At 35.7% G+C, this 57,671-nt stretch carries 49 protein-coding genes and 3 pseudogenes (2 of these 52 cut by a window edge); 39 read left to right on the plus strand and 13 right to left on the minus strand.

Annotation, left to right across the window (positions count from 1 at the left end; all coding sequences use genetic code 11):
• The 3 genes from qoxC to qoxA all read right to left on the minus strand — a co-directional run.
• Nucleotides 1–364, minus strand: the 5' portion of a protein-coding gene (gene qoxC / locus AC07YC_RS03945; RefSeq protein WP_008177591.1) for a cytochrome aa3 quinol oxidase subunit III. It extends 233 nt beyond the left edge of the window; only the first 364 of its 597 coding nucleotides appear in the window; the start codon lies at nt 362–364; its stop codon lies beyond the left edge, outside the window.
• The gene (gene qoxB, locus AC07YC_RS03950) at nt 361–2,310 is read right to left on the minus strand and encodes a cytochrome aa3 quinol oxidase subunit I (RefSeq protein ID WP_336634642.1); all 1,950 of its coding nucleotides are present in this window, start codon (nt 2,308–2,310) and stop codon (nt 361–363) included. The genes qoxC and qoxB overlap by 4 nt, the downstream gene beginning before the upstream one ends.
• A gap of 68 nt (nt 2,311–2,378) precedes the next feature.
• Nucleotides 2,379–3,257: a cytochrome aa3 quinol oxidase subunit II gene (gene qoxA / locus AC07YC_RS03955; protein ID WP_036148339.1), complete on the minus strand. Its 879-nt coding sequence runs from the start codon at nt 3,255–3,257 to the stop codon at nt 2,379–2,381.
• A gap of 350 nt (nt 3,258–3,607) precedes the next feature.
• Here qoxA and pdxR point away from each other — a divergent pair, with 350 nt between their 5' ends.
• From pdxR to AC07YC_RS03990, 7 genes and pseudogenes are all read left to right on the plus strand, one after another.
• Complete coding sequence (gene pdxR / locus AC07YC_RS03960; protein ID WP_494918428.1) at nt 3,608–5,053, plus strand: MocR-like pyridoxine biosynthesis transcription factor PdxR; 1,446 nt, start codon at nt 3,608–3,610, stop codon at nt 5,051–5,053.
• Nucleotides 5,054–5,703: 650 nt separating this feature from the next.
• Nucleotides 5,704–6,080: pseudogene (locus AC07YC_RS03965) on the plus strand (hotdog family protein).
• A 6-nt stretch (nt 6,081–6,086) separates the two neighbouring features.
• The gene (locus AC07YC_RS03970; protein ID WP_494918429.1) at nt 6,087–7,067 is read left to right on the plus strand and encodes an MBL fold metallo-hydrolase; all 981 of its coding nucleotides are present in this window, start codon (nt 6,087–6,089) and stop codon (nt 7,065–7,067) included.
• Between the two features lie 79 nt (nt 7,068–7,146).
• Nucleotides 7,147–7,710: a LysE family translocator gene (locus tag AC07YC_RS03975; RefSeq protein ID WP_336634638.1), complete on the plus strand. Its 564-nt coding sequence runs from the start codon at nt 7,147–7,149 to the stop codon at nt 7,708–7,710.
• 11 nt (nt 7,711–7,721) lie between these two features.
• The gene (locus AC07YC_RS03980) at nt 7,722–8,501 is read left to right on the plus strand and encodes an AraC family transcriptional regulator (protein WP_336634637.1); all 780 of its coding nucleotides are present in this window, start codon (nt 7,722–7,724) and stop codon (nt 8,499–8,501) included.
• Nucleotides 8,502–8,903: 402 nt separating this feature from the next.
• A complete protein-coding gene (locus tag AC07YC_RS03985; protein ID WP_494918430.1) occupies nt 8,904–10,436 on the plus strand; it encodes an ATP-binding cassette domain-containing protein in 1,533 nt (510 codons plus the stop codon).
• A gap of 350 nt (nt 10,437–10,786) precedes the next feature.
• Nucleotides 10,787–12,316, plus strand: a complete 1,530-nt coding sequence (locus AC07YC_RS03990) for a DHA2 family efflux MFS transporter permease subunit (RefSeq protein WP_336634635.1) — start codon at nt 10,787–10,789, stop codon at nt 12,314–12,316.
• 363 nt (nt 12,317–12,679) lie between these two features.
• Here AC07YC_RS03990 and AC07YC_RS03995 read toward each other — a convergent pair whose 3' ends face one another.
• Nucleotides 12,680–13,228 (minus strand): TetR/AcrR family transcriptional regulator, encoded by a 549-nt coding sequence (locus AC07YC_RS03995; RefSeq protein WP_494918431.1) that lies wholly within the window; start codon nt 13,226–13,228, stop codon nt 12,680–12,682.
• 162 nt (nt 13,229–13,390) lie between these two features.
• Here AC07YC_RS03995 and AC07YC_RS04000 point away from each other — a divergent pair, with 162 nt between their 5' ends.
• Nucleotides 13,391–14,821, plus strand: a complete 1,431-nt coding sequence (locus AC07YC_RS04000) for a DHA2 family efflux MFS transporter permease subunit (protein ID WP_336634633.1) — start codon at nt 13,391–13,393, stop codon at nt 14,819–14,821.
• An 86-nt stretch (nt 14,822–14,907) separates the two neighbouring features.
• Here AC07YC_RS04000 and AC07YC_RS04005 read toward each other — a convergent pair whose 3' ends face one another.
• A complete protein-coding gene (locus AC07YC_RS04005) occupies nt 14,908–15,816 on the minus strand; it encodes a C40 family peptidase (RefSeq protein WP_336634632.1) in 909 nt (302 codons plus the stop codon).
• Nucleotides 15,817–16,160: 344 nt separating this feature from the next.
• Between AC07YC_RS04005 and AC07YC_RS04010 the strand changes: the two genes are divergently transcribed.
• From AC07YC_RS04010 to AC07YC_RS04030, 5 genes are all read left to right on the plus strand, one after another.
• Complete coding sequence (locus tag AC07YC_RS04010) at nt 16,161–16,355, plus strand: hypothetical protein (RefSeq protein WP_336634631.1); 195 nt, start codon at nt 16,161–16,163, stop codon at nt 16,353–16,355.
• Between the two features lie 538 nt (nt 16,356–16,893).
• Nucleotides 16,894–17,853: a 2-hydroxyacid dehydrogenase gene (locus AC07YC_RS04015; protein ID WP_494918433.1), complete on the plus strand. Its 960-nt coding sequence runs from the start codon at nt 16,894–16,896 to the stop codon at nt 17,851–17,853.
• Nucleotides 17,854–17,918: 65 nt separating this feature from the next.
• Nucleotides 17,919–18,302: a cupin domain-containing protein gene (locus AC07YC_RS04020; RefSeq protein ID WP_336634629.1), complete on the plus strand. Its 384-nt coding sequence runs from the start codon at nt 17,919–17,921 to the stop codon at nt 18,300–18,302.
• A 414-nt stretch (nt 18,303–18,716) separates the two neighbouring features.
• The gene (locus AC07YC_RS04025) at nt 18,717–19,970 is read left to right on the plus strand and encodes an MFS transporter (protein ID WP_336634628.1); all 1,254 of its coding nucleotides are present in this window, start codon (nt 18,717–18,719) and stop codon (nt 19,968–19,970) included.
• A 53-nt stretch (nt 19,971–20,023) separates the two neighbouring features.
• The gene (locus tag AC07YC_RS04030; RefSeq protein ID WP_494918434.1) at nt 20,024–20,206 is read left to right on the plus strand and encodes a hypothetical protein; all 183 of its coding nucleotides are present in this window, start codon (nt 20,024–20,026) and stop codon (nt 20,204–20,206) included.
• Between the two features lie 430 nt (nt 20,207–20,636).
• On the opposite strand, the gene AC07YC_RS04035 is transcribed toward AC07YC_RS04030, so the two are convergent.
• Complete coding sequence (locus AC07YC_RS04035; RefSeq protein ID WP_336634626.1) at nt 20,637–22,250, minus strand: PucR family transcriptional regulator; 1,614 nt, start codon at nt 22,248–22,250, stop codon at nt 20,637–20,639.
• Nucleotides 22,251–23,078: 828 nt separating this feature from the next.
• Here AC07YC_RS04035 and allC point away from each other — a divergent pair.
• The 10 genes from allC to AC07YC_RS04085 all read left to right on the plus strand — a co-directional run bounded on the left by allC (nt 23,079) and on the right by AC07YC_RS04085 (nt 33,515).
• Nucleotides 23,079–24,308, plus strand: a complete 1,230-nt coding sequence (allC, locus tag AC07YC_RS04040; protein WP_336634625.1) for an allantoate deiminase — start codon at nt 23,079–23,081, stop codon at nt 24,306–24,308.
• Between the two features lie 27 nt (nt 24,309–24,335).
• Entirely contained in the window at nt 24,336–25,124 is a 789-nt protein-coding gene (allE, locus tag AC07YC_RS04045; protein WP_036125894.1) for a (S)-ureidoglycine aminohydrolase, read from the plus strand.
• 132 nt (nt 25,125–25,256) lie between these two features.
• A complete protein-coding gene (gene allD, locus AC07YC_RS04050; protein WP_336634624.1) occupies nt 25,257–26,306 on the plus strand; it encodes an ureidoglycolate dehydrogenase in 1,050 nt (349 codons plus the stop codon).
• 17 nt (nt 26,307–26,323) lie between these two features.
• The gene (locus AC07YC_RS04055) at nt 26,324–28,078 is read left to right on the plus strand and encodes an acyl-CoA synthetase FdrA (protein WP_336634623.1); all 1,755 of its coding nucleotides are present in this window, start codon (nt 26,324–26,326) and stop codon (nt 28,076–28,078) included.
• Nucleotides 28,078–29,343, plus strand: coding sequence for a YlbE family protein (locus tag AC07YC_RS04060; protein WP_336634622.1), 1,266 nt, complete (start codon nt 28,078–28,080; stop codon nt 29,341–29,343). Before AC07YC_RS04055 ends, AC07YC_RS04060 begins: the two co-directional genes overlap by 1 nt.
• On the plus strand, nt 29,340–30,110 hold the full coding sequence (locus tag AC07YC_RS04065) for an oxamate carbamoyltransferase subunit AllH family protein (RefSeq protein WP_301254479.1): 771 nt from the start codon (nt 29,340–29,342) through the stop codon (nt 30,108–30,110). The genes AC07YC_RS04060 and AC07YC_RS04065 overlap by 4 nt, the downstream gene beginning before the upstream one ends.
• Nucleotides 30,111–30,115: 5 nt before the next feature.
• Nucleotides 30,116–31,048 carry a carbamate kinase gene (gene arcC / locus AC07YC_RS04070; protein ID WP_336634621.1) on the plus strand — a complete coding sequence of 311 codons (933 nt, stop codon included), beginning with the start codon at nt 30,116–30,118 and terminating at the stop codon, nt 31,046–31,048.
• A 192-nt stretch (nt 31,049–31,240) separates the two neighbouring features.
• Nucleotides 31,241–31,564 (plus strand): MBL fold metallo-hydrolase, encoded by a 324-nt coding sequence (locus tag AC07YC_RS04075; protein WP_336634620.1) that lies wholly within the window; start codon nt 31,241–31,243, stop codon nt 31,562–31,564.
• A gap of 249 nt (nt 31,565–31,813) precedes the next feature.
• Entirely contained in the window at nt 31,814–32,413 is a 600-nt protein-coding gene (locus AC07YC_RS04080; RefSeq protein ID WP_494918437.1) for a TetR/AcrR family transcriptional regulator, read from the plus strand.
• Between the two features lie 121 nt (nt 32,414–32,534).
• On the plus strand, nt 32,535–33,515 hold the full coding sequence (locus tag AC07YC_RS04085; protein ID WP_494918438.1) for a serine hydrolase domain-containing protein: 981 nt from the start codon (nt 32,535–32,537) through the stop codon (nt 33,513–33,515).
• Between the two features lie 472 nt (nt 33,516–33,987).
• On the opposite strand, the gene AC07YC_RS04090 is transcribed toward AC07YC_RS04085, so the two are convergent.
• Nucleotides 33,988–34,134 carry a YrzI family small protein gene (locus AC07YC_RS04090; RefSeq protein WP_336634617.1) on the minus strand — a complete coding sequence of 49 codons (147 nt, stop codon included), beginning with the start codon at nt 34,132–34,134 and terminating at the stop codon, nt 33,988–33,990.
• Between the two features lie 492 nt (nt 34,135–34,626).
• On the opposite strand from AC07YC_RS04090, the pseudogene AC07YC_RS04095 reads away from it, so the two are divergent.
• From AC07YC_RS04095 to AC07YC_RS04130, 8 genes and pseudogenes are all read left to right on the plus strand, one after another.
• A pseudogene (locus AC07YC_RS04095) lies at nt 34,627–34,841 on the plus strand (hypothetical protein); the annotation flags it as partial.
• A 674-nt stretch (nt 34,842–35,515) separates the two neighbouring features.
• Entirely contained in the window at nt 35,516–37,417 is a 1,902-nt protein-coding gene (locus AC07YC_RS04100) for an N-acetylmuramoyl-L-alanine amidase (protein ID WP_494918439.1), read from the plus strand.
• A 209-nt stretch (nt 37,418–37,626) separates the two neighbouring features.
• Nucleotides 37,627–38,067: pseudogene (locus AC07YC_RS04105) on the plus strand (IS5/IS1182 family transposase); the annotation flags it as partial.
• Between the two features lie 386 nt (nt 38,068–38,453).
• Entirely contained in the window at nt 38,454–38,783 is a 330-nt protein-coding gene (locus AC07YC_RS04110; protein ID WP_494918440.1) for an ArsR/SmtB family transcription factor, read from the plus strand.
• Nucleotides 38,773–39,828: an ACR3 family arsenite efflux transporter gene (gene arsB / locus AC07YC_RS04115; RefSeq protein ID WP_494918441.1), complete on the plus strand. Its 1,056-nt coding sequence runs from the start codon at nt 38,773–38,775 to the stop codon at nt 39,826–39,828. Before AC07YC_RS04110 ends, arsB begins: the two co-directional genes overlap by 11 nt.
• Nucleotides 39,829–39,902: 74 nt before the next feature.
• Nucleotides 39,903–40,040 carry a hypothetical protein gene (locus AC07YC_RS04120; protein WP_494918689.1) on the plus strand — a complete coding sequence of 46 codons (138 nt, stop codon included), beginning with the start codon at nt 39,903–39,905 and terminating at the stop codon, nt 40,038–40,040.
• 195 nt (nt 40,041–40,235) lie between these two features.
• On the plus strand, nt 40,236–40,451 hold the full coding sequence (locus AC07YC_RS04125) for a hypothetical protein (protein WP_494918442.1): 216 nt from the start codon (nt 40,236–40,238) through the stop codon (nt 40,449–40,451).
• A 326-nt stretch (nt 40,452–40,777) separates the two neighbouring features.
• Nucleotides 40,778–42,751, plus strand: coding sequence for an AraC family transcriptional regulator (locus AC07YC_RS04130; protein ID WP_494918443.1), 1,974 nt, complete (start codon nt 40,778–40,780; stop codon nt 42,749–42,751).
• A 286-nt stretch (nt 42,752–43,037) separates the two neighbouring features.
• Here the strand turns inward: AC07YC_RS04130 and AC07YC_RS04135 are convergent, their stop codons facing one another.
• A complete protein-coding gene (locus tag AC07YC_RS04135; protein ID WP_336634610.1) occupies nt 43,038–43,181 on the minus strand; it encodes a response regulator transcription factor in 144 nt (47 codons plus the stop codon).
• 562 nt (nt 43,182–43,743) lie between these two features.
• On the opposite strand from AC07YC_RS04135, the gene AC07YC_RS04140 reads away from it, so the two are divergent.
• From AC07YC_RS04140 to bluB, 4 genes are all read left to right on the plus strand, one after another.
• On the plus strand, nt 43,744–44,310 hold the full coding sequence (locus AC07YC_RS04140) for a TetR/AcrR family transcriptional regulator (RefSeq protein ID WP_289418197.1): 567 nt from the start codon (nt 43,744–43,746) through the stop codon (nt 44,308–44,310).
• A 58-nt stretch (nt 44,311–44,368) separates the two neighbouring features.
• The gene (locus tag AC07YC_RS04145; RefSeq protein ID WP_494918444.1) at nt 44,369–46,210 is read left to right on the plus strand and encodes an alpha/beta fold hydrolase; all 1,842 of its coding nucleotides are present in this window, start codon (nt 44,369–44,371) and stop codon (nt 46,208–46,210) included.
• A 953-nt stretch (nt 46,211–47,163) separates the two neighbouring features.
• Nucleotides 47,164–49,473, plus strand: a complete 2,310-nt coding sequence (locus AC07YC_RS04150) for a glycoside hydrolase (RefSeq protein ID WP_494918445.1) — start codon at nt 47,164–47,166, stop codon at nt 49,471–49,473.
• Nucleotides 49,474–50,110: 637 nt separating this feature from the next.
• Entirely contained in the window at nt 50,111–50,752 is a 642-nt protein-coding gene (bluB, locus tag AC07YC_RS04155) for a 5,6-dimethylbenzimidazole synthase (protein ID WP_494918446.1), read from the plus strand.
• Between the two features lie 692 nt (nt 50,753–51,444).
• Here the strand turns inward: bluB and AC07YC_RS04160 are convergent.
• Nucleotides 51,445–51,615: a hypothetical protein gene (locus AC07YC_RS04160; protein WP_494918447.1), complete on the minus strand. Its 171-nt coding sequence runs from the start codon at nt 51,613–51,615 to the stop codon at nt 51,445–51,447.
• Nucleotides 51,616–51,999: 384 nt separating this feature from the next.
• On the opposite strand from AC07YC_RS04160, the gene AC07YC_RS04165 reads away from it, so the two are divergent.
• The 4 genes from AC07YC_RS04165 (at nt 52,000) to AC07YC_RS04180 (ending at nt 54,414) form a co-directional block, all read left to right on the plus strand.
• Nucleotides 52,000–52,215: a FadR/GntR family transcriptional regulator gene (locus AC07YC_RS04165; protein WP_336634607.1), complete on the plus strand. Its 216-nt coding sequence runs from the start codon at nt 52,000–52,002 to the stop codon at nt 52,213–52,215.
• 110 nt (nt 52,216–52,325) lie between these two features.
• Entirely contained in the window at nt 52,326–52,595 is a 270-nt protein-coding gene (locus AC07YC_RS04170; RefSeq protein ID WP_494918448.1) for a hypothetical protein, read from the plus strand.
• Between the two features lie 21 nt (nt 52,596–52,616).
• Entirely contained in the window at nt 52,617–53,465 is an 849-nt protein-coding gene (gene accD, locus AC07YC_RS04175; RefSeq protein ID WP_494918449.1) for an acetyl-CoA carboxylase, carboxyltransferase subunit beta, read from the plus strand.
• Nucleotides 53,458–54,414 carry an acetyl-CoA carboxylase carboxyltransferase subunit alpha gene (locus AC07YC_RS04180; protein ID WP_494918450.1) on the plus strand — a complete coding sequence of 319 codons (957 nt, stop codon included), beginning with the start codon at nt 53,458–53,460 and terminating at the stop codon, nt 54,412–54,414. The genes accD and AC07YC_RS04180 overlap by 8 nt, the downstream gene beginning before the upstream one ends.
• Before the next feature lie 867 nt (nt 54,415–55,281).
• Here the strand turns inward: AC07YC_RS04180 and AC07YC_RS04185 are convergent.
• The 4 genes from AC07YC_RS04185 to AC07YC_RS04200 form a co-directional block, all read right to left on the minus strand.
• Nucleotides 55,282–56,100 carry an SPL family radical SAM protein gene (locus AC07YC_RS04185; RefSeq protein ID WP_494918451.1) on the minus strand — a complete coding sequence of 273 codons (819 nt, stop codon included), beginning with the start codon at nt 56,098–56,100 and terminating at the stop codon, nt 55,282–55,284.
• Between the two features lie 40 nt (nt 56,101–56,140).
• Nucleotides 56,141–56,671 carry a methylated-DNA--[protein]-cysteine S-methyltransferase gene (adaB, locus tag AC07YC_RS04190; RefSeq protein WP_494918452.1) on the minus strand — a complete coding sequence of 177 codons (531 nt, stop codon included), beginning with the start codon at nt 56,669–56,671 and terminating at the stop codon, nt 56,141–56,143.
• Nucleotides 56,655–57,293 (minus strand): bifunctional transcriptional activator/DNA repair enzyme AdaA, encoded by a 639-nt coding sequence (locus tag AC07YC_RS04195; RefSeq protein ID WP_336634601.1) that lies wholly within the window; start codon nt 57,291–57,293, stop codon nt 56,655–56,657. The genes adaB and AC07YC_RS04195 overlap by 17 nt, the downstream gene beginning before the upstream one ends.
• A gap of 87 nt (nt 57,294–57,380) precedes the next feature.
• A protein-coding gene (locus tag AC07YC_RS04200; RefSeq protein ID WP_494918454.1) for a 2OG-Fe(II) oxygenase crosses the window boundary here: on the minus strand, nt 57,381–57,671 show its 3' portion. The gene runs 423 nt beyond the window's last position; only the last 291 of its 714 coding nucleotides appear in the window; its start codon lies beyond the right edge, outside the window — the gene reads right to left on this strand; the stop codon is at nt 57,381–57,383.

The following is a 57,671-nucleotide window of genomic DNA, read 5'->3' on the forward strand; positions in this document are numbered from 1 at the left end:
CACCAACATGCACATAATGAATAAACTCATAAACTTCAAACCCAATAAATGCTACACCTAGCAAAAGCGTCAAAATATAAAATGTAATCATCGCTTTCATATAGCCTTTGCGCATAGCGTGTATGCCTAGACCAATGGTAAAGCTACTTGTTAGAAGAATAAATGTTTCAAATAAAACAGGTGTTATTTCAAATATGTCCGCGCCAGTTGGACCTGTTCCCGTGCGATCTACTAGCACAAAATAAGCTGCGAACAGCGTGCCAAAAAGCATGATTTCAGCGCCGATAAATACCCAAAAGCCTAGTATATTCAATTGATTTTGCTGTGTACTATATTCTAAAGGAAGTGATTGATCGATTTTCATGATTGACTACCTCGCAATTTTGATTCCGTTCCTTTCACTTTTTCGACAGGTATATAATGTCCAGGGTCTTTTTCCAATGAACGGTGAGCCATACAAATAAAAATGCCGATAGTTGTAACGATCGTTGGAATCCACATACCAAATACAAATGAGAAGCCCCAAGCAAAGAATATACAGCCTAAAATAAATGGTATACCACTGTTATTTGGCATATGAATGTTTTCGTATTTTTCTGGGAACAAATCATGCTGACGATATTTTGCATCCCATAAAGCTTCAGTTGAAATGACATGCGGTACTTTTGCAAAATTATAGTACGGCACAGGACTTGGTGTAGCCCATTCTAGTGTACGTGCGTCCCATGGATCTGAGCCAATGTTTCTTGGTGCATAACGAATGCTGTAGTATACGTTGTAGACAATTAACAAAAAGCCAATTGTAAGACCAATAGCGCCGACAAAGGAAACCATATTCCACATACCAAAACCTGTAGATGCTGAGTAAGTATACATGCGACGTGCTTGTCCATCTAAACCAGAGAAGAACATCGGCATAAAGGCAAGTAGGGTGCTGATTGCAATAATCCAAGCCGTCACTTTGCCGATTTTTTCATTTAACATAAAGCCAAACATTTTTGGCCAATAGTAATGTAATCCTGCTAGCATGGCAAATACAACACCTGGAATAATGACCATATGGAAGTGAGCTACTAAAAACATTGTATTATGGTATTGGTAGTCAGCTGCTGACATACCTAGCATTACCCCTGTTACGCCACCTATTGTAAAAGTAGGGATAAACAACATGGAATAAAGCATCGGTGTTGTAAAGACAATTTTTCCTTTCCATAAGGTGAATAACCAGTTGAATATTTTCACCCCAGTCGGTACAGCAATAGCCATCGTTGTTATTGAAAAAATACTATTTGTTAAAGCGCCTTGCCCCATTGTAAAGAAATGATGGGTCCATACTAAAAACGAGAGGAAGGAGATAATCACCATGGAGCCGACCATTGATTTATAGCCGTAGAGATTACGTCCAGAGAAGGTCGAAATAATCTCACTGTACAGCCCAAAGGCAGGTAATATGAGGATATAAACCTCAGGATGTCCCCAAACCCAGAAGAAATTGGCCCATAGCATATCCATACCACCATTAGATGTTGTGAAGAAGTTCGTAGCAAATAGGCGGTCGAATGTTCCCATGACAAGGGCAACCGTTAATACCGGAAAGGCAAAAACGATAATTACGTTTGCGACTAATGAAGACCACGTAAACATAGGCATTTTCATTAATGTCATTCCTGGAGCTCGCATTTTGAGAATGGTAACAATCATATTAATACCAGTAATTAATGTACCTAACCCTGAAATTTGTAGAGCAAACAAGTAATAGTTGACCCCTACAGATTGACTAAATTCATTACTAGCAAGAGGGAAATAATTCGTCCAGCCAGCATCAGGTGAACCGCCAATAACAAAGGAAATATTTAAGAGCATAGCTCCCATAAAAAATAGCCAAAAGCTTAGTGCATTCAAACGTGGGAAGGCCACGTCTCTTGCGCCGATTTGAAGCGGCACAATGTAATTCATAAAGGCCATAATAAACGGCATCGCCATAAAGATAATCATGACTGTTCCGTGTGTCGTAAATATTTCATTATAATGCTGGGCATCTAGTAATTTATTATCTGGTACGGCCATTTGTGCTCGCATCATAATAGCATCCGCACCACCACGGAATAGCATGAGAATGGCTGAAATTAAATACATAATACCAATGCGTTTATGGTCCACTGTTGTTAACCATTCCCGCCAAAGATAACCCCACTTTTTAAAATAAGTTAATGCTACAATAATCGCTATAACCGTTAGACCAATAGCGACCATAGATGCATAAATAGCTGGGCTTGGATGGGGTATAGCAAAACGTTCAAAGTAATCCATCTGACTATGTCTCCTTTCGACATAAACCTTATCGTAAACTAGTTTCGTTTGAGAAATTCAAGATTGATTTATTGAGAGGCATGATCTTTTACGTGTGAAGAGCCATGCTGATGTCCGCCATGTTCACCCTCAGGTGCTGGTAGAAACGTTAAATGCGTTCCATTGAATGTGGACTGTCCCACATGACCGGGTTCTAATAACGTATTAAATTTTTCCTCTGTTAATAAATCTGCTGTTTCTTTTACTTCCTTCACCCATGCATCAAATTCATCATGAGTCACCGCTGTAACGTTAAACGTATTTTCCGCGAATCCTTTACCATTAAAGTTTGCATTTCTTCCCATAAACTCTCCGGGCATATCCGCAGCCAAATGCAAGGTATTCACCATATCGGCCATCGCATATTTTTGACCCCCAAGCTGAGGAATCCAGAAGCTAGTAATCGGTCCATACGAATAAAGCTTGAATTCGATTGGACGCTCTGCAGGAATATACAAATAATTTACGGTTTCAATATCTTCTTCTGGATAACTAAAATGCCATTTCCAGTTAGATGTTGAAGCATAAATAACCAATGGCTTTTCATCTTTGTATTTTTCCGGTGTCGATTCCACCTTGTAGTTACTTTGAACTGAAATAATAGACATGTACGCAACAATTAACACAGGGATACCTACACAAATTACTTCAACCATTGTGCTCCCTTTAATATGGGGAGGCTTATAGTCGGGACTTTGCTTGGAAGCACGAAATTTCATTAACATATAAGCTAAAATCACAAAAACGACTAGTACGATAAAGGACATAATCCCTATCGAAAGCATAATATCTTTGGCTTGTACTTGAGCTTGAGGACCTTTTGGATCTAATACTAAAAGCGGGTCACAACCGGTTAACATAGTGACAATAGTGAAAAGACCAATTAATCTGAGCCAACTTTTTTTCATAAACAAACCCCTTTAACTGATTCTTTGAGTGGCTATCGGTTACTATAGGTTTGTATGGATTTTGATTCACAATTGATTTTTATCATAGTGGTACATACTTTGAAAGACAAGGCGTTTTGCAAGATAACACAGAACGTTCTAAAACTAAGAAAGTAATTTTAGTATAATAATATCGAGAGGGATAAGCGTCAAGTAAGGGTTTTCATAGATTTCTATGGACTAAAATTAAAAATGGATGGCGAAAGTAATAAGGAAGTGGATGGTTATTTATCGTTAACATTATATTACGATTGACTTTTTAGCTTTTCAAACAAAGCTAGAAGAAAGAGGCCATATAGAGGTGAGATTAGATGAATTGGAAACCAGATCGACATGCAAAAAAAGCTATCTATAAACAGCTCGCAGAATATATTGAAAAGGGGATTGCAGACGGAACATTTCCGCCCGATAAACCATTACCATCAGAGCGATATTTAGCGAATACTTTACAGGTTAATAGAAGTACAGTTGTTAGTGCCTATGATGAATTAGAAGCAATGGGACTCATTGAACGCAATAGAGGAAGCGGTACAACCATTAGCAAAGATATTTGGGGAATCACACGAAAGAGAATTCCGAGCTGGAATCGATATATTGAGGCAGGCTCCTTTTTACCGAATCTACCGGTTACGCAAAAAATAAGAAAAGAGGCAGTGGAACACAAACTCATCAATTTAGCGACCGGAGAATTATCGGAGGATCTTTTTCCTAAAAGCGCCTTAAGGGAGATTACAGCAACACGATCTTTCATTGGTAGTCTTGGATATGATCACCCACAAGGAAGTGAGATTCTACGAACGACCCTTACAAATCATATTAAAACTAGCAGAGGAATTGATACAAAGCCATCTTCCATCCTCATTACTTCTGGAGCTCAACAGGCGTTACATTTGATTGTCCAATGTCTGTTAAAGCCTGGTGATGCTGTCGCGATTGAAGATCCTTCGTATAACTTCAATTTACCTATTTTTAAATCGGCTGGTTTAAAAATCCATTATCTTCCTGTTCATAAGGATGGCATTAATCCGGATGATTTGCAAGCACTATATAAAAAGCATCGAATTAAAATGATATTTTTAAACCCAGATTTTCATAATCCAACAGGCTCTTCATTAGCTATAAAGAAAAGAGAGGCTATTCTAGAAATATCGTCCAAGCTAGGCATTCCAGTAGTAGAAGATGACCCCTATAGCTTAACAGCTTTTTCAGGTGAGAAAAGACCAACATTAAAATCATTAGATAAAAACGGAAATGTATTATACATTAGCTCCTTGTCTAAAATTGTAGCTTCGGGTTTACGAATTGGCTGGATTATTGGTCCCACATCGGTTATTGAAAGACTATCCGACGCCAAGCAACAAATTGATTTTGGCCACTCCAGCTTCACGCAATGGATAGCAAATGATTTTTTAGAGTCAGCCAATTTTAACTTGCATATGAAACATTTAGTGAAAGAATTGGAAAGACGTCGAGATACAATTGTCCAAAGTCTCCAAACGTATTTAAAGGATCAGGTGACATTTTTCGCGCCACAGGGTGGCATTCATATTTGGTGCCAAGTACAGATGGAAGATTATAATGAAACACAATTACTAGAAGAATCTATTAAACGTGGAGTCATCTATGTGCCTGGCTCGACTATGGGTTCACAAAAGGGATTTGTCCGTTTTACGTACGGCAGAGAAGATACTCGGTCCATCGATGAAGGAATCAAAAGGTTTGCACAAGCACTGCATTACCTAAATGGAAAAAGATGAGTTTTTGTCAATTATAGACAAGTGGATGGTTAAATTAACACTAATGTGGATGGTTAAAAAAGTAGGGAAAGTATTTATGATAGAAACATGGATAACCAACATCCATCAAAGCTATCGACAATCATGGACGTGTGGATCGATTCACAATTATTCGCACAAGTAATGAAATCTGTAAATAGGGAAGGTGATAGGGAAACCTTGACAGCAATGCCGAGGATATTAGGGACGAGGTAGGTCACTAATGCTAGTAGGTTCATGCGCCACAGAGGTTTTTACGAAAAAATGCTAAAAGCCCACTTTTAATAAAGAGGTTATAACATTCACAACACCTATCGTTAATATTATTTAAAAGCTTTACCTGTTCGAACAGTCTCATTTTTAGCTTTAGCTGCCGATGAAAAAAATCAAGGCAGTCACTACTTATTATATTTTATTGCCCACGAGGATATATAAGGGATTTAGGCACTCCTTATATACTTTAATCAAATCTAGTTAAAAACATTAAGTAGCCACCTAGCTCCGCACTACCATCAGCGCGCTAGGTGGCTACTTTTATAGAAAAGATAGGGAAAATAGTTGAGTAATCCATCAATAAGTTTTAATATTCTGATTATAATAGCTTTTTGATTACTTCGCTAAGGGGGATGATGGTGGTATTACAAATAGGGGAAAAAATAACATTTGAACGTACTTTTACAAAGGAAGATGTAGAATTATTTACGAAGGTTTCTAAAGATGAAGGGGTTCATCATATAACGCCTGACGAACAAGGGCGGTTTATTGTGCAGGGGCTACTAACAGCCACACTTCCTACAAAAGTGGGGGGAGACTATATGTGCTAGCTCGTAACATGAATTTCGAGTTTTTACGTCCAGTTTTTAGCGAGGATACGATTCGTTGCGACGTCATCATCGAGCAATTTGAACGAGATGAAAAAAATCGAACAGCCATTACAGCAATATTTACATGCATCAATCAATTGGACAAAGAGGTATTAAAGGGGAGTTTTTCAGGTATTATTTTATAAATCAAAGTGGGGGTATATATGAAAGGTACTGAGATTCTTTTTTTCGAACGTCCATTTCCCAGTGCGAATAGTATGGTTCTTCGAGATGATCAATCATTTTTAGTAGATACTGGATTTGGCAGCGATATTGTGCGAACCGAGCAGCTTCTAACATCTGCAGGGATTTTACCAGCACAATTAAACGGCATTATTAATACCCATTATCATAGTGATCATGTTGGAGGAAATCATTACTTTCAACAGCAGTATGAAATACCCGTTGCTGCACATCTTTGGGAAGGTGAAATGGTGAATCAATGTGATTTAGAGTCCTGTAGTGCACATTTTTTAGATCAACCCGTGGAACAATATACCGTTCAGCAATTACTAGTAGATGAACAGCAAATACTAACGGGGCAAAGTGCTTTCCAAGTTTTACATACACCAGGACATACATTGGGTCATATTGCATTATACGAGCCAAAACAGGAAATTTTAATATGTGGAGATTTATTTCATTATAATGATGTGGGATGGCTGAATATATTTAGAGAAGGGACAAACAGTATACGACGTTCCATTGAAAGTTTAGATCGACTCGCTACCCTTTCTATCAAAAAAGCATATCCTGGTCATGGCCCGGCTATCGAAGAACCTTCCATCATGATAGACAAAGCAAGAGAAAGACTTGAAAAATGGATAGAGTCTCCTGAAAAGATGGCTTGGCATGCCTGTAAGAGAATTTTTTCATTTACGCTGATGATAAAAAATGGACTAAAGAGTAGAGAAATCACTCCTTATCTACTAGGCTGCAGTTGGTTTTACGATTTTGCTGTCCACTCTTTCCGTTTAAAACCCGAGGAATTTGTACAACCCTTGTTAGATGAAATGATTCGATCAAAAGCCGCAGCATGGCATCAAGACATATTAATGGCAACAGCACCATTTGAAGCACCCCATCAAAAATGGATAGAAAAGGATTGGAAACCAAGGAATTGGACAAAGTGAATGTGCAATTTTGTACTATAATGATTTTAATAATAGATGTAATAATTCAAAGAGATAAACTTGAAAGGAAGTTTGCTTCATGGATATTACATCTTTTTTATTGTACTGTTTTATTATTACGGCTACACCAGGACCGACAAATGTGATTATTTTATCAACGACACAACATTACGGTATTAAAAAGGGCTTACATTTTTCTTATGGTTCTACTTTTGCGTTTTTTATTTTATTAGCATTATCAGCTTTTCTAAATTCATTGTTTTCAACTTTGGTCCCAAAAGTTTTGCTAATGATGCAAATACTAGGAACAGCTTATATGCTTTATCTAGCTTATCATATTTCGAGTGATGCTACTAATCAAGTAGGAAACTTCAAATCAGGGTTTTTCATGCAATTTTTAAACCCTAAAGTCGTATTATTTACAATGACAGTTATTCCAAGCTTTGTGTTACCCTACTATGAATCGTTTTTCGCGATATTCGTAAGTGTATTCGCCATTACCCTCATCGGATTAATAGCCTTCTTATTATGGGTATTGTTTGGAGCTATCTTTCAACAATTTTTACAACAACATAAAAAAGTCGTCAATGCTTTCATGGCATGCTGTTTAATATACGCAGCCATCATGATTTGGATTGAATAGAGGTGAAAGGAATGCAGCAATTTACTTATAAAAAAATGGATGGAATTACAGCATTGAAGGCAAGCTTTACTGATTTTAAGGATAAAAAGCATGCTCATCAGGAATATGCATTCGGGGTAACATTAAAAGGTATCCAGCATTATCATCTAGATGGAAGTTTACAGCTTTCACACCAAAATGGCGTTATGCTTTTTAATCCTGAACAAGTGCATGACGGAATGGCTTATAATCGTGAAGGACTCGAATATGTAATGCTTTACGTAGAGCCATCTTTATTTTTAGAGGCTATTCAAAAAAGAGAAATCATTAGCTTTGACAAACCTATTATCTATAACAATAGTATAAAGAACCATATACTAAAACTGTCGCATGCCATTTTAACAGAAGAAAATTCAGCATTATGTCATGAGTTGTTTTTACATTTATCAGATGGCTTAGTAGATCAAGATTTTAGTTTATCGATGAAAATGGATAGTATTATGATTAAAAAAGCGAAAGAGATCATCCATTCACATGTAGAAAATATACTCAAAATCGAAGATATATGCCAGGAGCTACAATTAACAACATTCCAATTCATTCGTCTTTTTAAAAAGCACACTGGGATTACGCCTTATCAATATTTCTTGAACTGTAAAGTCGAACGAGCTAAATCCATTATTGAACAAACAGGTGATATTTATGCGGGAGTTGCACAATGTGGATTTGTTGATTTACCCCATTTGAATAAACATTTTAAAAGTATTTTTGGTATTACAGCATTTGACTATTTATCCATTGTTAAAAACTGAGAGTAAAATGAATGAAATTGACAATAAATAGAATTTTATGTTAAAGTAGAGTTACTTAAATTGATCGGAGGGTGAAAAGATGAGCCATTGTTTATTTATTCGAAAACATTATTTCAATATAAATAAACAAGAAGCCATTCTTCACCTATCATATTTTGAAATTACTACTCTATGACGGTTTATGCTCATTCAAAAAATGTCTTGTACGGAGACGCGTTTTGAACATTTGTTAAATCAACATAAACGATCAAACGGTTGTCACAGATAAAATGACTGGACACCCATATGCCTTGATACATAGGGAAACTATTTTCATTGTGCAAGATGCTTCTGTTTATAAACAGAGGCATCTTTTTTGTTTTTATCAAAAGTCGGGGTGATGCATATGAACAACTAAAAGGAATGATTACGGAAGAATTAATGAAGGGAGCATTCATCATGATTGAAATTCAACATCTAACCATCAGAACAATTAAAGACAACCGGACGTTGATCGATCAATTCCAGCTAAGTATTCAAAAAGGCGACAAAATTGTCATTATAGGTGAGGAGGGAAATGGCAAAAGTACATTATTAAAATGTATTTATAACGAAAAATTAATGACTGATTATTGTACGTTTGAAGGAAAAATTCATAAGGACGGCTACTTATTAGGTTATCTTTCACAGGAGCTATCGGCACAGGAAGATTTGTTAACGATCACTGAATTATTTTTAGATAATAGTTGGAATAAGGATTTGTTAATGGCCATGGATGATTTTAATATCCAATCCTTAGTTTCAGATCAATCGATTAGTGATTTCTCAGGGGGGGAACGATTTAAATATCGTTTTTTAAAATTACTCGCCATGAATCCTGATGTTCTGTTACTGGATGAACCGACAAACGATTTAGATATAGGCACAATAGATTGGCTAGAAGCCTATATGCAGCAAACTACGATTCCCATCATATTTGTATCGCATGATGAAACATTTATAAAAAATACGGCGAATGCTATTATTCATATCGAGCTTACCAATCGCAAGCAAATACCCAAATATACATTTTCAAGAGAGCCCTATGAAACATATTTGGCACATCGGGAAAACGATTTACTCAAACAAGAGCAGGTTGCGAGGAAGCAAGCAGCCGATTATAAAAAACAGATGGAAAAGTGGCATGATGTTTGGAATAAAGCAGAGCATCAGCATCAAAATGTAGCTCGCTCGGACCCGAGATTACAGAAGAAAGTAAAATCATTAAAACATCAAAAGCAGCGAATGGACAGAGCTACAGAGAATTTTTTCGAGATTCCAACTGTAGAGGAAGCAAGCGAATTCCGATTCGATTCCTCAATCCATATACACCGCCATAAAAAAATTCTAGAGCTATCATTGGAAACGCTTGAAATAGCAAACAAACAGCTTTCCCAAAATATAAACTTATCGATCATTGGACCAGAAAAGGTTGCGATTATTGGCGAAAATGGGGTAGGGAAATCAACCTTGCTAAAAAGGATATTGGACACATTGAAGGACCGTTCTTCATTAAAAATAGGCTATATGCCGCAAAATTACGAGGAGTTATTGGACCCAAATCACACACCTATTCGTTTTTTAGAAAGAACAGGTGATAAGGAAGCGATGACGAAAGCTTTTACTCATTTGGGGAGCATGAAATTTACGAGCCATGAAATGCAGCAAAAGATTGGCCAGTTAAGTGGTGGTCAGAAGGCTAAGCTGCTTTTGTTAAAGATGATTATGGACGGTTGTGAGCTATTAATATTGGATGAACCAACGAGAAACTTTAGTCCTTTGACAACGCCAGTGCTGTGTCATGCATTAGCCCAATATGGTGGAGCCATTATTAGTGTTTCGCATGACCGCCGATACTTAAAGGAAGTTGTATCAACCATTTACGAATTAACGAATGATGGGTTAATCAAGAAATAAGCAATAAAAAAAGTCGATTCTCTGTAAGAAAAGAATCGACTTTTTTCAAAAAATATATGTAGAACACATTGAAATCAATAATGGCTTATGGTAAATTTATAGAGATAGACGTTGTATAATTAACTTACCACGTACTTTCCCTATTTTAATTATACAATATACTCTATTCTTTCGTCAACAGTTTTATTACTTAGTTTTTAAAGGGGTGGTTGCTATGAAATCAGCAAAGGCACTACAACAGATGGGAGGAAAAAACTACTCAGCTCATTGACGAAGAAATTCAGACCTAAAAAGACAATCGAAATTCTCAAGAAAATGAAAAAGATAAAAGAAAGTAGGATTGATACTACATGTCGGAGAATACCATTTCTGTCGAGACTAAAGCGCCATACGGCATGATTGCCATTTTATTTATCGGGGCATTTGTGGCAATTTTAAATGAAACATTATTAAACATTGCTCTCCCAGCCATTATGACGGAATTTGACGTAAATGCTACTGCCGTACAATGGCTTTCCACAGGCTATATGTTGATTAACGGTATTTTAATACCAGCAAGTGCGTTCTTTATTCAACGTTTTACGGATAAAAAGCTATTTATTACCGCAATGGCCTTATTTACACTAGGTACATTCCTAGCAAGTATTGCACCATCATTCGGTGTATTATTAGCGGCACGTATGATACAAGCTGCAGGCTCAGCTATAATGATGCCTTTACTAATGAATGTTATGCTTACCGCATTCCCAGTTGAAAAACGAGGCGCAGCGATGGGGATGTTTGGTCTCGTGATGATTACTGCTCCAGCAATTGGACCTACGCTTTCCGGCTGGATCATTGAACATTATAGCTGGAGAATGTTATTTGATATTGTTCTACCAATAGCTATTTTGACATTAATCTTTGCTGCCTTTAAATTGAAGGATGTGACACCACAACGTGCCATTAAGCTTGATGTGCTATCACTCATACTATCGAGTATCGGCTTCGGCGGACTGCTTTACGGCTTTAGTTCGGCAGGGGAAAAGGGTTGGGACAATATACTTGTCTACGGAACAATCATTATCGGAACGATTGCTTTAATTACCTTTGTGCTTCGTCAATTTCGTATGGATGAACCAATGCTTGAGTTTCGTATTTTCAAATATCCTATGTTTGCCTTATCATCGGCAATTTCCATCGTCATTGCGGTGGCTATGTTCTCCGCAATGATTTTAATGCCTATATATGTACAAACGATTCGTGGTATTTCACCAATGGATTCAGGCTTATTAATGCTACCAGGTGCGATTGTGATGGGGATCATGTCGCCAATTACCGGGAAGCTCTTTGATAAATATGGCGCAAGAAGCTTAGCCGTCTTTGGATTAATTATCACGATTGTCACTTCTTATTACTTTAGTAAAATAAGTATGGATACGGCTTATTCGACACTTGTTCTGCTATATACATTACGTATGTTTGGAATGTCGATGGTTATGATGCCCGTTATGACAAATGGTCTGAATCAGCTACCAGCCCATAATAATCCACACGGAACAGCAATGAATAATACGCTTCAGCAAGTCTCCGGTGCGATTGGATCAGCTGTATTGATTACAGTTATGAACAATAAAACAACTGCTAAAGCTGAAGAAATAGCGGCTAATGCCATGAATAATATGAGTGCCAATGCACAGACATCTACACAGGGTGCCGCTGAACTAAAACAACAAATCATGAATGAAGCCATGCTCCATGGTATCAATTACACCTTCTTTATTTCAACTTTGATTGCGGTGATCGCACTCATTCTTGCATTCTTTATTAAAAGAGTTAAACCACATCAAGAAAATATGATACCTAATGAGGATGCTGAAAAACAAGTAGAAGTGAAATAAGTAGGGAAACAGGTGTTGCATATAGTAGCAACATCTGTTTTTTAGTTTTAAGACGATTAAAAATCTGTTAGCTTTAAGTCTGCCTATAATGAGTGTACATGGTTAAAAATAGACAGTAAACATCAAGCAACAAATGGGAGAGGGCATGAAAAAATTAATGAGCTTATGATTAAAGAAATAGGTAATATCAAATGGGAAGATGGCAAAATAGACTTATTGGGCTATCTTTATTAAGCTCAGTCCCTTACTAAAATAATACAACTTTAAAAGTCTTGGTACTGAAGCAGATGTAACAAGACTTTTTTGTAAACTCTGGCGTTCAATTTAATTGATCAAACGTTTTTTAAACATCGTTTACAAAAATTATCGATATAACGCAATCATTTGATTGGCGATATACTCTGAACTAAAATGAATGCCATCTTTGAGCCACCACATTATGATGCCTAGTATCGACGAGGCGAGTATATCCATGGAAAGGGTTATTTCTGCTGGTTCCAAACATTCTCTTTCACGCTTAATCACTATCATGTCTTTTAACATTCTATGGAATTTCCTTTTGAAGCCAGGATGTTCAAAAAGCACAGCTAAAATTTTTCGATGCTTATAAAAATAATCTAAAAAGGCCATCAATTTTTCTTGATTATTTAAATTGTCGATTTGTAAAGTAGGCGAAATTTTCAACGACAGGTCGTCAAAAATATCGTACACAACTTGCTTTAATAAATCATTGATATCTATAAAATGCAAATAAAAGGTAGCACGATTTAGCTCAGCACGCTGGGCTATTTTTTGTACGGTTAGTTTTGTAATGTCTGGGTCTTCAATTAATATTTCTACTACAGCCTCTTTAAACACTCGTTTAGACCGAATAGCTCGGGGATCTTGCTTCTTCTGTGACGTCAATGTCATTCTCCTTTATCTATTAAATTCTATTTTATTAATAGTTTTAATAAATCTGTTGTTTAATTAACACTTCTTGAAACATTGTAAATAGGCATCAAAAAATAAAAATGTTATTATCTATTTTATTGACAGTGTGTTAATAAAACAAGTAGAAAGAGGAATTTTAGCATGTCGGAATTGATCAATAAAAAAGTGTTGTTAACCGTCTTAATTTTAGGCTGTTTTTTATCGACACTAAATCAAACATTGTTGAATGTAGCGTTGAGTAATTTGATGGAAGTATTTTCAGTTTCAGCTACAACTGTACAGTGGTTATCTACTGGCTTTATGTTAGTGAACGGAGTATTAGTCCCCATTACAGCATACTTAATGAAACGTTTTTCTACACGCCAATTATTTATTAGCTCCATGCTATTTTTATTAATTGGTTCGATTTTTTGTGCATGGGCACCGAACTTCGCGATGTTGTTAATAGGACGTATGGTTCAAGCGGTTGGCGCAGGAATTATTATGCCACTGCTAATGAGTATCGTCATGTTTATTTTCCCACCTGAAAAAAGAGGCAGTATGATGGGGTTAATAGGACTCGCGATGATTTTCGCACCGGCAATTGCCCCCACATTAGCAGGTTTTATTATTGATTATTATTCATGGCGCTGGTTATTTATCGGCCTTATCCCATTGGTGATCATCATCATTTTATTAGCCGTAAAATACTTGATAAATGTCTCAGAAACAGCCAAAACAAAATTAGATGTAGTGAGTGTACTATTATCAACTATTGGTTTTGGTTTAATTTTATATGGATTTAGTAATGCAGGTAGCCATGGTTGGGCTGATAAGGTGGTCATCAGTACGATTTCTATAGGGATCGTAACCATTGCGACTTTTTGTTTAAGACAAATCAAATCCAATGATCCGCTTCTCAATTTATCCGTATTTCAAAATAAAGTATTTACGTTAACATCCATCATCAATATGATTGTCACAATGATGATGTATGCAGATATGATTTTATTACCAATCTATTTACAAAATGGGAGAGGATTTACGGCATTAGACGCAGGTTTATTATTACTACCTGGTGCACTTGTAAATGCCTTTATGTCTCCCATTACAGGAAAAATGTATGACTGCTATGGGGCGAAGCCGTTGTTTATCATTGGTTTAATTTTCATCATACCTTCGATGTGGATTGTTACAGATTTATCAGAAACTACTTCTTTTACATTTTTAATGATCCGTACCATTTTCCTACGTATAGGTTTGAGCTTTATTACGATGCCTTTGAACACAGCGGGTTTAAATGCCCTGCCGAAAACACTTGTCACACATGGTACCGCAGTTAATAATACGTTACGTCAAATTTCGGGTGCCATAGGAGCAGCTGTAGTCATCACCATTTTTACAGCACAAACGACAAGTCACGCGAAAAGCTTGCTTGTGGAAACACCCAATGCTACAGCTGAAATGGTTCATACACTAGCGTCCATCTTAGGCTCCAGTGATGCCTATTATTTCATGACCATCTTAGCGATTATCGCATTTATTTTAACGCTTTTTGTTCCCTCTAAAAAAATGATGCAACAAAACAGTTAGACAGGCTGTGCGATGCGGTCGAGCGGGGAAGGGGAGCTTGAAATTAAAAAAAATGGCGTTTCATCTATGTGAGACGCCATTTCATGTTATTGAGTTACTCGTTGGATAAAAGCATCTAAATGTTCGATTGTCACATTATCGTTCACACCAAATAAATTGTCACCTTTGCCTACCGTAATTTTATTGGAGGCAAGGATAGATACATAGCTGTTAGCCCAATGTGATCCTGGAACATCTACAAAATTTTCTGTTGCTCCTTGTTGTTTTAAATGGAATGCTTCTACTAACACTTTTGATAATTGACCGCGTGTAATGGGTGAACCCGGATTAAATTTCCCGTTTTCATCACCAGTAAATACACCGATCTTTTTGAGGGCTTCAGCAGCACCAGCGTATTTAGAACCTGGCTTAACATCAGGAAAACTTGAATTTGTATGACTAGTATCTAATTGTAGCTTCTTAGCTAATTTAAGAGCGACTTCTCCACGTGATGAATAAATAGTAAAGTCTATTTCAGCGTCTTTTACCTCTCCATAATCAGAGAAGCTTGCAACACGTTTTGCCCCCACGTAACGAGAGCCCCAATAATAGGGGTCATTGATTTTATCAATTTTAACCCCTGAACTTGTAGTAGCCGAAATAAAATTGCTGTCACCTATGTAAATGCCAACGTGTGATACACCGCTTCCCGAAGTATTAAAAAATACGAGATCGCCAGTCTTTAAATTGTCTTTAGCAATAGAAGTACCTTGTTGATATTGAGCAGTTGATGTACGTTCTAATGAAATACCTAACTTAGAAAATACTAATTGTGTATAGGCAGAACAATCAACACCTGTTCTAATATCTGTACCTCCGTATTTATAAGGAGCCCCAATATATGCTTTTGCTGTATTTGTTATATCTGTATATGTAGCTGCTTGCGCATCGTGAATACCTATTCCTGTAAAAAACATAAAAGATGCAAAAATTGGTAGTAATATTCTTTTCTTCAATTAATCCTTACCCCTTTCAAAAAGCAATCGCTTTTGAACTAAAGTAAGAATATCATGAAACGGTTAGGAGTTATTTTTCAATAATATTACTGATTAACACTTTCCTATGATTCTGACATATTATTTTTAATTGTGTAATGTATCTGCAATAATAATGGTCAATTTTACTAAAAATATATGAATTAATTGGATATTAAGGGATATTAGAGCTATTAATTATATTTATGCTAAATGTAGATGCATTCAATCATCTATATCTCTTGCTAGAAATAAGATTAAAGTTGTTTAATTCTTACTCAACTAATGAAGCATACTAGTTGTAGAAGGAATATCGAGGAGGATTGATGAAGACCTCTTCTTCTATAACCCAAGCTATTGTTATTAGTACTGGAGAAAAATTTGAACAGTCCTATCAACTTGATGGATACCATGATGGAGGGGCTGTTCAAGATCATACAGTTAAGTACTTATCGTATGAAAATTACAAAGGATTCGAAACGTATTTAGCACCAGCTAAAAAGTTAGGGGCGAACACTTAAAATAATAAATTTTGTAAATTAAAAAGTTTGTTTTAATCTAAAGTACAACGATAAAAAGGGTGAATTCCACTTTTATCTATTGTTATTTTAAAGAGAGTTATATTGATTTTATCGAAACTTTAGCATCCATATATATCGAATTAGTCCGATAATCTTAGGATTACCAGGGCTGATTTTTTGTACAGAGAGTAGAAAGGGGGAGTAATCCTAATTTAGATAAAGCGTATTCCTAGTTATTTTAAAAAGTAGCTTTCGTCAAAAACATGTAATGTCGTTTCACTTTTTGTTTAAAGTGAACAATGTTATTTAAAAGCTTCTATCCTACAATTAAATTAAGCAATAAACATAATAAAAAATAAAAAAGGTGGTGACTTAAAACGAAAATTCCTGATTTTTTTGTGCAATATGTGCAAAAAAAATCATCCACCTCTTGCTGTGAAATAACAGTTTGAAGAAAAGTGAATCTCTCTTCTATAAACCTATGGTAACTAGTTAATCAACAGACGTATTCAAAATTAATAGAAAGGAATTGATTGAAATGTTAGTCAAATTATTAGAACCATTAAATGTTTCAGATTCGATCATTGAAAAATTAGCGGAGCCAATCAAACAGGCCGGTCATGAATTTGTTTATTATAACGAGAAAACAACGGATAGTGCAGAATTAGCAAGACGTAGTGAAGGTGCAGATGTAATTATGATTGCTAATAATCCTTATCCTAAAGAAGTGATTGATCAAAATGCCAATTTAAAATTAATCAATGTAGCCTTTACAGGTGTAGATCATGTAGGTATCGGACAAGCGAGAAACCAAGATGTTATGATATGTAATGCAGCTGGATATGCGAATCAAGCAGTTGCTGAATTAACAATTGGTTTAGTGTTAGATGTGTATCGTCATATCACTCAGGGTAATAAAGAAATCCATGGCGATAATTTCCCGGGAGCATTCCAAGGTAGTGAAATTAAAGGGAAAACAGTTGGTTTGATTGGTACAGGTAAGATTGGTATGATGACTGCTCGTTTGTTTAAAGCATTTGGCGCAAAAATAGTAGCTTCAGACCAATCTAGAAGAAACCCGGAAGCAGAAGTTTTGGGTATCGAATACATGGAATTAGATGAGTTATTAGTACAATCTGATATTGTGTCATTACATATACCATTACTTTCGAGCACAAAAGGATTAATCTCTAAAGAAAAATTAGAATTAATGAAGGAATCAGCTATTTTAATCAACTGTGCACGAGGCCCAATTGTTGATAATGATGCATTAGCAGTTGCATTAAATGAAGGGCAAATTGCAGGAGCGGGTATTGACGTATTTGATATGGAACCGCCTATTCCTGGGGACTATAAACTATTACAAGCCAAAAATGCGATTTTAACACCTCATGTAGGCTTCCTAACGAATGAGGCAATGGAATTACGGGCTAAAATTGCATTTGATAACACAATGGCATTCTTAGAAGGAAAACCTCAAAATATTATTCGCAGATAATCATTTTCTGATAAACGCTAAATAACGTGGGTATAGTTTGAAATTCGAAACAAGGAGAAAATACAATGACATTAAAACAATTAGCAAGAGAAGATTTAAAAAATCGTATTTTCCATTGGCCTGATATTCAAGAGTTTAGAGAAGAAGAAGCGACAAAACATATTTTTTATGAAACACCTAATACTGTTGGAGCTATATGGTGTATGCGACCAGGACAAACCTTGCCACTTCACTCACACGAGAAAGCTGATGATATTTGGGTTGTTATTGAAGGGACAGCAGATTATTATCCAGAATGTGGTAAAATAGTTCAAATTAAAGCTGGTGATGTTGTAGTTTCACGTGCGGGTGAAAAGCACGGAATGACTAATAATTCTAGCAGAGATTTCGTCATGTTAGGGATTGCAGGTCCGACACCAATCGGCTTTATTGCGCATAAACATCATTAAGTTAACTATCACGTCTGTTGATTAACTAATTTTCATAGTAAAAAAGATTCCTCCTTGTAGATGCATTATCTACTACGGAGGAATCTTTCGTGCGATTACAAAGGACAAAGGTGTTTGCACATAGATTGCGATCAGTCCGATTACCTATAGGGTAGTCGGGCTTATTTTTGTTTATTCGAGCCTTCCCTATTATGAGGAGAGTTTGCAAAGGTACAAAAGCACTGAGTATGGATCGGCAAATGAGAATGTCATAAGTCATACTTTTATAAACAGTTCAAACATAGGCTTTTGTCTAAAATGTGCAATGCTAATTCTGTTTTTGTCGAAAGTGAACAATGTTATTTACGAACTCATAACCTAAAATTAAATTAAGCACTACATAAGTAAAAAAAAGAAAAATGGGAGTGTCATATTATGGGACAAACAGTTAAGAATGACCCGAATTATTACAAAAAAATCATTTTTGCACTGTGTTTAGGTTGGGTAGCTATTTGGATTTATCGTACAATACTTACACCAATATATCCACAAATTCAAGAATCGCTTGGTAATATTAGCGATACTCAAGTAGGACTTATTGCTTCTATTTATTTCTTTGCCTATACGGGTATGCAAATTCCATCGGGAATACTCGTTGATAAATTTGGACAAAAACGAGTATTAATCCCTGCGTTTATCATTTTTGCATTAGCAGCATTCGTCATTGGATCAAGCACGACAATCACTCAAGTTTATGTAGGTGCCTTAATGGCAGGTCTTTCGACTGGTTCATACTATGGTGCGGCTTTCTCTTTATCCGCTAAATATATGCCAAAAGATAAGAAAAGCTTTTCTAATGCGATCATCAACAGTGGTTCGGCATTAGGGATGGTTATTGGTCTAGTAGGCTCATCTGTATTAGTAGCTGGCCTTGAAATCCAATGGAATTACATGCTTTATATTATAGCAGTCTTCATAGTAGCTGTAATATTTGTATTTACGTTATTTGTTAAACAAGACAAAAAAACAGCTACAAATGAAACATCTGAAGATAAGCAAACAACACAAGCCACAGTATCTCAAGGCGTAGAATTATTCTCGCTAAAAAAAATAGTTATTTATTTCGTCTATTTTGCAACATGTTATGGTTATTACATGATTGTGACATGGTTACCATCATTCCTAGTCTCAGAAAAAGGATTTGAACAAGGTTCAGTAGGATATGTAGCTGCCTTAGTTGCAGTCACAGCAGTACCTGGTGCATTGATATTTTCTAAGTATATTGACAAAAATGCACATATGCGTCAGAAATTAATTATCTTCTTGTTAATTGGTGCAGCCGTAACAATAAGTTTAACTGTATTTGCACCTAACCCTTCTGTCCTATATGCAGCATTAGTTTTGTATGGTTTATTAGGTAAACTTGCCATTGATCCAGTTTTAATCACATATGTAACGGATTCAGTACCTTCCAACAGCATGGCCAAAGCACTAGGTATCTTTAATTTCTTTGGAATGACTTCATCAGTTATTGCGCCAACTCTTACAGGTTATATTGGTGATCTCACAGGTTCGAAAGTATTAGCATTCTATATTGCAGCAATACTACTTGCAGCAGCAGCGATTTTATTCTTCCTTGTCGTGATGGTGAAAGAGAAGAAAGCAATCAATCCCCTAACTAATGAATAAAGTAAAGCTACCTATCTGTGGAGGATTAATACATCTCCCGCTGATAGGTAGTTTTGTTATTGCTGTCCAAAGGCAGCGAGGTCGTCCATGAAGAAGCTATTTCTCTAGATGAATTATACAATTCCATGCATTACGAGTTTGATATAACGACAGAATTAGGCAGTAGTAGTAAGGAACAAATCCTTTTCACTACTGCCTTTTCGATTGAATCACATGTTAGTGTGTATCCAGTTTGATAGTGTTTTTCGATTGGATTATCAACCAGACAAATAGCTACTATGGCTGTTTCCAGGGACCATCATCAGCGGCTGGCAACCGTAAAAATACTAGTACTTGTCATTGATAGAAGGGGAGGATTCACTGTTCGTCCAGGGATGTAGCGAGGACAAAGCTTCTCCCATCCCGAGTGCCAAGCTAATGTAACGGGTCACGACCTGCCGCACCAACTGTACAAAGTAATCGCTGATGGCATAGAGCGTACAGCTCGACGCAATTGACACCGCCCCTACGGAGTGGCAACCAACCGGTTTCATGATAATATCGGAGTAGGAGCTATTACATTTGCAAACTCATAATTGAGGTGGGAAAGCAAGTGTTCAGGTAAAATAGGCAAAAAGAAATCCCGCTAAAAAGCATCCATACAGCTTTTTGGCGGGGTTATTAAGTTTAAAAATTTACTTTCTCTGACGCAAATAATGCTAATCGTAGATCCAATGAAATATCAGGCGATTCGATAGACTGACCTAAAATCTCTTCACATTTTTTAATACGATATTTTACCGTATTCCTATGAATAAATATATCTTCAGACGTCTTTGTCAGATCACAATGATTCGCCAAATAGATTTTCAATGTATGTTTTAGTTCTTTTTCTTTCGTCGTTTTCGGATAGGCTAATGAACCTAGTGTATACGTGATAAACGGCTTTAATTTATTGGCCGGAATGAGTTGTAACAATTCTTCTACACTTTTAGATTTATAGAGTTCTATAAATTCAACTTTACTATTTTCAGACTTATGATCAAAAGCTTCATTCGCTTCAAAATAAGAGAGTGGTAGCTGTGAGAATTCAGTAACTTCATTACCAATACCGAATGACATTGTGCTATTAAAAAGTTTTTGATACTCTTTTTGGATATATTTGCAGTAATCTAAATAATATTGATGTTTAGTTTGTAATAGAATCGTAAATCGATGATTACCTGGAGATCTATACACACTGATACAAGGATCTATGTCTGTAAATTTATGTGTTAGCCATTCAAAAGTCATTTGATAGCGCTCATTCAAATAGATATTATTTTCCACATCCCTTTCTTGATCAATCGCACAAACGATTACTTGATAGAAATTGGATGGTTGAATAAGGTGCTTTTTTAAAAACTCAGGGTGCTGTTTGACTGAAATAAGATTATCAGGATGTTCAGACATCAATGTTTCGAAAAATCGGTTTACATCTTGTTGTTCCGCTTCTTTGATTTTACTATTTTTATAAATGGCGAGACTAAGTGTATTCACGGCTTGTTCTATGGCAAGCAAACTAAATGGATAAGTGAGCGTATTAACATTTGAAACCATCAAATAATACGGAAAATATTTAAATGCTGGAACTTCAAATATAATATGTTCTTCTTGGAAAGATGCTTTATTATTAGGTGAGATTTGCTTGGAATTCACACATCTTTTGAAGTAACTAAGATTTTTCTGAATTTGCTCTGCGTGTTCCTGAAAGTGATGGCTCATCGATTTAATTTGATGAAAAGGATTTAAGAGCATCACAGGGACTCTAAGGAGTCTGCTCATTCGTTCAATCATCATATCCAAGCTCAAACCTCTCATAAGCATTGTATTTAATTCTTGTTGGATATCTAATGCAAAATATAACTTTTCAGTTTCTTCATCCAAGATATAGGATGATATATGATGCGTAATGGATCCGAGATTCCAGCTATCAGGGATTCTAATAATGGGGAATTTCAACTTGTTGGCATATTCTATTACTTCATCATCAATTTTTTCTAAAAAGCGTGATAATTTAACGCCTATGCCAGCAACTTGTATATCATTTAATTCTCGAATGAGATCCTTTAATCCGGATTGGTCGTGTTGATAACACATACCCGTAGTGACGATAAAAGAATGAGGAGCTGTGAAATTTTTAATATCAGGCGTTTCCGTAATATCGACCATTTCTACTTCTCTATCTAAATCTCCCTCATCATTTAATAGTGTTAAATCAGAAAATTGTTGGACAGACATGATTTCTTTTAATGTTGTCATAAGAATCATCTCCTTTATATTTGTTAGAAAAATCCAAAATAAGAATTTATAATGCTACAAGGATAACCGATCACTCTGATTGTATACTATTTTTGAATGTTATTATACGTATAATTCTTTATTTCGAAATAGTAAAAGAGAATCATATGCTTGAACTAGGCAAAATATTTTCCGTGATGCTTTGTTTTTGAAAATAGGATTACAGCAAGGATAGCATGCTCAAGTAACTTGAATAAAGAAATTCTCCTTTGAACAACTAAACCCTGTTAGGTATAACTATGTTAGAAAGAAGTGACAACAATTTGGAATCAATAATACAATCCACTTGGAACCGAAATAGTGATTGGCCTTGCCTTTCTTCCTGTACTCCTATTTTTTCTTTATTTAATAATCTTTAAATTAAAAGGGATTGATGCAGCAGCAGCCGTTAATCAAATCGGGAAAAAGTTAAATATCTTTCAATACAATAAGATATAGCTTAGGTTTGCTCCTACTTGTGTGTGTCATGGCACTCGGGCTATCGTTTATCTTTTAATCATTTTAATAAGGACTATACCACATGGTAAATCTAAGTTTTTACATAGATTTACTATGTGGTTTTTGTTTTTTAGTAAGGATAGAATTAATTATTTACTTTACTCACAAGCCTTCTTAAACCCTTTCCATAATCGATAGCTACGTTCTTTTTTACTCCATGCTAGCTGCTCCTTATCAAAATTTGTTTGTCTAAAGTGCATAAAAAGACCATCCATTATTGTTTATTGTGTCAATGAATGGTTATGAGGTAGGACCTATAATAAATGTGAAGAAGGAAGGAGTGAAAGAGGTATGGATATTCAATCAACTTTTGAATCGTTAGATAAGAAATTCACAGGTTTTGGTGGCTTAGAACAAGGTGGAATTACACGACTTTTATATTCTCAAGAATGGAATGATGCAGTTCGAGAACTGGAAAAAACATTCAAAGAAGAAGGGTTAGAAGCAAGCTTTGACGACATCGGGAACTTAACTGGGCGTCTTGTTGGCAGTAAATATCCAGAAGAAACCATTTTAACAGGATCACATATCGACACAGTAGTGGAGGGTGGTCATCTAGATGGCCAATTCGGTATCTTAGCTGCACTAGTGGCTGTGAAATATTTAAAAGCTAAACATGGCCAACCACTACGCTCATTAGAAGTATTATCCCTTGCTGAAGAAGAAGGTAGTCGATTCCCTTACACATTCTGGGGTAGTAAAAACTTCTTTAACTTAGCTAAAAAATCGGATGTTGACACAATTGCAGATGCTGAGGGCATTAAGTTCGAAGACGCAATGCGTAAATCAGGCTTCGATTATCGTAAAACTAATGACGTTCGTAAGGACATCAAAGCATTTGTAGAAATTCATATTGAACAAGGTAAAGTGTTAGAGACAGAAAACAAAACAATTGGTGTTGTTAATGGCATCGTTGGTCAAAAACGCTTCACGATCAACTTAAAAGGGGAAGCAAACCACGCTGGTACTACGCCAATGTCATTACGTCGCGATACAGTTGTTGCCTATAGTGAAATTGTCTCGGATTTAACAAAACGTGCTAGAGAAATTGGGGAACCACTTGTATTAACGTTCGGTCATATCACACTTGTACCAAACACAGTAAATGTAGTTCCTGGTGAAATTACATTCTCAGTAGACTGTCGTCATATTGATCAGCAAATATTAAATGATTTTGCAGCAGAAATCGAAGACAAAATTAGATTAGTTGCTGAAACAAATAGCATGACTTACGACATTCATTTATGGATGGATGAGGCACCAACATTGATGGACAAAAAAATCGTTCAAATCATAGAACAAGCAGCAAAAAACAATGTAGGCAATCAATATAAAGTGATGCCATCTGGTGCAGGACATGACTCACAAATCTTTGCTCAATATGTACCAACGGCGATGTTGTTTGTACCTTCTATTGGTGGAATTAGTCACAACATTAGTGAAGAGACGAAGATAGAAGACCTTGTTAAAGGTATTGAAGTATTAAGTGATGTACTTTATGAACTAGCATATAAAGAATAAAAATAAAGATAAAGGAGCCTGATACTTATGGGTTACATAAATCAAGTTCAAGGATACAGAGAAGGTTTATTAGAAACACGTTCAGTCATTAAAAAAGACAATTATGCGGTAATTACACCGGATGGTCTAGTTAATAATGTTGTACCAGGTTTCAAAGATTGTGACGTAACAATCTTAGGATCCCCGCGTTTAGGTGCAAGATTTGTGGATTACTTAGTAACTGTAAAAAACCAAGGTGGAAACAAAACTGGTTTCGCTGGTGATGGTATTCAATCTTTTGTATACGTCGTTTATGGCAAAATCAATGCGTTTGCAGATGGTAAGCGATACGAATTAACAGAAGGTGGGTATTTATATGTGCCCCCACACTTACAGTTAACTTTTGAAAATAATAATAACGGTGAGGATAGCCGATTATTCTTATACAAAAAACGCTATCAACCTCTTAAAGGATATACACCAGAAGTCGTTACAGGTAATGTGAACGACATCGAACAAGAGGCATATGAAGGTATGAAAGAAGTATTAATTCAAGACTTATTACCAAAAGAAATTGGATATGACATGAACATTCATATTCTTTCATTCAAACCAGGTGCTTCACATGGTTACATTGAAACACACGTTCAAGAACACGGCGCATATGTTTTAAGTGGGCGAGGCATGTACAACTTAGATAACGAATGGATGCCGGTTGATAAAGGTGATTATATCTTTATGGGTGCTTATGTACCGCAAGCAACCTATGCAATTGGTTTAGATGAACCATTCTCATACATTTATTCTAAAGATGCAAACAGAGATATTGATTTATAAAAAGTGAGTATATGATCTCCGATAGCTATCCAAAGATAAATTAGGCATCTTAGTTACAAAAGAATTTCTTAAAAAAATTCTAGATTATTTAGAATCTGAAACAAAATATTAATTAAATGAGGTGTAATCAAGATGCGTGTATCTAAAGAAGAACTATTTAATTTAATGAAGCAAAAGTTTATAAAAGCGGGATTAAATGAAGGAGCGGCACATGATGTTGCAGACGTATTAACATACGCTGATTATAGAGGTATTCATTCACATGGGGCTGTACGTGTTGAATACTATTCTGAACGGATTGCAAAAGGCGGTATTACAACAAATCCAAACTATACATTTGAACAAACAGGACCAGCATCTGCGGTCTTTCATGGGGATAATGGTCCGGGTCACCAAATAGCAAAGCAAGCGATGGAAAAAGCGATTGAAATGGCTAAAAAATCAGGTATTGCCGTTGTTGGTATGAAAAATACCTCACATAGTGGTGCTCTAGGATACTTTGTTGAAATGGCAGCAGAACAAGATATGGTTGCTCTAAGTATGTGTCAATCAGATCCAATGGTCGTACCGTTTGGCGGAACTGAACCTTATTTTGGGACAAACCCAATTGCTTATAGTGCACCGTCTGCTGATGACCGCATCATTACATTTGATATGGCGACTACTGTCCAAGCATGGGGCAAAATCTTAGATGCAAGAAGTAAAAATGCATCGATTCCAGATACATGGGCTGTTGATGCTACTGGTGCACCTACGACAAATGCAAGAGATGTTCATGCGCTCCTGCCAATTGCAGGTCCAAAAGGATATGGCTTGATGATGATGGTAGATATTTTATCAGGTAGTCTTCTAGGAGTCCCACATGGTATACATGTGTCTTCTATGTATCAAGACTTAACGAAAGGGCGCGATTTAGGTCAAATTCATATCGTCATTAACCCTGCCTATTTCACAGATTTGAATGCTTTCAAGCTACAAATTACAACTATGCTCAATGAATTAAAAACACAGCCAGCGGCAGAAGGCTATGGAGAAATTTATTATCCAGGTGAACGCGGTATATTAAGAAGTAAGGAATATGATGAGGAAGGTATTGAAATCGTAGACGACATTTACAACTATCTTGTGTCAGACGACATTCATTACGATCGTTATCATGGAAAAAATAGATTTGCAGAATAATAAATTGGAGGATCATCATGTTATACACAATTATAAAAGAAAACACTTATAAAGACTCCATCGTGTTAATGCTTTTATCCAACAAGTTGTCTGCAATTGATGGTGTAAACAAAGTATCGATCATGATGGGAACACCAGCGAACAAGGACATTTTTAAATCTTCTGGCTTAGGCACGGATGAATTAGAAAAAGCGAAGCCAAATGATATCGTCATCGTTGTAGATACAGATCAAGAAGAAAAAGTAGACGAAGTGAAAGAAGAAGTAGAAATCGCTTTAAAAGGTGATTCAGATTCACAAAATACGTCTAAAGGTCAAGAAGCTCATAACTGGAAACGTGCAATGGAGCTTGCGAACAATCCTAATTTAGCGTTAATTTCAATTCCTGGTCAATATGCTGCAATGGAAGCGGAAAACGCATTGAACGAAGGTTTACATGTGTTCATGTTTAGTGACAATGTTTCGAAAGAAGACGAAGTGAAACTGAAACAAAAAGCGCATGAAAAAGGGCTATTAGTGATGGGGCCAGACTGTGGTACGGCACTTATTCACGGCGTCCCTCTTGCTTTTACCAATAACGTAAACGAAGGTGATATCGGTATTGTTGGGGCATCAGGTACAGGGATCCAAGAAGTCACAACAATTATTGACCGTTTTGGTAAAGGTGTGACAAACGCTCTTGGTACAGGTGGACGTGATTTATCGACGGAAGTTGGTGCGATTACGATGTTAGATAGCATCAAAGCGTTAAACCAAGATCCGAAAGTAAAAGTCATTACAGTGATCTCTAAACCACCTGCAGAGGAAGTACAGCGCAAAGTATTAAATTTATTAAGAAATATTGATAAACCAGTTGTTACGCTATTTTTAGGTGACAAACCTTCCTATCAAGAAGAGTATATCTATCATGCTTATACACTTGAAGAAGCAGCAGTTGTAGCTGTCCAATTATCAAATGGTGACAAACCGAATTTTGAACCGACAACAGCTAATATAAATGTTGTATTAAATGAATCACAAGTTGGAATTAAAGGATATTATTCAGGCGGTACATTAGCATCTGAAGCAGCTATGCTAGTGAGAGATGCTTTTCAAGATTCAATGACTGAAGAGAAAAGCGAAAGCTATGTTTTAAAAACAAACACTCATGAAATCATTGATTTAGGTGATGATGTTTATACAAAAGGTAAACCACATCCGATGATTGATCCTGAAAAACGTATCGAAATGCTTGAAAAATCTATGAACGACCCTGAAACTGCAGTCATTATGATTGATAACGTGATCGGTAACGGTGGCCATGAAGATATGGCTAGTGAACTAGCACCAACAATCAAACGCATTTTGGATAGTGCACGTCAAGAAGGTCGTCAACTTGCAGTGCTTGCAACGGTTGTAGGTACAGCACAGGACATTCAAGGGTACGATAAACAAATTGCCATTTTAAAAGAGAGTGGTGCAATTATTTGTAAGACAAACGATCAAATGGTCCGTACAGCTATCCAACTTGTAGGCGGTAAAGTGGAACAACCAATTACTGATGTACAAAAATTTGACTATACAGAAGAAAGCTTAGTTGTGGATGAGAAAATTATGTCCTTCATCAGTATGAAACCAAGCGTTATCAATATTGGGCTAAAAAGCTTTACGGAAGCTGTTCAAAACAGTGGCTCAGAGTGTGTTCAATTTAACTGGCGCCCAGTTGCTGGTGGCGATGAGAAGTTAATGAAAGTACTTCAATTCTTAAACTATTATGAAGGAGGTACAATCTAATGGGATACAAAACAATAAATGAAGCGAACGAAGCCGTTATCCAGAAGATTATAGCAGCGGCACCATTTTTAACGGATGTTGTACCTGCTAAATCTGTGATTCCTGAATTAGAAGAGTACGTGTTATTACATGCTGGACCTCCAATTAAATATGAAAACATGACAGATCCTATGCAAGGTTCCTGTGTTGGTGCAATCCTTTTTGAAGGATGGGCAGAAGACGAAAAGAATGCACGCGATTTACTTAAAAACGATCAGATCAAATTCATTCCATGTCACCATGTAAATGCAGTTGGGCCAATGGGTGGTATTACTTCACCTAACATGCCAGTCCTTGTTGTTATGAATAAGGAGAATGGTAACGAAGCGTATTGTCAAATGAACGAAGGGATTGGTGCAGTATTACGCTTCGGCGCTTATAATGAGCAAGTCATCAATCGTTTACACTGGATGAAAGATGTATTAGGTCCAGTATTAAGTAAAGCCCTAAAAACACTTGATGGAGGCTTGAACGTCAACGTATTAATTGCTAAAGCTATTGCAATGGGTGATGAGTTCCACCAGCGTAATATTGCAGCTTCCCTTGCATTTTTAAAAGAACTATCTCCAATCATTGCTTCATTAGATGACGTTGAAAAAGATCAACGTACAGAAGTAATCCAATTCTTAGCTGACACAGACCAATTTTTCTTAAATATTGCTATGGCGACTGGCAAAGCGATGATGGATGCTGCACGTACAATCGAACACGGTACAGTCGTTACCGCAATGTGCCGAAACGGTGAAAACTTTGGTATCCGTATTGCTGGTATGGGGGACGAATGGTTTACTGGTCCTGTGAATACCCCGCAAGGATTATATTTCACAGGTTACTCAGCAGAAGATGCAAACACAGATATCGGTGATTCAGCGATTACAGAAACAATCGGTGTCGGAGGTATGGCGATGATTGCTGCACCTGCAGTAACACGCTTTGTTGGTTCGGGTGGATTTAATGATGCACTTGAAACAAGTAATCAAATGACAGAGATCTGTATTAGCGAAAACCCGAACTTTGTCATCCCAACTTGGGACTTTAAAGGCGCATGTTTAGGTATCGATGCACGGAAAGTTGTTGAAACAGGAATCACACCAGTTATTAACACTGGTATTGCCCATAAAATTGCGGGGTACGGACAAATTGGTGCTGGTACAGTACATCCGCCAATTGAATGTTTTGAGAAAGCTATCACAGCATATGCTCAAAAGCTAGGATTTAAAGGATGATTTTACAAGCAAGTGCGGTTGGTTCAATCGCACTTCAATTATTGAATGATGAAAAAACCTTTACCGTGCACAGTATGTTTGAAAAAGGTTTAAATATGGTTGATCAAGATGGCGAATTGATATTTGTTGGCACAGATGAAAATGGGACATTTCCGTTCGGGATCTTACTTGATCCTCAAACGCGACAAACTGTAAAGACCAATATTAAGGTAGGCGATACATTAATGTTTCGCAATAATCGTCTTTTTCATAATCGCTTCCAAATGGTGTTTAATGTAAAAATAATACCGTTAGATATGGATTTTGAACATGCAAATATAAATAAATTGAAAGAAAATTTTCAATACATTTCCTTTACATCATATGAATCATCAGATTTTGAACGAGCCCGTGTATTATCCTTGATTAATCGATTACAAGATCCAACCCAAAATCTTGACGAGACATTCCGTTATTTTATTGGGCGTGGACATGGTTTAACACCAACAGGTGATGATATACTAGTCGGCATATTGTACGGTCATTTTATTAAAAATTTTATCGAACAAAAGCATCTAGAAACACTAAAGGCACTTATCAAGGAACCTTTAACAACCATTGTCAGTAAGCGTTTCTTAACCTGTGCTATAGATGGTGTATTTAGTTCGAAGATTACAGCATTGCAACATGATCCATCTTTAGAAAGCATGAACAGGCTTATAGAAGTAGGATCATCTTCTGGGATGGATACGTTATATGGCATTTACTTGTCATTAACTAAGGAGTGAAAGAAATGGGGAAAAGTGTAGTTATTGCTTTAGGTGGTAATGCCATTTTACAGCCGAAACAAGAAGCAACATATGATAATCAATTCAAAAATGTAGTGTCGGCAACAGGACATATGGTAGAAATTCGAGAAGCGGGTCATAATATCGTCATTACACATGGAAATGGTCCGCAAGTGGGGAATATCATTGCCCAAAATGAAGCTGCAAAAAATGTAGTCGAACCACTACCAATTTATGTTTGTAACGCAGAATCACAAGGTTTCATAGGGTATATGATGGAAACAGCTTTAAAAAACCATATGAAAGAACGTGGCATTGCTACAAATGTGGTTACATTGCTAACGATGGTTGAAGTGGATAGGGATGATCAAGCTTTTAAAAATCCGACTAAACCAATCGGTGTATTTTTCTCGGAAGAAGAAGCGCATCGTTTAGAAGAACAAGGCTTTACGATGGCAGAAGATGCAGGGCGAGGATATAGACGCGTTGTCCCTTCACCAGAACCAAAAGTGATTCACGGAATAGATGAAATTAAAAGTTTAATTGATGAAACGATTGTTATTTCTTCTGGTGGTGGCGGTATACCAGTATATCGTGAACACAATGGTCAATTACATGGTATTGAAGCAGTTATTGACAAAGATCGGTCCGGATTAAAGCTAGCACAACAAGTGAATGCGGAAGTTTTCATGATGCTAACAGATGTACCAAATGTCTATATTAATTTCGGTAAAGAAAATGAGCAAAAGCTAAGCCACATTACCGTAGCTGAAGCTGAACAGTATGTTGCAGAAGGACAATTTCCGGCAGGTAGTATGTTACCCAAAATGCAAGCTGCTATAGAATTTGCAAAATTAGGGAAAGAGTCAATCATTTGTTCAATCGATCAAGCAGTAGCTGCATTAGATGGAAAAGCAGGAACACGTATAACAAAATAAGCTTAAAGTATGGTTCAAGGACTATCATCCATTAAGTTTGCAAAGTCATGACGTGAGTAATCACGGACTATAGACGTTGCAAACTTTTTTGACTTCCTTACTATTTTTGACAAAATTTTCATTTCAAGCAACAGACCTTATAATTTTTGTCCAGTTTAGTGTTGACATACCAGTACCTCTTTTGTTGCTAAAATGAGTAAGGACGCAGGATATCCTCAAATTAAACCAACCTTAGATAGATATCCTGTATTTAAGGGAGGGAAGACTATTATAGAGACCTACTATCCAGGTGAAGCTCATACAAAAGATAATATAGTCGTATGGTTACCTCCATATAAAATTTTGTTTGGCGATATGATTTTTGCTCTTGAACAGGATAACGTTGGCATAATTGATGAGGCAAATATGAATGCATGGCCTTATACAATGCAAAATCTAATTGATAAATATCTAGACGCCAAAGTTGTCATTCCTAGACACAAGAATTGGGGAGATTTTTCACTTGAAAAACTATAGACTCGTATAAAAGTATAGATACGCGTTAGTTTAATTATTTAATAGGTAATAAAAAAACCATTTCGTAAGTGTTAGATACACTTGAAATGGTTTTTTTAGGTTCGACATGTTTATACAAAATCAATAGAAGAGTCAAATGATAACTAAGAAATGGCTAGGCTTGTTTAACTATGGGGAGCAATTTTTTTATTGACTTAATAGTGTAACTAATTTAATATATAGACCAATCACTATAATGTGGAGGGGAAAATGCTGAGAAATCAAGAAACTAAACAAAAAATTTTATCGATGGCGTCAGCACTATTTCAAAAACAAGGGTACCATGCTACTGGATTAAATCAAATTATTAAAGAATCAGGTTGTCCTATAGGTTCACTTTATTATTATTTCCCTGACGGTAAGGAGCAATTAGCTACAGAGGCAATTAATAGGACAAAAGATATTGCTGCTCAAGAATTAAGGAATTTATTTTCACAGCATGAAGATGTAACACAAGCTTTAGAGTATTTTTTTGAACAATTTTTAAGTTTCAATCCGAAAGTTGCATCTAATGGTATCCCTTTAGCGCTTATTTCTTTGGAGACTTGGCATATGAGTGAGCAACTCCGGTTAGCATGCAAAGACGCCTATGAAGAACTCGTCATGATAGTAAAAGAAAAATTTATTCAATCAAATTGGCCTCCTGCTGAAGCTACAGAAATGTCGTATTTAGTCTTCAGCATGATAGAAGGTGGTAGCATTTTCGCACTCACTTACCAATCAAACGAGCCACTACAAAGAATATGTAAAACGATTTTAGAATTACTTGACATCAAGCAAAGTGAAATTAGACGTAATAGTGAGAGATAATAAGCAATATATGCTCAAATAATGAGGCTTTCATACAGTAGATTCACTAAAGGAGGTTTGGTTTATGCCATTGGATAACATTTCAAGTAACGAATAGTACAAACTAAGGAGTGCTTGAAATTTGCTAAAATCATATATTCATTCATTTTTAAACACAAAAGAAGAAAAATTTAGTGGAAATATACTAGTAGCTTGTCAAGGAGAAACCATTTATAAAGAATCATTTGGAAATGCGAATTATGAATGGGATATACCCAATACCGCTATAACTAAGTTCCGTATTGGGTCAGTAACAAAAATAGTTACGGCAATTGCAATTTTATCACTAGTTGAAGAAGGAAAGTTACAGTTACATAATACTGTAGCTGATTTTATAACGAATTTCCCAAAGGGTAACCAAATAACGATTGAACATCTATTAACTCATACATCTGGCATTGGTAATATTACGGATCAACCTGATTTTTTATTAAAATCCTATCAGCTTCAATCTCCAGATGATTTGATAAATTGGATTATTTCTTGTTCATTCAAATCTATACCAGGGAAAGAGTTTAACTATTCTAATTCAGGCTACATTGTATTAGGCAAGATTATAGAAGTGGTAAGTGGTTTACGTTATGAAGAATTTCTTAAAACGAGGATTTTTCAGCCTCTATCCATGATAAATACTGGTCTTGATGCTAACGAGACTATCCAAAAGCATAAAGCAAGTGGCTATGAGTTGGGTACAAATAATAATATGAGTCATGCTAGTTTCATTCATATGTCTAACACTTATTCAGCTGGAGGGTTATTTTCTACAGTAGAAGATTTACATTTGCTTGATGATGGAATAAAAAATTATCATTTATTATCCAAAAATATAACAGCTCAGATGTTTTCGGCAGGTCGTTCTGGATATGGGTATGGGTGGAACATTATGAAGACAAAAAAGAATAATACATTCGTTTTCCATCACGGAGGCATTAATGGTTTTACGTCGTCATATTTGAGATTAATAGAAAAAAACACGACGATTATTGTTTTAAGTAATATGTCAACGTTATTAACATCAACGCTTGCCAATGAAATTGCTACGTTTATAGAGACTAGAGAATAGGGCACTGATTAAACGTGAAAAAAGGATTGAAATGATACCTATCCATTAAAAATTATGATAAGAGGCTTGAGCTCTTTATAGGGGCTCAAGCCTCTTTTTATTTTTTTTCAAGAATCTGGAGCAACTGATAAAGAGCGGGGCCGTATAATGGAATGTAGCTAAAATATGCTTGATTCCATTTTTGTATCGAGAAATTACGCTTTGTAGAATTAAAATTTCCCAACATGGTCATACCGCATTTTCTTAAACTACACCAAGTTGTATGTGTACCATATCGCTTAAAAAAATGAAGCAACCCGTCCTAGATTAGAACGGGTTAGCTTTACGGACATTATAAAATTAAATAGCTATATTGTCACTTTGTATTACTTCATCTGGTGGTTGTGTCTTTCTCCAGCCATAAAACTGCATGACGACTTTTGATCATATAAAACATTCGATTCCCACCTTTCATGTTTTTTAATGAAGAAAATTAGTATTGACGAATACGAATATAATTTTCTACTTTTCTTCGGTTCTCTTCAAAGATTTTTTTCGCATTTTCATTATGAAGTGCTTTCTCAAGAGAGTTCTCGCGTTTTGAAATAGTTATCGTGAGAGCAAAAAAGTTTAATATCATTTATAATCACCTCCTTAAATTACCACGAAAAATGAAAAAAACCGTAGAGAGACTCCCCCTACGGTGAAAAAAGACACAAAAATACCGCAGGGGCACACTTCTCCCTGCGGTATGGGTATGCTAAATTACAAAAAACTTAAGCGATCCATTCCGAACTGGTCGAATGTGTGATTTTCATTTTTACTTTAGTTGTGGCTAATAATGACATCAATTTAACGATACGGATCATTTCATTCGACCTCCTTAAGAATTTTTTGTTTACTTTGTAAGTATAGCTATATTTAAGGTGTTTGTAAACATCTTTTACTAAGATTTCCTGATTATTGAAGAGAGAGCCATTTTTGATGCCACAGGTATAAGGGGAAATCCAAACCAAACAAATTCTACTGGGGGATGACTCCAAAACGAAAAAGGCATTAGCAATTTACATTGAAAAGGGTATCCCATACATTAATAAGAAGACTAAGTGATATGTATCGTCGGAGCTAAAAGTACAGACGTGCACCAACTTTTTTAATGTCAACGGGCTACGAACAAGTTCGTTTCATCACAGCTTATTTATCACATGTGGAAGCGGCAAAACTTGTGGAATTGGAGTTACCCTAAACAGTATATGCAGTATAAATCTTGCCAATCAAACAAATTCACTACATAATCGAAAGCTTCCTATAATTTATCGTAAAAAGGGCGGTTATGCGCTTAAATAATGCTCATTATCGTTAATGTAGATTTGTCCAATATTTATTAAATTTATTCATAAAGTGGGAACAATTCAACTAAAAGGAATAGGGAGGACGTTTGTTTGAGCAAAAAAAGTTATTTCACGACAATATTGTAAATGGCCATATATGACTTAAGTTGAAAGTCTCTTGGTTTGAAATCATTGGTAACACCACCTACATTCGGCCTCTCAATTATAAATTAAAAAGGCGAGGTATTCGACGATTGAATCCCCGAATACCTCGCTAAGTGGATTCAGATGAAGATTTTCAGTGCACTCTTGGAATTCAGGGATCAAGCTGTGTAAAGCATTTTTATTATTTCCACTGTCTACTTGGCAGGGAGCACTTCAAAGTCCTCAGTATATTGGATCGGCCTGATATTAAAATAACATTCGGATTCGCTTCTATTTGTCTTCTTTGATTTTTACTCATAATATTCTCCCGATCATAAATCGAATTAAATTGTCCACGATTCGGGGTACTGTTCAAAGTAGACCAATATAGTTTTTTATAATTAAAAAAATTTCTAAAAATTACTAAATACTGAAACAAAAGGTAGAGAAATAACGTTCTAATAAAAGGAGGTTTAAAACTCTTTGTTTTTACTAAATCCATAGTTCGAAAAATGAACGAGGCAAATAAAAAGGAGGGAATATGGATTGTATTTTTATTTTAAAAAAATTAGTCTTACGTTATGTATTTTATTTATATCAACCTTTTTTACAATACATAGTGTAAGTGCTAGCAGCAATTTCGAGGATATTTCTTCAAAGCATGAAGCTTATGAAGAAATCAATTATTTAATTAAATTAGGTGTTATCAGAGGATATAAAGAGAACGGAAAAACCTATTTTAAGCCTAATAATATGGTAACTCGTGGACAAGTTGCCAAAATGGTTGTGATTGCTTCAGGCAATAAGCCATTAACTGTAAAAAACTCTAGCTTTTCTGATGTAACGGTTGGTACGGAGCTTTCGGGTTATGTCGAACGTGCTATAGAGCTAGGTTACTTCGTAACAAACACGAAGAACCAATTCTTACCTAATAAACCTCTAACTCGTGATGAAATGAGTTATGTATTATCAAAAGCATTTAAGCTTGATACAAGCCAATATGAAAAAATTGATTCTCCTTTTGTTGATGTAAAAATGACACATCCTTACAATCAATATATTAATACTATTTATTATAATGGAATTACAAAGGGAAGCGGTCAAAAATATAATCCTAATGACCAAGTGTCACGCGGACAGTTTGCGTTATTTGTAGCACGTGCAAAAAATGATAAGTTTCGTTTAGAATTGCCAATAAAAGAAGTAGTTGTTCCTGATGATAATTCAGCAATTATAGGGACTATACAAGTCACAACAGACGGATTAAATATTCGTAAGTCGAAAGATTCTTCAACTATAGATAATATTGTCGGGAAAACGAACAAAGGTAGTAAATTTGCAGTCTATGCAATAGAAGGAGATTGGTTAAAAATTTCATTTAATAATGGCTATTCTTATATTTATAAAACTTATGCCCAGTTTTTAGATATAGATGGTAAAACATTGGGGAATGCTAAAAAACAGGTTACTACAACACAAAATATAAATCTTTACTTAGAACCAACATCTACTTCAAACGTTATTTCAACTATTGATAGTAAAGTGAAATTACCTGTTTATAACACTGTAAACGGCTACTATTTAACTGTAGTAAACGGTTTACCGGGCTATATCGTAGCGGGTAGTACTGAGGATGTAATAGTAGAAAAGCCTTCTACACCAGATCCAACCCCACCATTAGTTTCGGGTGATTTATTAGGTCGAGTGACAGTGGATAATTTAAATATCCGAAAAGAGGCAAATTCTACTTCTCCAGTAGTAGATAAGGTAAAAAAGGGTGAATATGTTCAAGTAAATAGTGTAAATGGTTATTGGGCACAGGTAACCTTTAAAGGTCAAAATGGGTATGTACATAAATCCTATTTAAAGCTATTAAATCAAAAGGGTAATCCGTTAAAAGATAGAATTATCATAATTGATCCAGGTCATGGCGGTAAAGACCCTGGAACTGTAGTTGGTACTATTGAGGAAAAAAATATTGTATTAAAGGTCAGTACTCTTGTTACGCAAAAGCTTGAGGCAGCAGGTGCGAATGTTTTAATGACTCGTACAGGGGATACGTATCCAACACGAGAAGATCGTGTTGACTTTTCGCATGGTAATTATGGTGAAATATTTGTAAGTATCCATGCTAATTACGCAAATAATACTGCTGCACAAGGTACTGAAACTTACTACGCTAAAACACTAGGTGATGTGTATGAGGAAGACATTGATCTTGCGACATTTGTAAACAATCAAATTGTTAAAAATGTAAATATGAAAGATCGTAAGGTCAAAGAAATGAAATACATGGTTATTGCTAATACGAATATTCCAGCTATTCTAGTCGAGTTAGGCTTCCTATCAAATAGCGAAGACCGTGCTAAACTGACAGATGATCAATATGTTGAGTTATTTGCTGAATCTATCTACAAAGGTATTTTGGAATATTATTCAAAAAAATAAAAGGAAAAAGCTACAAGTTCTATGGTGAACTGCGCTATATTTTGTAGACAATTTAATAAAAAAGGCTGTAGTTGTGGTTAAGCTGCAATGAGGTGACTTCGGTAAGTAGCGAATGCACTCAAAAAGTCCAACATACTATTAAAACGATTGGAGAAACAGATTTTTTTCTCCAATCGTTTTTTCTTTTCGTTCAATTTACTCTCAATAGCATAATAAAGAAAGTTGAAATTGCATTAAAAAAGGAACTATCACAAGTAAAATAATTATCGTTGACCCCACATATACAAAGGCACGTTACAATCAAAAACACCGAAGGGATTTTTACAGAAAAATCAAAAAATGTGCGAAAAGCCGTCTATCAACTTGATGAAGAAATGAAAGAGAATTTCCCACCAAAACCAACATCAAATGAAGTGATGGAGGAATTAAATTACTGTCGTCAAGTTGTAGAAATTGTGGAAACACAATCCAAAGTTGCACATATTCCGGCTGTAAAAGAAAAGTTAAATGTTTTAAAAGAAGTTGTGAAGGACTACGATTTACAACTAAGCTATTCACCTGATCCGGACGCTCATGTGGGACATAAATCTGCGGAATCGGCTTTCTTTGGTTTCAAAACCCATATTGCGATGAGTGATGAACGAATCATTTAATATGCCAAAGCAGAAGCATTTCGATTTCTTTGGTGTCTTTAAAGTATAAACTTGGCTGTCCATATACACATGTACAGTGTAAAAAGACACTAAAATTAGGACTTTCTTTACTAAGAGACATAAAAGTTAGGATTAAATTGTTTCACTATTTACATAATAAGTAATTTACAAAAATTTTATAAATATTCGAATTTATTATTTCCAATTGAAAATAAGCACCCTTATTTATAGCAGGTTTATTGTATTAAATATCTGTTGCAATTCAAAACATTAAATCATAATATAAGAATATAGTTATATACGAATTAATTCACCTTTCTTTAACGAGGTGATTTTATTTAAATTAATATATAAGCAAATGATTATATAAGGAGCGCAGATAAATGGAAAACACACTAATTGAAAAACAACTAAAAGCAGCAGCTGATTTAAATCGCATTAAATTACTTGCATGCATGAAAAATGGGGAGGTATGTGTATGTGATTTTGTGGAAGTGCTAGGAATATCGCAACCAGCCGTTAGTCAGCAGCTACGAAAATTAAAGGAGGCGGGCATTATTACGGAACGAAAAGTAGGGACTTGGAAACATTACCGTTTAGTAGAGGATCAAACGCCATTGATGAAGGGCATCATTGAACAAATTCAGCCTTTAAACGGATGCAACTGTGACACAGATTGTTGCCATGTAGGGGGATCTGATCATGAGAAATGAGACTTTAACCAAGCAGCTTTCTTTTCTAGATCGTTACCTTACTCTATGGATATTTGTTGCGATGGGAATAGGTGTCTTATTAAGTATCATGATGCCCAATATTGGTGAAGCATTAGAGTCCATGTCTATTGGCACAACGTCAATACCGATTGCTATCGGGTTAATTGTTATGATGTACCCCCCATTAGCGAAAGTAAAGTATGAAGAAATGTGGCGGGTGTTTAAGGATTGGAAAGTGCTTTTACTATCGCTTTTTCAAAACTGGTTACTCGGACCGTTCTTAATGTTCTTTTTAGCTATCATCTTCCTGCACGATTATCCTGAATACATGGCTGGACTCATTATGATTGGCCTAGCTCGCTGTATTGCCATGGTCATTGTATGGAATGATTTAGCACGTGGAGACCGGGAATATGTAGCTGGGTTAGTTGCCTTTAACTCCATCTTTCAAATCATGACATATTCAATCTTTGCTTACTTTTTCTTAAATGTCTTACCTGGTTGGTTTGGTTTAGAAAATTTCCATGTATCCATTTCTATGTGGGAGATTACTAAGAGCGTGCTTATATACTTAGGTATCCCGTTTGCTGCTGGGTTCCTCACACGTTGGATAGGGATTAAAACAAAAGGGAAACAGTGGTATGAGGAAAAGTTCTTACCGAAAATTTCACCACTGACTCTAATTTCACTGCTGTTCACGATTGTGATGATGTTTACCTTAAAAGGTGAGCAATTAGTTGAACTACCACTTGATGTGGTCCGAATTGCGATCCCATTATTTATTTACTTTGTGGTGATGTTTGCTGTTTCATTCTTCTCTTCTCGTAAAGCAGGTGCATCTTATCCTGTCACAGCAGCACTTTCTTTTACAGCTGCAAGTAACAACTTCGAGCTAGCGATTGCCGTAGCAGTAGGGGTGTTTGGCCTGCATAGTGGAGTGGCATTTGCTGCTGTTATTGGTCCACTTGTAGAAGTACCTGTTCTTATAGGACTCGTATGGGTTGCCTTACGTTGGCAGAAAAAATACTTTAAAACTCTTAAATAGGAAACTATTATACTAAGGAAATTAAAGTACAGGAGAGTATTAATAACCACAATAAGAATTTACCGATTGTCATAATAGGCGCAGGCCCCATTGGATTAGCTGCAGCTGCTCATCTAGTGAAACACAAGCAAGCCCTTATTTTATTAGAAGCTGTGCATGAAGTAGCGCACAATATTCGTACTTGGGGGCATGTTACATTATTTTCACCATAGCGATATAACATTAATAAAGCTGCTAAGGCTTTATTGAATGCCTCCGGTTGGAAAGAACCTCATTTAGATACGTTACCAACAGGACATGAATTAATGGATCTATATTTAAAACCATTGTCTAATCTAGTGCAAATAAAACCTCACATTCAGTTAAACTCAAGAGTGGTAGGGATTTCACAACAATTTAATAATATGATGAAGACAAAAAATCGTGTAGAACAGTCCTTTATTATTTATATTGAACAAGAGGATGATATCCGTATGATTGAGGCGAGAGCTGTTATTGATGCAACGGGTACGTGGGGAAATCCAAACCCAGCAAATTCTACGAGGGTATGGCTCCAAAATGAAAAGGCATTAGCAAATTACATTAAGTATGGTATCCCAGACATTAATACGAATACTATCTGAAACAAGTTAAGCGTCTTTATTCATGGAAAGGGCCAGATTGTGGAGGAGGTAATTTCACATTAATCGTGGTGAACCCGTACCATAGGTAAGTCCGTTTTTTTGAAAAATAGAGAAGCACCCTCGCAATAAGTGGAGCATTATTTTACTGCTCCGGAAAAATATAAATATAAAGGCGTGGAAGTTTTTTGAAACCATAATAAATTCCATCCAACACCTTAATGTACCGTTCTTGACATATCCTAAGACAAAAATCAAAATGATTATTATAACTGATTAAATTGTAATAGCATGGGAAGGAGCAATCTAATGGACTGGGTAGATAGTATTTGTTACATGGTTTTATTATGAATATAGGTGAACAAATTCAATTGTGGAATCAAGTTGTCATTCGTGTACTGGACGTTCGAATAAAACGAATAGGGCGAGGCGATGTGATTTATGATTATGTAACACCAGCAAGCATGTTTATGTTTGTTGCAAATGGACACGCTGAACTGTGGGTAAATGATGAAGTGTGGCTATCCGAAAGGTTTCTTTTACTACATATTGGCAAAGGGCAGCGGCTAACGGTTCAAGCTACTGATTTTCTTGATCTCTATATGATTTTATATAATGCTTCTTTACCAGCTTCCGCATTGCGAGAGTTCCATATGATGATGCAAACAGACAATCCATTTATGAAAAGCTGGGCAGTATCCCCCTCCGAACCGCTTTTTATGTTGGAGATGCTAGAATCTATGTTTGCCGACTGGCAACAAATTAACAATAACCAAGTAGACAAAGAGTATAATCTAAAGAATGACCATGAATTGATGAGACTGAAAGCCAAAGGGGATTTCATCCGTTTCGTACATGCAACGCTACAGGAGCGGATGGAACATGTACATGCCCCATCGCTAACCGAACAAGTTGTCCGATATATCGCAAAAAATTATTGTGGCATGATTTCCATGGAGCAGCTGGCCCAGCAAATGAATTACACTCCGCAATACATTTCGAGGAAATTCAAAGAACAGATGGGATGCAGTCCACTTGATTATACGATTCGCTTACGTATAGACTTAGCGCGAAGGTTACTGTGTGATACCGAAGCGACGCTACAGGAAGTAGCTGCTTATGTTGGTTATCCTGACACTATCTATTTTAACCGTATGTTTAAGAAGCAAACAGGTATAACACCAGGGGAATACCGTAAGCAATATCAGGATATAGGTTCAAAAGATGCAATGAATTGGACAAAATCGTCCATTGTTACACCACATCCAGCAATGTATCATTTAATTGATAGTGATATTCATTATCAATTAATGCTAGATGGAGGAAATGATATGGCAATAAGAAAGAAAAATCTGTTAGCAATGGCACTATTGTGTCTAACTATGGTCACATCGGGATGTGGGACATCATCAGAAGGGGTAATCGAAAATAGTGACTCCACTAAATCGAATCAAAGTAAGTCTGAAGCACCTGCCAACATCCAAATGCGAACAATGACAACAGCACTCGGAGATGTGAAAGTGCCAGCCCAACCACAACGTGTAGCGGCACCTGCCTATTTAGGAACCGTGTTGGCACTTGACGTCCAACCAGTTGCCTCTGTTTCTTTTTTAATGGATAGTCCATACATAGAAGGGATGCTTGACGGTGTGACAGATGTGGGAGATTCGCTAGAAGCACTGGCTCAATTGAAACCAGATTTAATCATTACCCAACTGAATCAAGAAGAAGCAGTAGAAAAATATTCGATGATTGCGCCAACTGTGGCTATGCCTTACAATAGCTTTGAAACAATTCAGGAAGAAATACGTTATTTCGGTGATTTATTAGATAAAAAGGACGTCGCTGAAAAATGGATTACCAATTTTGAAAGTCACACAAAAAAATTACGTGATGATGTTCAAGCTGTACTTAATGAGGGAGAAACAGTGTCCGTCATGCAGGAATACGATGGAAAAGTATTCTTATTTGGACCGAAATCTGGGCGTGGCGGTCGAATTATGTATGAAATATTAGGTGCAACTCCACCTTCAACAGTGCCAGAACATATGCTAGCAGAATCATTTTATGAGTTTTCGTTAGAAATGCTTCCTGAGTATACAGGAGATTATTTGGTTTTAACAACTAAATCGACGTTAGAGGAACTGCAGGCTGATCCGATTTGGGGTAACTTGCCTGCAATTCGAGATGGAAAAGTATACTTGTGGAACGAAAGTCAGTCATGGTTTCGAGACCCGATTGCTGTAGAAGGGCAAATAGACAACTTAGCTAAATGGATTATTGAAGCTGCCAAAACAAAATAAAAGTGTAGCTAAAGAACGTCTGTGATATATAAAAATCAAACATTATTATAGAAAAGAGACATTTCGATTTTGGAAATGTCTCTTTTATCATGTCATTTCAGAATATATTGTAGATACCCCTATAGTCCAAATGACAAATCATATCTATTTAATAAGTGAAGGATTGTAAAAGAGTTCAATGTAACAATATGTGGGTATCGATCAAGAAATTAGTAATACCATTCTTGAATTATATGGAGAACCCCACTAAACATGGTCAATAAACTCCAAACATTTTTCCAGCATCCTAGGTACGATTGGTTACTAGAAACTTTCTATATAGGTTTTGAAGATGTTTTTTGATTGTATTTTCACTGACGAATAATTGCTGAGCGATTACTATGTTTTTCAATCCTTTGAATACAAATTTAAAAACTTTTCGTTCTGTCATTCCATCGTGATGGAGGGAATAACTATGGCTCTTATTTTTATTAAAAGTAACTTCTATAGTATTATTTATTGCATACGATTTATTTAATACATACAAATATTGTAGGAATAAGGAAAAGCTGAAGTCTATAGTTGTAGAATATCAATGAGGTATTCATCCTGTATTATGTAAAAAATTATGCGCTGTGAGAGCGATCGAGATGGGTAAAGGTACGTGTTACTGAATCTCGATACGTTTCATAACGTCAAGAGCAATATCTCTTCGGAGCTTAACATTTTTTCTCATTATTTCGTTATGCTGAAAATAAAGACCACTAGAGAATAATGCTGTAGTTAGATTTCAAAAATATATGAACCTAGTGTTATAACACAAGTGAAGAATTGCAAGCCATCCCAAACAGTTTTGTGGTTCAGTTCAACTTTGTTCAAAATCAGATTAATTTTTAGCAGTAAAGTCCATTAAAGTTTAGCTTTTTTGATCAATTTGTTTATTAAACTAACAAAAATACTTGCAACAACTATTATAGTACTGTACAGTACTAATTATGACAAAGGTAAAATTAATGAATCAAAAACGTGTGATTGAAGTAGCTGCAACTTTATTTTTAGAAAAAGGATTTGCTTATACAAGCATGGATGAATTAGTTCGTGTAAGCAAAGTATCAAAGTCTAATGTGTATTATCACTTCTCTAATAAGGAAGAATTGTTGGAAGGGGTCGTTGATTATTGGATTGAAATGTATCAATCTGCAATTGATGGCTTACTATCTCAAAACCAATTATTAGTTGAAGATCGTATCCAATTGTTTTTAAAGCAATTATCACAAGGAGTTCAGACGAGAGAATATAAGGGGAGCTGTCCATTTATTACGCTTTATATTCAAAGCCCAACAAATGCCACAAAAGTAAAAGAGAAAATAGGTCTTTTCTTTATAGGATTACAAACGAAAGTTTCTCTATTACTTAAACAAGGAGTAGAGAATGGTGAATTTAGAAAGACAATTAATATTGACGAGGTTGCATCTCTTTTTATTACAAATCTTGAAGGAGCGCTATTTATTTCAGAAACACTGAAGGATGCAACTGTCATCATGAAAACAGCAGATCATTTTTTAAACTTGCTTCGATAAAAGAAGCATTTTTTTTCACAACAAATTAGTACTGAATAGTACTAAAAGGAGGATTTATATGAAAACAATATTTTTAACAGGTGGAACAGGGTTTATTGGAAAGCAATTAGTGCAGGAATTAGCCAAAGAAGAGCATGTTACAATTCTTCTATTAGTGAGATCGAAAAGTAAAGCAACACGCATCTTTCAAGAAAGAGGCATCTTAAAAGAGGCAGTTATGCACTTTATTGAAGGTGATTTGACGAAATTAGACTTAGGTCTAAGTGCTGAAGATAAGGAGTTGGTATTGAAAACGGATGTGATTATTCACGCAGGTGGTCCCATGGATATTCAAGCGACAAGTAAAGAGGCAGCTTCCGTATTTTTGAATGGTGCCCAACATATTAGTGAAATCGCTAAAAATATTCATCAATTGAAGGGATTGCAACAATTTATACATGTAGTAGGCTATATGAGTCCCTTTGATGATAGTAATAGCAAGATGGCGATAGATGTGTTTAAAGAAGGAAACAATTTTTTGAAAATAAAAAATCCATATGAGAAGACAAAGTTTTTAGCAGATCTTTATATCCGTCAACAGGCATCAACAGTAGGTTATCCGCTTTCAGTAATTAATCCGCCAACAGTAGTTGGTACTAGTAAAACAGGGAGTACGGAGCAAACAGGAGGCTTAGGCTTGCTTGTGATGAGTATGCGAAAAGGGCTCATGCCAGTGATTCCTGGAGGTAAGGAATATAGATTACCACTCATTGCAAACGATGAACTAGCAAAGTTTATTGTGCAGGTTTTCAGATTGGAGCAACCAACTATACAAACCTATACACTTGTTGAAGATAAACAATATGATCCGAATATTTCTGAATTATTAGATGCTATGTCAGAAAGTATGAATATGAGGGCACCTAAAATCTCTGCACCATTGCCATTTATGAAAGCACTTATGAATAGTGGCGTTAGCAAAATAACCCACATTCCTGCTGATGGGCTGAACTTTATTACAAATCGAACATTTTCAAGTGGTTCAGTAAAAACAATTATGGGAGAAGATTGGTTTAAGGAGACAAATGTAATGAAATTTTTTCCAGCCGTAGTAGCTGATCTGGATTATCGCATGATGTATCAAAATGGTCAGGACAGCCATTTATTTAAACGAACATTATGTAATAATACTACCATTTACCAATCACAAGGAGTGGGTAAACCGTTTATACTATTACATGGTTTATTAAGTGATGGAGAGGATTTATTTCCTTTAGGGAAAGAGCTTCATGAAAAATCGGGTCGACCTGTATGGATCATGGACCTTCCAGGTTTAGGACGTTCTCCTTTTATACGTGAGAAAAATCTTTTAAATATCTATTTGAATGTATTGAAAAAGTTATTGGCGAAAGCTTCTAACGGTGCCCATCTAATTGGCCATTCATTTGGTGCGTATATTCTTTTGGAAGCATTAGTACAAAAATACATAGATGAGAAGTATACCATTACTTTACTTCAGCCACCTGTTGTGAAAAAGAATGCTAAATCGATACAAGTTCCTCAATTTATGAACAAATGGACATTGAAATTGGCAACTACTAAATTGATAGGGCATTATTTAATAAGTAATGGTTTATTTGAAAGTACGGAGAGTATTCCTAAACATTATATTGAAAAAATTAGTAAAAGTTTTACTTCTCCTAGAATTTTAAATACTACGGTTCAGCTTAACAGTTTACTTTTGAAAACCGGCCAAGGTGATTTCAATGAAGTAACAAAGTATAAACTTCGCATTATTTGGGGTGATTATGACCAAGGCTATTCTGCTCCTTCGCACCTGGGTAAGGTTGATTTTGTTCCATATGGTCATCATTTTCCTCTTAACCATCCAAGTGAAACGGCTAATTTGGTATTAAAATAGTTGCTAGCAGATGAGAGTGCGGGATAAATAAAAAGTGGGTAGTAAGATCGTGCAAAAGAAGATGAAATCCTGTCTCAAGTGTCCAAAACTATCTGACCTATGACAAATTATAAAAAGTACATCAATTAATTTAAGTAACATCCAATGATTTTATAGTAATCAGGAACAATCAATAAAATTAATAAAGACACCCAGGATTAACTAGTGGTGTCTTGGATTCTGTTTAAATACTATAGACTGTGAAAATCGCCTAATTTTAATGGATTTTTATGATAAGATTTATACAATTTTTGGAGTGTATGGAAGTTCTTATCTAAAATGAAAATAAATCAAGGTATATGAGAGGGTGTCAGGAAGTTCTTGTCCATATACAACAACATCTCATGGGTAGTTGACGTATCCAAGCCCTCCTCCCGGGCGAAATAATTTTAGTTAGTTTACATAATATAAAACCTTGGTCACTACTTTCTTATTATTAAAAGCTTCCTATAATTTATCGTTCAAAAGGGAATTATTCGTTTAAATAATACTAATTATCGTTTAATCTAGATTCTCCTTAAGACGATTAAAATATTCATCGTAACAATTAATTGCACTTCCAATTGTCAGACAATAATCTAATCTAAGCCAACAGATGCTGCAGAGAAGCGCTAGAAGAGGTAGGTGTAAAGGTAATAAGGGGGAAGGATTGGAACGCAGAAGTTAAATTTAATGGCAATCAATATTTTTTCATCTGAGAATAAAAATTATAAAAGGGGTCACTGAGTTAAACTGACCCTAAATGAGGGAAGATGTGACGGTCAACCAAAATCTGATTGACGAGATTTCTAATAAGGAGCTTGCTACTAAGGATTTGGGCTTGCCTTTTTTTGATTTTAAAAATAATAAGTTAGATCTTTTTTGTGACATTCATGTAACAAACCGATATTACTCTAGGTATGGAGGTGTGTTACATGAAAAAAATTCTATCAATCATGTTAATTGCTGCAATATTAACAAGCGTTCTTACGGGATGTAAGGAAGAAAAAATGAATACAGGTATAGAGAGTAAGCCACAAATAAACAATTTAGACTTTAACTTTAGTGTGGATCCTGAGACACTTGCGCTTGAGGTGGAATCCAATGGAATTACTGAGAAATTATCTGAACCATTGGGGAAAATGAAAGTTTCAAATTTAAAAGACAGTGGAGATAATATTAGCTGGACCTATTCAGAACAGGGAATTAAGGTTGATATCGAAAAAAAAGATAAGTATGTTGATGTAACCATAAAATCCAGCAAGGATGAAGACAACATGTTTGCATGGCCAAAAGTGAAAGGTGACGGATATATGCTCCCATTAAATCAAGGGAAGTATATCCCAAGCAATGATTCAATTTGGAAAAATTACTTAAGTGAAGAAAAAATGAAGGTAATTGAGGCTTTATCTATGCAATTTTTTGCAGTTGATAAAAGTGGGTATTCACTAGTATATATAATTAAAAACCCTTATAATAGTGAAATTGTTTATCATACAGAAAACGATATTGAGTTTACTTTTAATCATGAGTTTCCAACTATTAATAAAGAGAAGGAATATGGTTTCAGAATATATTTAACGGAAAAAAATCCAGTAGATGTTGCAAAGACCTATAAAAATTATTTGATTGAACAGGGGAACTTCAAAAGCTTGGCGGATAAGGCTAAAGAAAATAGTAATATCGAAGAGCTTTATGGAGCACCTCATGCTTATTTTTGGGACAGAACTGTGATTTCAGAAGAAAATATTAAATGGGCAAAGCTGAGAGACAGTTTTCCCGAAAAACTGAAATTATGGATTCAGGGGCTATTAACTACTAATGTTGAGGATGGATCAGAGCTTTCATCAGCTTTTGAAGATTTAAAAGCCTTAGATTATGTAGATAAATACAATAAAAAAAGAATAATAAAAGCCTTAAGTGCCGTAATGCAACTAAAGGAATTCTATAATCCGGAAGTATTTACTGAAACAGATAAAGATACTCAGAGGCTGTTAAACAAAGGAATAGAAAAATTAAATCCCGTTGAATTAATTGACCTAAATAAGAGATTATTAAAAAGCATGCTTGGAGATGTAGTTGACCCAATAAAGAAGTGGGCAGATGCTAATACTGTAGATGTGATAAAGGACATGAAGGATTCTGGGCTAGAACATATGTGGATCGGCTTGGATGATTGGCAGGAAGGTTTCATTAAACCTGAGTTAGTAAAAGATGCAGAAGAATTCGGCTATCTATTTGGTACCTATGATTCATATCATTCTATCCATGAACCAGGTAAAGAGAAGTGGGAAACTGCTAAGTTTAAGGATGCTTCACTTTACGAGAATGCAACTGTAACAAATAAAAATGGAGAAAAGATTGAAGGATTCCAAGGTGCAGGTAGAAAGTTGAATCCGACGCTTGCAATGCCTAGTGTAAAAGAAAGAGTAACTTCGATTTTAAATACCGGCTTAGCATTTAACTCATGGTTTTTAGACACAGATGGCACTGGAGAAATCTTCGATGACTATTCGCCAGAACATATTACTACTGAAAAGGAAGATATCCAGGCTAGGATTAAGAGAATGGAGTATCTGCAAAAAGAATGGGATATGGTAGTAGGAACTGAGGGCGGAAATGATTTTGCTAGCAAATCTATTGCCTTTGCACATGGAATAGAAACGCCATCATTTTCTTGGATGGACGAGGATATGGCAAAAAACAAACAAAGTGAGTATTACGTAGGGAGATACTATTCGAGTAATGGTGGAGTTCCCGAAATGTTTTCTAAACAAATACCACTAAAGGATAAGTACAAGAAGTTATTTTTGGATTCAAACTACACGATCCCATTGTATAAGTTGGTTTACAACGATTCAGTGATCACAACTCATTGGTGGGGATGGGGAACCTTAAAATTTAAAGACGAAATAACAAATAGAATGTTGTATGAGATACTTTATAATGTTCCTCCTTTATATCATATAGATAAACACGAGTGGGAAAAACATAAAGAAACAATTGTAAGGCATTCAAAGGTATGGTCAAATTTTAGCAAAAAAGCAATAACGAAAGAAATGACAGATTTTAAAATTATATCAGATGATAGACTCGTTCAAATGACTGAATATGGTGATGCATTAAGAGTAGTCGCAAATTTTTCAGAAGATGAATTGTTGAACTATCAAGGCAAGACAATACCAGGAAAATCGGTGTTAATTATTGATGGAGATAGTAATACTATCTATTCACCGGAAAAATAAGCGTGAAATTCGCAATAGTATAACTGCTAATAATTTTCCTTGAGATAATCTTCAGAGAGGCTAAATCTGAACGCTAAGGAATAAGTTTACAAGAAGACATAGAAGTAGCTTATCCATTGTGAGGGTTCATTGAAAAAAGGATTAAAAAAGTAATAATTACGTATGCTGCAGTTAGCGTAAAAATATTAGAAAAAAGGTGAAGTTTACGTTTTAAAATGTACCCTATAAGATAGACACTTTCAAAGAGGTCATCTTATAGGGTATTTTGTTTATGTTGTAGAAGAAATGCTGAAGTATGAACGTTCTCACAGCAAGAGCTTCGTTGGCTATTAGAACGACTATCCATTCAGCAGCCAAAGGCAATTGTGAAATCTGCAAAGGGTGTCTTTAAAGCGGTCTATTATTAATGATGCCTTTATCCATATATGAAACTGAAAGGAAATGTGGTAACCGATTTGACGAATGTTAATCCGAATTAAGAAGAGGTGGAGTCAGATTTATGCGGATACAACGATAAGGACAAACATACCCAAACCATGCTTTTGGGTGTATTTTTACTTCAACTTACGTGGCAGAATAATGAAAAATTAGTTAATATTAAAAATAAATATTTTTGTAAAGAAAAGGGGAGAAATTTATGTTTTTTAATGAAGAAAGAGAGTCTATTTATAAAGTTATTTATAATAGGAGAGATATTCGAAGTTTTTTATCAACTCCTATCCCTGAAAACATTATACATAGAATATTAAATGCAGCTCATCATGCACCTTCAGTAGGATTTATGCAACCTTGGAACTTTATTTTGATTTCCACTGACGAAATTAAAGAAAAATTGGCTTGGGCAGCAGAAAAAGAAAGCAGAGCATTAGCTGTTCATTATGATGGGGAGAAAAAAATGAAATTCCTTGATTTAAAAATTGAGGGTTTAAAAGAAGCTCCTATAACTATTTGTGTTACATGTGACCCTACAAGAGGAGGTTCCCATGTATTAGGACGAAATTCAATCCCTGAAACAGATATATTATCAACAGCTTGTGCTATTCAAAATATGTGGTTAGCTGCTTGTGCTGAAGGACTTGGAATGGGGTGGGTAAGTTTTTATAAAAAGAATGATATTAGAGACATTTTAGAAATACCACCACACATCGATCCCATTGCTCTTATATCAATCGGTTATACTGAAAATTACCCAGAAAAACCCATTTTGGAGTTAGCTAATTGGGAAAAAAGGCGTTCTTTAGAACATCTTATTTTTGAAAATAAATGGGGACAAAACTAAAAACTTATTAATCTATCAGGGTGCGTTATGGGTAGTTTTGAAACACAAAAAGGAATAATGTTACAATCTGTAGGATTATATTAATATATGAGGTATTTCTTAAGAAATTATTACTTTACTTTTTTACACTATCGCTGTTCCTATTTATAATGGGTAGTTCACGTATCCATGCCCTCCTCCACGCAAAATAATTTTAGTTTACATAATATAAATACTTTTGTCACAACTTTCTAGTTATTGGATGGTTCCTATAAATTATCGTTCAAAAGGGGATTACTCGTTTAAATAATGTTAATTATCGTTTAATGTAGATTTTTCCCATATTCATAAAAATTATTTTAAGAGAGATGAACTAAGCTTGTTGTTAAAGAATCAAGATTCAAGTTCATAAGAAAATATATATTGAGATTCTAAAACGGGAATACTTGAAGAGTCGAACATACAAATTTGTATGTTCGACTCTTTTTACACATTATATAGAACCAATGGATAACTTTTTTTATATAGTTGAATTGACTCAGAAAAGATTACTAAAGGAGTGAAAGTAGCGACAAGTAATAAATTTGATACTCTGAATTTTTAAAAAGTATTTAAAAAAGGTGTTGATTATGATCTTGCAAAATCTAATAAAAGACAAAAGTGAAGCAACCTAGGTTCATTTAAATAAATTTAAACAAGTGTTAATGAACACTTTAACATTTTAACTTAGGTGTTGGATTAACTCCAAGTACTTTTTTTGAATAATATCCAAAATCAAACGTGATTCGAGACACTAAAGAAACTGTAATACTTAATATTTCAAATGGAATGCCACTTAAACCAATACCTGTAATATTTGCTTCACTACCAGAACGGTATCCCATAAAAGTTGGTAGAGTTTCTTCAAATGATATATGATGAAATGCTTTACATTGAGAGAACACTTGAAAAGCGCTTTGGTAGACCTCAAGTGAGAATAAATTGAAGGGAATTTTAGAAACTGCATAAATTTTTATGCAGTTTTTTCTTTACTTTCAAATAATTATTTTGTAAGATAAAGCCAACTTCAAAAGTGGCCAGACCACTTTTGGATTCATTCAGTAAGAGACGCCATCATCTGAAGATGGTGGACTTTGTTTCTTTTTAGTCGGTATTCAAACACCTACTGAATGAAGATAAAGCCTTTGGATGCATTGTTTATCTGCGCGAAAGGAAAGCGACAATAATAATTATTCCAAGGCGAATAGATTGACCGAGGAGTTGATCGTATGGATAAAAAAACCGAACAAAAGAAAGTGTTTTTAGATATCGTCCAACAATTACGACAACTTATTAAAATAGAAAAAATACAGGCTGGTGAAAAGTCACCTTCCGAAAGAGCTTTCAGATGTACAGGTGTCGGGCGATCCTCTGTGAGAGAGGCATTGCGAAGTTTAGAGTTATTAGGTCTTATTGAAACGAGACATGGGGAAGGACCTTTCTAGCTTCTACAAAGGCATCAGCTCTTAGAAATATTGTCGATGTTTATATTAGAAGACATGAAAAGGAAACCATTCGCTTTATAAGTTGTACAGAAACTCTGCGAGCACTACCAGTGTGGGGCAGTTTTTTTGTAAAGCTAGAGATAGAAAGTACGATTAATTGTCGGGATGTTTTACGAGAAATAATCATCACGTCAGGAAATCGTCTTTCGCTAAAAGTCTGGTTTCAGTTAGTAGTTTATGGCGATGACCGTTTAAATCGAAACTCAACAGAAGAAGAAAAATTAATCATTCGAACTATGTTGAAATCGATGCAGCTTGGCTATGAAAAAGAAGCATTTAAAGCTTACCAACAGTGGATGAATGCTGAACAAGGCATTTAGACAACAAAGGGGGAGTAAAACATGGCAATACGTAGCTTATTTAGTAAAAAGAAAGAGGACGGACAGGAAAAGGGATTTCCAGAAGGACTTATGACAAAATGTCCAGAATGTTGTCACATTCAGTTAACAAAGGAACTAGAAAAAAATCATAAAGTGTGTACAAAATGCGACCATCATTTCAAAATGACTGCACAGGAGCGCGTAGCTTATTTCTTAGATGAAGGTTCATTTGTTTCAATGGATGATCATTTACAAACAAGTAATCCACTTAATTTCCCTGATTATGTAGAAAAAATTTCAGTGGCTAAACAACAAACGGGATTAAGCGAAGCTGTACTGACTGGGTTAGGAACTCTTGATGGAGAAGAAATTGTTGTAGCCATTATGGATTCTCATTTCCGTATGGGCTCAATGGGCTCCGTTGTAGGAGAAAAAATCACACGTGCCGTTGAAAAAGCTATTGAATTACGTGTACCGGTTATTATTTTTACTGCTAGCGGTGGAGCGCGCATGCAAGAAGGTATTCTATCATTAATGCAAATGGTAAAAACGAGTGTGGCATTAAAACGTCATAGTGAAGAAGGACTATTATTTATTTCGATCATGACGCATCCTACATACGGTGGCGTTTCAGCAAGCTTTGCCTCTGTTGGAGATATTAATATTGCGGAACCACAAGCATTGATTGGCTTTGCTGGTCGCCGTGTCATTGAAGAAACATTAAGAGAAAAATTACCAAGTGATTTCCAAAAATCAGAGTTTTTACTAGAGCATGGTCAGCTTGATGCAGTTTTCCATAGGAAGGATTTACGAAACCAAGTAGCAATACTTGTAAAAATGCATACAAAAGGCGGTGTGCAACATGTCTAAAAATTTAGCTTTTGAAGAACCAGTAATACAATTACGAGAAAAAATTGATGAATTAAAAACGATTGCTACAGAGGCAGATGTAGATATGACAAGCGAAATCGAAAAGCTTGAAACACGTCTAACACAGCTAGAACAATCTATTTATGCCAATATGAAGCCATGGGATCGTGTACAGGTTGCTAGACATCCAGAACGACCAACAACTTTACAATATATAGAAGCTATGTGTGAAAACTTTATTGAGTTACATGGAGATCGTACATTTGGTGATGATGCAGCTATTCTTGGAGGAATTGCTCTCTTTGAAGGACAGCCCGTAACAATTGTTGGACATCAGCGCGGAAAATCAACTAAAGAAAATATTAGACGAAATTTTGGTATGCCACACCCTGAAGGATATCGTAAGGCATTACGCTTAATGAAGCAAGCTGAGAAATTTAAGCGCCCAATTATTTGTTTTATTGATACAAAAGGAGCCTATCCGGGTAAGGCAGCCGAGGAACGCGGCCCAAGTGAAGCCATTGCTAGAACTCTTTCTGAAATGGCGATTCTAACAGTACCAGTTATTAGTATTGTTATTGGGGAAGGCGGAAGTGGTGGTGCCATTGCATTAGGGGTAGCAAATCGTGTCTTTATGTTAGAGAACTCAACGTATTCGGTTATCTCGCCTGAAGGGGCTGCATCGATCTTATGGCGAGATGGTAGCCTAGGGAAGCAAGCTGCAGAAGCAATGCGTATAACAGCACCTGACTTAAAAGAGCTCGACGTTATTGATGGAATAATTCCTGAAATAACTGGTGGAGCACACCGCAATGTTGTGAAGCAAGCATCCTATATAAAAGAATGTATAAGCGTCACACTAAAAGCATTGAATTCTCTAAATGGCGAACAATTAATTGAAGATCGCTATGAGAAATTCAGAAAGATTGGACAATATACAGAAGCTTAAATTCATTTTTAGGTTATTGGACATGTGAATTTGTTCGTAAAGAGATAAAAAAATGTTTCTTAAATAAATTAATATCCTAATGATGGAAGAAAAAAGATTGATCATTTATAATAAAGTTCGATTATTTGTAATATAATTTGATAAAAATAACTTGGAATTTAAATAAAACCCACGCATTTTGATCAAACTTTGTTCAAAATGTGTGGGTTTCTTCTATTGATAAAATTATAAAATCAACGATTGCAACAAACTTTATTCCAAACCAACATCAACAATTGATGTCGATTCCGTTTTATAATTTCATTTTAATTATTATAAATAATTATTATCCGTACAAAATCATCCCATTATCGAAAAAAAGGAAAGTTATCGTTCAAGTATCTAAACCCTCATCCTCGCGAAATAATTTTAGTTTACATAATATAAATTATAGGAAGTTGTGTTTCATTAAAAAGTATACTAATAATAATGAGACGAAATTGAAAAAATAAGCGTATTAAAGCTCAGTTAATTTTGGGACAACAAATTTTATATGAATAATCATTGACTACTGACCGTTGATGCTGCGTTTATAAAATCTTTTTACTTTAGACTCTGCTTAAATTAAATTTAATGAAAATACAACAAGCAGCAAGTTATTTATTTTTATTACTGCTTGTTGTTACCAAACGTTTTTTATTTACAGATGTTCATCTTTACTTTCCATGCTTATTAATGAATAGTACCCATAGTATCAATTCATCATCCGATTAAATAATTCGCTATTCCAGCTAAAACTCCAATTAAAAAATGCACCCTTGATAAAATCACCAATTACCTGATTATTCGATTCTCAAATCTCTTTTCCTCGTTCCAAATACAGTCTTTTTAAGGCTCAAACCCAGCCTGGCTCACATACACTTGATTTTCGGGAAAAACTTCAATAAATCGGTTGTATACATTTTTAAGAACATGTGGTCCGTACCATTCCTCTAAACCAAGTTGAGTGTATTTCTTTTCAATACCAAGTTTTCGTGTGCGTTTACCACCACTACCATCGCCCATGAAGTAGTCGTCGATACAGATCCGATTGACATATGGCTTTAGTTTCAACGGAAAATGGTCCCCGCTTGGTAATATGGGAGCTATAGCGACTTGGGTTGGTATGCCTGCAGCTGCTAATTTTTCCAATGTTTTAAAGCGCGCCTGGATTGGCGGTGCCTTCGGAGTGAAATGTTTTCGTATCGTTTCAGAATCGGTTTCAATCGTCATACTTACTCGAACTTTGTCCTTCAATTGTTGCAGCAAATCGATATCTCGACTTACTAGTGGGCTTCTAGTTTGTATCAATAAGAAGTCAGGTGGATCTTCTACCATAACTTCTAGTAAAGATCGTGTCACCTTTTCCTTTTGCTCTATTGGTTGATATGGATCTGTACTTGATGACATAAAAATGGTTACTTTACCTTTAGCTTTGGCGCGCTGAAGTTCTTTTTTTAATAAATGTGCAGCTCCATTTTTTACATCTACCCAATTTCCCCATTCTCCTTCCCGAAATAGAGATACTGGCATTTCACGTACATAGCAATAGGAACATCCAAATGAACAGCCTGTATAAGGATTAAGTGAATGCGTATATCCGGAAAGGAAGCCAGTCCCTTTATTTAGAATGGTTTTTGGATTTTTATAGAATAATTCACTACTCATGACGGCATCTCCAATCGTTGTACAGCCATAATTAGATTACTCAATGCTGTAATGAAGCTCGCTTTTCCAGATCAAGTAGCCATGTTTTCATTTCTAATCCGCCCCGATAGCCAGTTAATGAGCCATTTTTTCCTATTACGCGATGGCATGGCACCGTAATTAATACTGGATTAGCCCCGATAGCCGCGCCAACTGCCCGAACAGCAGCTGGTTTATTAATTTCATGAGCAATATCGGAATAGGATTTCGTCTGTCCATAAGGGATATCACAAAGTGCCTGCCAGACTGCTTGCTGGAATGGTGTCCCTACGTACTCAAATGGAATCGTAAAGGATTCCCGTCTTCCGTCTAGATACTGAGTAATTTCAACGACAAAGGGCTCAAGTTTTTCAGTATTTTCAACAAGCGGACTTCCTGGAAAGTGTTTCGTCGCCCATTCGACTAATTCCTCAAATGGTTTGTTCTGTGAACCTATAAACACCAGTCCCTTTAACGTTGATGCTATATAGAGGTTCCAATCTTTAAACTTTAGTAAAGACCAGTAAAGTGTTGGCTTATTCAATTTTTCCATTGTCCTGTTCCTCCATCTTCCTCATTTGACGAAACTGCGCTGGAGTCTGGCCCGTTTTCTTTTTAAATAAAGTAATGAAATAAGGCGTATTCGCCATCCCCACACAAATGGCAATATCTCCAATCGCTTTAGTTGTCTGAATCAAATACTTTTTAGCTGCGTGAATTCTTACTTGCTGTATATACTCAACTGGCGTAATGCCCTTAATCTTTTTAAATGTTCGCTGCATATGAAACGGACTTCCATGACAAATGCTTGCTAACGATTCTAGCGTTAGTTTCTCTGTGAAATTTTTATCAATATATTCCGTAATTAAATTAACCCACTCGCTATCAGGCAGATTTTCATTAGTAGGCTTGCATCGTTTACAAGGGCGAAAATTTGCACGGAGAGCTTGTTCTGCGTTTTGAAATATGCATACATTTTCTTTGTTTGGAACGCGTGATTTACAAGAAGGCTTACAAAATATCCCTGTTGACTTCACAGCGTAAAAAAATTGATTATTGTACGCTATATCATTATTTATAATGGCTTGCCATTTCTCTTCTGTTATCAGTTCTACATCATTCAAATGACTTTGCGTATAGCTCTCTTTGTGGCCGTGGTTCATTCTATCTGGCATTTTCTCACCTCAACTTATAATATACTCCCTATCCATTCAAAATGGACATTTCAAAGAATGGAATAGCAAAATATTGAAATTTAATGTTTATTTAGAATCGTGAAAAATAATTCCAAGACCATATCGTTCTCCCGAAATAACCGTGCTTACACCGTGCCGTACTATATTTTTGTAATAGCCCTTTTTACCGAGAACAGGTCTGTGGTTAGTTGGAAAGATAAGTGCACGGCCTTGCTCTAACGTAATGACATGCCCTCTGCTTTGAGCACGTGGGATTTGTTCTACTAATAAAGATTCTCCACCGGAAAAGTCTTTCTCACGTTGATTTAATACAATCACTACTTGAAAGGGAAAAAATAGATCGCCATATAAATCTTG

This window comes from Lysinibacillus sp. GW247-5R2A, from assembly GCF_059424475.1.

Coding starts and splice junctions, on each gene's coding strand:
- AC07YC_RS04195 (WP_336634601.1), bottom strand. CDS start 57,293: ATGCCAGATAGAATGAACCACGGCCACAAAGAGAGCTATACGCAAAGT.
- pdxR (WP_494918428.1), top strand. CDS start 3,608: ATGAATTGGAAACCAGATCGACATGCAAAAAAAGCTATCTATAAACAG.
- AC07YC_RS04010 (WP_336634631.1), top strand. CDS start 16,161: ATGAAGACCTCTTCTTCTATAACCCAAGCTATTGTTATTAGTACTGGA.
- AC07YC_RS04080 (WP_494918437.1), top strand. CDS start 31,814: ATGCTGAGAAATCAAGAAACTAAACAAAAAATTTTATCGATGGCGTCA.
- arsB (WP_494918441.1), top strand. CDS start 38,773: ATGAGAAATGAGACTTTAACCAAGCAGCTTTCTTTTCTAGATCGTTAC.
- AC07YC_RS04055 (WP_336634623.1), top strand. CDS start 26,324: ATGTTATACACAATTATAAAAGAAAACACTTATAAAGACTCCATCGTG.
- AC07YC_RS04125 (WP_494918442.1), top strand. CDS start 40,236: ATGAAGACAAAAAATCGTGTAGAACAGTCCTTTATTATTTATATTGAA.
- AC07YC_RS04015 (WP_494918433.1), top strand. CDS start 16,894: ATGTTAGTCAAATTATTAGAACCATTAAATGTTTCAGATTCGATCATT.
- accD (WP_494918449.1), top strand. CDS start 52,617: ATGGCAATACGTAGCTTATTTAGTAAAAAGAAAGAGGACGGACAGGAA.
- qoxB (WP_336634642.1), bottom strand. CDS start 2,310: ATGGATTACTTTGAACGTTTTGCTATACCCCATCCAAGCCCAGCTATT.
- AC07YC_RS04025 (WP_336634628.1), top strand. CDS start 18,717: ATGGGACAAACAGTTAAGAATGACCCGAATTATTACAAAAAAATCATT.
- qoxA (WP_036148339.1), bottom strand. CDS start 3,257: ATGAAAAAAAGTTGGCTCAGATTAATTGGTCTTTTCACTATTGTCACT.
- AC07YC_RS04135 (WP_336634610.1), bottom strand. CDS start 43,181: ATGACAGAACGAAAAGTTTTTAAATTTGTATTCAAAGGATTGAAAAAC.
- AC07YC_RS03990 (WP_336634635.1), top strand. CDS start 10,787: ATGTCGGAGAATACCATTTCTGTCGAGACTAAAGCGCCATACGGCATG.
- AC07YC_RS04140 (WP_289418197.1), top strand. CDS start 43,744: ATGAATCAAAAACGTGTGATTGAAGTAGCTGCAACTTTATTTTTAGAA.
- AC07YC_RS04180 (WP_494918450.1), top strand. CDS start 53,458: ATGTCTAAAAATTTAGCTTTTGAAGAACCAGTAATACAATTACGAGAA.
- AC07YC_RS04000 (WP_336634633.1), top strand. CDS start 13,391: ATGTCGGAATTGATCAATAAAAAAGTGTTGTTAACCGTCTTAATTTTA.
- AC07YC_RS04090 (WP_336634617.1), bottom strand. CDS start 34,134: ATGATATTAAACTTTTTTGCTCTCACGATAACTATTTCAAAACGCGAG.
- AC07YC_RS04065 (WP_301254479.1), top strand. CDS start 29,340: ATGATTTTACAAGCAAGTGCGGTTGGTTCAATCGCACTTCAATTATTG.
- allC (WP_336634625.1), top strand. CDS start 23,079: ATGGATATTCAATCAACTTTTGAATCGTTAGATAAGAAATTCACAGGT.
- AC07YC_RS04075 (WP_336634620.1), top strand. CDS start 31,241: ATGAGTAAGGACGCAGGATATCCTCAAATTAAACCAACCTTAGATAGA.
- AC07YC_RS04165 (WP_336634607.1), top strand. CDS start 52,000: ATGGATAAAAAAACCGAACAAAAGAAAGTGTTTTTAGATATCGTCCAA.
- AC07YC_RS04185 (WP_494918451.1), bottom strand. CDS start 56,100: ATGAGTAGTGAATTATTCTATAAAAATCCAAAAACCATTCTAAATAAA.
- AC07YC_RS04110 (WP_494918440.1), top strand. CDS start 38,454: ATGGAAAACACACTAATTGAAAAACAACTAAAAGCAGCAGCTGATTTA.
- allE (WP_036125894.1), top strand. CDS start 24,336: ATGGGTTACATAAATCAAGTTCAAGGATACAGAGAAGGTTTATTAGAA.
- AC07YC_RS04020 (WP_336634629.1), top strand. CDS start 17,919: ATGACATTAAAACAATTAGCAAGAGAAGATTTAAAAAATCGTATTTTC.
- AC07YC_RS04145 (WP_494918444.1), top strand. CDS start 44,369: ATGAAAACAATATTTTTAACAGGTGGAACAGGGTTTATTGGAAAGCAA.
- allD (WP_336634624.1), top strand. CDS start 25,257: ATGCGTGTATCTAAAGAAGAACTATTTAATTTAATGAAGCAAAAGTTT.
- adaB (WP_494918452.1), bottom strand. CDS start 56,671: ATGGAAAAATTGAATAAGCCAACACTTTACTGGTCTTTACTAAAGTTT.
- AC07YC_RS03995 (WP_494918431.1), bottom strand. CDS start 13,228: ATGACATTGACGTCACAGAAGAAGCAAGATCCCCGAGCTATTCGGTCT.
- AC07YC_RS04160 (WP_494918447.1), bottom strand. CDS start 51,615: ATGGGATACCGTTCTGGTAGTGAAGCAAATATTACAGGTATTGGTTTA.
- AC07YC_RS03985 (WP_494918430.1), top strand. CDS start 8,904: ATGATTACGGAAGAATTAATGAAGGGAGCATTCATCATGATTGAAATT.
- bluB (WP_494918446.1), top strand. CDS start 50,111: ATGTTTTTTAATGAAGAAAGAGAGTCTATTTATAAAGTTATTTATAAT.
- AC07YC_RS03975 (WP_336634638.1), top strand. CDS start 7,147: ATGGATATTACATCTTTTTTATTGTACTGTTTTATTATTACGGCTACA.
- arcC (WP_336634621.1), top strand. CDS start 30,116: ATGGGGAAAAGTGTAGTTATTGCTTTAGGTGGTAATGCCATTTTACAG.
- AC07YC_RS04150 (WP_494918445.1), top strand. CDS start 47,164: ATGAAAAAAATTCTATCAATCATGTTAATTGCTGCAATATTAACAAGC.
- AC07YC_RS03980 (WP_336634637.1), top strand. CDS start 7,722: ATGCAGCAATTTACTTATAAAAAAATGGATGGAATTACAGCATTGAAG.
- AC07YC_RS04035 (WP_336634626.1), bottom strand. CDS start 22,250: ATGACAACATTAAAAGAAATCATGTCTGTCCAACAATTTTCTGATTTA.
- AC07YC_RS04060 (WP_336634622.1), top strand. CDS start 28,078: ATGGGATACAAAACAATAAATGAAGCGAACGAAGCCGTTATCCAGAAG.